This is a genomic window from Vibrio ouci (genome assembly GCF_004551525.1).
Taxonomy (GTDB): Bacteria; Pseudomonadota; Gammaproteobacteria; order Enterobacterales; family Vibrionaceae; genus Vibrio; species Vibrio ouci.
Genome location: NZ_SATR01000005.1, coordinates 115,344 through 172,234, shown reverse-complemented (window position 1 = coordinate 172,234; position 56,891 = coordinate 115,344). Strand labels below are relative to the sequence as shown.

58 protein-coding genes and 1 riboswitch (2 of these 59 cut by a window edge) are annotated in these 56,891 nt (G+C 44.8%); of the genes, 33 read left to right on the top strand and 25 right to left on the bottom strand.

What is annotated here, in order from left to right; translation table 11 throughout:
• The 6 genes from ELS82_RS05735 to rplT all read left to right on the top strand — a co-directional run.
• Positions 1-59 carry the end of a PAS domain-containing protein gene (locus ELS82_RS05735; protein WP_134834613.1) on the top strand. It extends 379 nt beyond the left edge of the window, so only the last 59 of its 438 coding nucleotides appear in the window; its start codon lies off the left edge, out of view; the stop codon is at positions 57-59.
• A gap of 74 nt (positions 60-133) precedes the next feature.
• Complete coding sequence (locus ELS82_RS05730; protein WP_134834612.1) at positions 134-1,633, top strand: NAD(P)H-hydrate dehydratase; 1,500 nt, start codon at positions 134-136, stop codon at positions 1,631-1,633.
• A 211-nt stretch (positions 1,634-1,844) separates the two neighbouring features.
• The gene (gene thrS, locus ELS82_RS05725) at positions 1,845-3,773 is read left to right on the top strand and encodes a threonine--tRNA ligase (protein WP_134834611.1); all 1,929 of its coding nucleotides are present in this window, start codon (positions 1,845-1,847) and stop codon (positions 3,771-3,773) included.
• Positions 3,774-3,776: 3 nt separating this feature from the next.
• Positions 3,777-4,328 carry a translation initiation factor IF-3 gene (gene infC, locus ELS82_RS05720; RefSeq protein WP_071881323.1) on the top strand — a complete coding sequence of 184 codons (552 nt, stop codon included), beginning with the start codon at positions 3,777-3,779 and terminating at the stop codon, positions 4,326-4,328.
• Between the two features lie 106 nt (positions 4,329-4,434).
• Positions 4,435-4,629, top strand: a complete 195-nt coding sequence (rpmI, locus tag ELS82_RS05715) for a 50S ribosomal protein L35 (RefSeq protein WP_004411425.1) — start codon at positions 4,435-4,437, stop codon at positions 4,627-4,629.
• 41 nt (positions 4,630-4,670) lie between these two features.
• Entirely contained in the window at positions 4,671-5,024 is a 354-nt protein-coding gene (rplT, locus tag ELS82_RS05710) for a 50S ribosomal protein L20 (protein ID WP_004401084.1), read from the top strand.
• A gap of 69 nt (positions 5,025-5,093) precedes the next feature.
• Here the strand turns inward: rplT and ELS82_RS05705 are convergent, their stop codons facing one another.
• The gene (locus ELS82_RS05705) at positions 5,094-6,056 is read right to left on the bottom strand and encodes an integron integrase (RefSeq protein WP_134834610.1); all 963 of its coding nucleotides are present in this window, start codon (positions 6,054-6,056) and stop codon (positions 5,094-5,096) included.
• Positions 6,057-6,340: 284 nt separating this feature from the next.
• Here ELS82_RS05705 and ELS82_RS05700 point away from each other — a divergent pair, with 284 nt between their 5' ends.
• Entirely contained in the window at positions 6,341-6,805 is a 465-nt protein-coding gene (locus ELS82_RS05700) for an ASCH domain-containing protein (protein ID WP_134834609.1), read from the top strand.
• A gap of 75 nt (positions 6,806-6,880) precedes the next feature.
• Here ELS82_RS05700 and ELS82_RS05695 read toward each other — a convergent pair whose 3' ends face one another.
• Both ELS82_RS05695 and ELS82_RS05690 read right to left on the bottom strand, forming a co-directional pair.
• Entirely contained in the window at positions 6,881-7,774 is an 894-nt protein-coding gene (locus ELS82_RS05695) for a cation diffusion facilitator family transporter (RefSeq protein ID WP_134834608.1), read from the bottom strand.
• A gap of 191 nt (positions 7,775-7,965) precedes the next feature.
• Positions 7,966-8,844: a LysR family transcriptional regulator gene (locus tag ELS82_RS05690; protein WP_134834607.1), complete on the bottom strand. Its 879-nt coding sequence runs from the start codon at positions 8,842-8,844 to the stop codon at positions 7,966-7,968.
• A gap of 144 nt (positions 8,845-8,988) precedes the next feature.
• On the opposite strand from ELS82_RS05690, the gene ELS82_RS05685 reads away from it, so the two are divergent.
• Positions 8,989-9,567, top strand: a complete 579-nt coding sequence (locus ELS82_RS05685) for a class I SAM-dependent DNA methyltransferase (protein ID WP_134834636.1) — start codon at positions 8,989-8,991, stop codon at positions 9,565-9,567.
• A gap of 64 nt (positions 9,568-9,631) precedes the next feature.
• On the opposite strand, the gene ELS82_RS05680 is transcribed toward ELS82_RS05685, so the two are convergent.
• A complete protein-coding gene (locus tag ELS82_RS05680; protein ID WP_134834606.1) occupies positions 9,632-11,623 on the bottom strand; it encodes an acetoacetate--CoA ligase in 1,992 nt (663 codons plus the stop codon).
• Between the two features lie 225 nt (positions 11,624-11,848).
• Here ELS82_RS05680 and phhA point away from each other — a divergent pair, with 225 nt between their 5' ends.
• Both phhA and ELS82_RS05670 read left to right on the top strand, forming a co-directional pair.
• Complete coding sequence (gene phhA, locus ELS82_RS05675; protein ID WP_134834605.1) at positions 11,849-12,640, top strand: phenylalanine 4-monooxygenase; 792 nt, start codon at positions 11,849-11,851, stop codon at positions 12,638-12,640.
• Complete coding sequence (locus tag ELS82_RS05670; RefSeq protein ID WP_134834604.1) at positions 12,633-12,959, top strand: 4a-hydroxytetrahydrobiopterin dehydratase; 327 nt, start codon at positions 12,633-12,635, stop codon at positions 12,957-12,959. The genes phhA and ELS82_RS05670 overlap by 8 nt, the downstream gene beginning before the upstream one ends.
• Before the next feature lie 65 nt (positions 12,960-13,024).
• Here the strand turns inward: ELS82_RS05670 and ELS82_RS05665 are convergent, their stop codons facing one another.
• Together ELS82_RS05665 and ELS82_RS05660 are read right to left on the bottom strand one after the other, a co-directional pair.
• Positions 13,025-13,339 carry a hypothetical protein gene (locus ELS82_RS05665; RefSeq protein WP_134834603.1) on the bottom strand — a complete coding sequence of 105 codons (315 nt, stop codon included), beginning with the start codon at positions 13,337-13,339 and terminating at the stop codon, positions 13,025-13,027.
• 138 nt (positions 13,340-13,477) lie between these two features.
• Entirely contained in the window at positions 13,478-15,805 is a 2,328-nt protein-coding gene (locus ELS82_RS05660) for a bifunctional diguanylate cyclase/phosphodiesterase (RefSeq protein ID WP_134834602.1), read from the bottom strand.
• Positions 15,806-16,006: 201 nt separating this feature from the next.
• A riboswitch (Fluoride riboswitch) is annotated at positions 16,007-16,072 on the top strand.
• Positions 16,073-16,187: 115 nt separating this feature from the next.
• Here ELS82_RS05660 and ELS82_RS05655 point away from each other — a divergent pair.
• Together ELS82_RS05655 and ELS82_RS05650 are read left to right on the top strand one after the other, a co-directional pair.
• Positions 16,188-16,880 (top strand): iron-sulfur cluster assembly scaffold protein, encoded by a 693-nt coding sequence (locus ELS82_RS05655; protein WP_134834601.1) that lies wholly within the window; start codon positions 16,188-16,190, stop codon positions 16,878-16,880.
• Positions 16,881-16,895: 15 nt separating this feature from the next.
• The gene (locus ELS82_RS05650) at positions 16,896-17,870 is read left to right on the top strand and encodes a GGGtGRT protein (protein WP_134834600.1); all 975 of its coding nucleotides are present in this window, start codon (positions 16,896-16,898) and stop codon (positions 17,868-17,870) included.
• A gap of 7 nt (positions 17,871-17,877) precedes the next feature.
• Here the strand turns inward: ELS82_RS05650 and ELS82_RS05645 are convergent, their stop codons facing one another.
• A complete protein-coding gene (locus ELS82_RS05645; RefSeq protein WP_244230758.1) occupies positions 17,878-18,408 on the bottom strand; it encodes a hypothetical protein in 531 nt (176 codons plus the stop codon).
• Positions 18,409-18,499: 91 nt separating this feature from the next.
• Here ELS82_RS05645 and ELS82_RS05640 point away from each other — a divergent pair, with 91 nt between their 5' ends.
• The 4 genes from ELS82_RS05640 (at position 18,500) to secF (ending at position 22,582) form a co-directional block, all read left to right on the top strand.
• A complete protein-coding gene (locus tag ELS82_RS05640; protein WP_134834598.1) occupies positions 18,500-19,171 on the top strand; it encodes an SH3 domain-containing protein in 672 nt (223 codons plus the stop codon).
• Positions 19,172-19,270: 99 nt separating this feature from the next.
• Positions 19,271-19,738 (top strand): hypothetical protein, encoded by a 468-nt coding sequence (locus tag ELS82_RS05635; RefSeq protein WP_134834597.1) that lies wholly within the window; start codon positions 19,271-19,273, stop codon positions 19,736-19,738.
• Between the two features lie 91 nt (positions 19,739-19,829).
• Positions 19,830-21,677, top strand: coding sequence for a protein translocase subunit SecD (gene secD / locus ELS82_RS05630; RefSeq protein ID WP_134834596.1), 1,848 nt, complete (start codon positions 19,830-19,832; stop codon positions 21,675-21,677).
• 2 nt (positions 21,678-21,679) lie between these two features.
• The gene (secF, locus tag ELS82_RS05625; RefSeq protein WP_134834595.1) at positions 21,680-22,582 is read left to right on the top strand and encodes a protein translocase subunit SecF; all 903 of its coding nucleotides are present in this window, start codon (positions 21,680-21,682) and stop codon (positions 22,580-22,582) included.
• Positions 22,583-22,663: 81 nt separating this feature from the next.
• Here secF and ELS82_RS05620 read toward each other — a convergent pair whose 3' ends face one another.
• From ELS82_RS05620 to ELS82_RS05610, 4 genes are all read right to left on the bottom strand, one after another.
• The gene (locus ELS82_RS05620; RefSeq protein ID WP_134834594.1) at positions 22,664-23,395 is read right to left on the bottom strand and encodes a dienelactone hydrolase family protein; all 732 of its coding nucleotides are present in this window, start codon (positions 23,393-23,395) and stop codon (positions 22,664-22,666) included.
• Positions 23,396-23,537: 142 nt separating this feature from the next.
• Positions 23,538-24,686 carry an L-threonine dehydrogenase gene (yiaY, locus tag ELS82_RS05615; protein ID WP_134834593.1) on the bottom strand — a complete coding sequence of 383 codons (1,149 nt, stop codon included), beginning with the start codon at positions 24,684-24,686 and terminating at the stop codon, positions 23,538-23,540.
• 285 nt (positions 24,687-24,971) lie between these two features.
• The gene (locus ELS82_RS26265; RefSeq protein ID WP_167489234.1) at positions 24,972-25,124 is read right to left on the bottom strand and encodes a hypothetical protein; all 153 of its coding nucleotides are present in this window, start codon (positions 25,122-25,124) and stop codon (positions 24,972-24,974) included.
• A gap of 156 nt (positions 25,125-25,280) precedes the next feature.
• A complete protein-coding gene (locus tag ELS82_RS05610) occupies positions 25,281-26,198 on the bottom strand; it encodes a LysR family transcriptional regulator (protein ID WP_134834592.1) in 918 nt (305 codons plus the stop codon).
• 95 nt (positions 26,199-26,293) lie between these two features.
• Between ELS82_RS05610 and yjjG the strand changes: the two genes are divergently transcribed.
• Positions 26,294-26,968, top strand: a complete 675-nt coding sequence (gene yjjG / locus ELS82_RS05605) for a pyrimidine 5'-nucleotidase (RefSeq protein ID WP_134834591.1) — start codon at positions 26,294-26,296, stop codon at positions 26,966-26,968.
• 69 nt (positions 26,969-27,037) lie between these two features.
• Positions 27,038-27,253 carry a cold shock domain-containing protein gene (locus ELS82_RS05600; RefSeq protein WP_134834590.1) on the top strand — a complete coding sequence of 72 codons (216 nt, stop codon included), beginning with the start codon at positions 27,038-27,040 and terminating at the stop codon, positions 27,251-27,253.
• 4 nt (positions 27,254-27,257) lie between these two features.
• Here the strand turns inward: ELS82_RS05600 and ELS82_RS05595 are convergent, their stop codons facing one another.
• Both ELS82_RS05595 and ELS82_RS05590 read right to left on the bottom strand, forming a co-directional pair.
• Positions 27,258-27,944: a helix-turn-helix transcriptional regulator gene (locus ELS82_RS05595; protein WP_134834589.1), complete on the bottom strand. Its 687-nt coding sequence runs from the start codon at positions 27,942-27,944 to the stop codon at positions 27,258-27,260.
• Between the two features lie 58 nt (positions 27,945-28,002).
• Positions 28,003-28,323, bottom strand: coding sequence for a hypothetical protein (locus ELS82_RS05590; RefSeq protein ID WP_134834635.1), 321 nt, complete (start codon positions 28,321-28,323; stop codon positions 28,003-28,005).
• A 217-nt stretch (positions 28,324-28,540) separates the two neighbouring features.
• Here ELS82_RS05590 and ELS82_RS05585 point away from each other — a divergent pair, with 217 nt between their 5' ends.
• Positions 28,541-29,131 (top strand): DUF1294 domain-containing protein, encoded by a 591-nt coding sequence (locus ELS82_RS05585; RefSeq protein WP_134834588.1) that lies wholly within the window; start codon positions 28,541-28,543, stop codon positions 29,129-29,131.
• Positions 29,132-29,198: 67 nt separating this feature from the next.
• Here the strand turns inward: ELS82_RS05585 and phnX are convergent, their stop codons facing one another.
• The 3 genes from phnX to phnW all read right to left on the bottom strand — a co-directional run bounded on the left by phnX (position 29,199) and on the right by phnW (position 32,615).
• Positions 29,199-30,014, bottom strand: a complete 816-nt coding sequence (phnX, locus tag ELS82_RS05580; protein ID WP_134834587.1) for a phosphonoacetaldehyde hydrolase — start codon at positions 30,012-30,014, stop codon at positions 29,199-29,201.
• Positions 30,015-30,105: 91 nt separating this feature from the next.
• Positions 30,106-31,485, bottom strand: a complete 1,380-nt coding sequence (locus tag ELS82_RS05575; protein WP_134834586.1) for an aspartate aminotransferase family protein — start codon at positions 31,483-31,485, stop codon at positions 30,106-30,108.
• A gap of 26 nt (positions 31,486-31,511) precedes the next feature.
• Complete coding sequence (gene phnW / locus ELS82_RS05570; RefSeq protein ID WP_134834585.1) at positions 31,512-32,615, bottom strand: 2-aminoethylphosphonate--pyruvate transaminase; 1,104 nt, start codon at positions 32,613-32,615, stop codon at positions 31,512-31,514.
• Positions 32,616-32,882: 267 nt separating this feature from the next.
• On the opposite strand from phnW, the gene ELS82_RS05565 reads away from it, so the two are divergent.
• The 6 genes from ELS82_RS05565 (at position 32,883) to ELS82_RS05540 (ending at position 39,362) form a co-directional block, all read left to right on the top strand.
• A complete protein-coding gene (locus ELS82_RS05565) occupies positions 32,883-33,893 on the top strand; it encodes a putative 2-aminoethylphosphonate ABC transporter substrate-binding protein (protein ID WP_134834584.1) in 1,011 nt (336 codons plus the stop codon).
• A gap of 246 nt (positions 33,894-34,139) precedes the next feature.
• Positions 34,140-35,246 (top strand): putative 2-aminoethylphosphonate ABC transporter ATP-binding protein, encoded by a 1,107-nt coding sequence (locus ELS82_RS05560; RefSeq protein ID WP_134834583.1) that lies wholly within the window; start codon positions 34,140-34,142, stop codon positions 35,244-35,246.
• An 8-nt stretch (positions 35,247-35,254) separates the two neighbouring features.
• Positions 35,255-36,979: a putative 2-aminoethylphosphonate ABC transporter permease subunit gene (locus tag ELS82_RS05555; RefSeq protein ID WP_134834582.1), complete on the top strand. Its 1,725-nt coding sequence runs from the start codon at positions 35,255-35,257 to the stop codon at positions 36,977-36,979.
• A 9-nt stretch (positions 36,980-36,988) separates the two neighbouring features.
• Entirely contained in the window at positions 36,989-37,693 is a 705-nt protein-coding gene (gene phnR, locus ELS82_RS05550; RefSeq protein WP_134834581.1) for a phosphonate utilization transcriptional regulator PhnR, read from the top strand.
• Between the two features lie 76 nt (positions 37,694-37,769).
• A complete protein-coding gene (locus tag ELS82_RS05545) occupies positions 37,770-38,672 on the top strand; it encodes an EamA family transporter (protein ID WP_134834580.1) in 903 nt (300 codons plus the stop codon).
• 333 nt (positions 38,673-39,005) lie between these two features.
• The gene (locus ELS82_RS05540) at positions 39,006-39,362 is read left to right on the top strand and encodes a DUF3316 domain-containing protein (RefSeq protein ID WP_134834579.1); all 357 of its coding nucleotides are present in this window, start codon (positions 39,006-39,008) and stop codon (positions 39,360-39,362) included.
• Between the two features lie 87 nt (positions 39,363-39,449).
• Here the strand turns inward: ELS82_RS05540 and ELS82_RS05535 are convergent, their stop codons facing one another.
• Positions 39,450-40,925 carry a peptide MFS transporter gene (locus ELS82_RS05535; RefSeq protein ID WP_134834578.1) on the bottom strand — a complete coding sequence of 492 codons (1,476 nt, stop codon included), beginning with the start codon at positions 40,923-40,925 and terminating at the stop codon, positions 39,450-39,452.
• A 279-nt stretch (positions 40,926-41,204) separates the two neighbouring features.
• Here ELS82_RS05535 and ELS82_RS05530 point away from each other — a divergent pair, with 279 nt between their 5' ends.
• The 3 genes from ELS82_RS05530 (at position 41,205) to ELS82_RS05520 (ending at position 44,839) form a co-directional block, all read left to right on the top strand.
• A complete protein-coding gene (locus ELS82_RS05530) occupies positions 41,205-42,329 on the top strand; it encodes a M14 family metallopeptidase (protein WP_134834577.1) in 1,125 nt (374 codons plus the stop codon).
• A gap of 140 nt (positions 42,330-42,469) precedes the next feature.
• The gene (locus ELS82_RS05525) at positions 42,470-43,870 is read left to right on the top strand and encodes an FAD-dependent oxidoreductase (protein WP_134834576.1); all 1,401 of its coding nucleotides are present in this window, start codon (positions 42,470-42,472) and stop codon (positions 43,868-43,870) included.
• A 57-nt stretch (positions 43,871-43,927) separates the two neighbouring features.
• The gene (locus tag ELS82_RS05520) at positions 43,928-44,839 is read left to right on the top strand and encodes a LysR substrate-binding domain-containing protein (RefSeq protein WP_134834575.1); all 912 of its coding nucleotides are present in this window, start codon (positions 43,928-43,930) and stop codon (positions 44,837-44,839) included.
• Here the strand turns inward: ELS82_RS05520 and ELS82_RS05515 are convergent.
• On the bottom strand, positions 44,811-46,181 hold the full coding sequence (locus ELS82_RS05515; RefSeq protein WP_134834574.1) for an L-serine ammonia-lyase: 1,371 nt from the start codon (positions 46,179-46,181) through the stop codon (positions 44,811-44,813). The two genes, ELS82_RS05520 and ELS82_RS05515, sit on opposite strands and share 29 nt — an antisense overlap.
• Positions 46,182-46,368: 187 nt before the next feature.
• Between ELS82_RS05515 and ELS82_RS05510 the strand changes: the two genes are divergently transcribed.
• On the top strand, positions 46,369-47,202 hold the full coding sequence (locus tag ELS82_RS05510) for a YdcF family protein (RefSeq protein WP_134834573.1): 834 nt from the start codon (positions 46,369-46,371) through the stop codon (positions 47,200-47,202).
• Here the strand turns inward: ELS82_RS05510 and ELS82_RS05505 are convergent.
• Entirely contained in the window at positions 47,156-47,854 is a 699-nt protein-coding gene (locus tag ELS82_RS05505) for a hypothetical protein (RefSeq protein ID WP_134834572.1), read from the bottom strand. The two genes, ELS82_RS05510 and ELS82_RS05505, sit on opposite strands and share 47 nt — an antisense overlap.
• 174 nt (positions 47,855-48,028) lie before the next feature.
• Positions 48,029-48,295, bottom strand: coding sequence for a putative hemolysin (locus tag ELS82_RS05500; protein WP_134834571.1), 267 nt, complete (start codon positions 48,293-48,295; stop codon positions 48,029-48,031).
• A 209-nt stretch (positions 48,296-48,504) separates the two neighbouring features.
• On the opposite strand from ELS82_RS05500, the gene ELS82_RS05495 reads away from it, so the two are divergent.
• A complete protein-coding gene (locus tag ELS82_RS05495; RefSeq protein ID WP_134834570.1) occupies positions 48,505-49,437 on the top strand; it encodes a DHH family phosphoesterase in 933 nt (310 codons plus the stop codon).
• 90 nt (positions 49,438-49,527) lie between these two features.
• Here ELS82_RS05495 and ELS82_RS05490 read toward each other — a convergent pair whose 3' ends face one another.
• On the bottom strand, positions 49,528-50,544 hold the full coding sequence (locus tag ELS82_RS05490) for a GGDEF domain-containing protein (RefSeq protein WP_134834569.1): 1,017 nt from the start codon (positions 50,542-50,544) through the stop codon (positions 49,528-49,530).
• Positions 50,545-50,712: 168 nt separating this feature from the next.
• A complete protein-coding gene (locus ELS82_RS05485) occupies positions 50,713-51,639 on the bottom strand; it encodes a chemotaxis protein (protein ID WP_134834568.1) in 927 nt (308 codons plus the stop codon).
• 192 nt (positions 51,640-51,831) lie between these two features.
• Between ELS82_RS05485 and ppiC the strand changes: the two genes are divergently transcribed.
• Positions 51,832-52,110 carry a peptidylprolyl isomerase PpiC gene (ppiC, locus tag ELS82_RS05480; RefSeq protein WP_005472248.1) on the top strand — a complete coding sequence of 93 codons (279 nt, stop codon included), beginning with the start codon at positions 51,832-51,834 and terminating at the stop codon, positions 52,108-52,110.
• A gap of 56 nt (positions 52,111-52,166) precedes the next feature.
• Here the strand turns inward: ppiC and ELS82_RS05475 are convergent, their stop codons facing one another.
• The 3 genes from ELS82_RS05475 to ELS82_RS05465 form a co-directional block, all read right to left on the bottom strand.
• Entirely contained in the window at positions 52,167-52,478 is a 312-nt protein-coding gene (locus ELS82_RS05475; protein WP_134834567.1) for a c-type cytochrome, read from the bottom strand.
• Positions 52,479-52,568: 90 nt separating this feature from the next.
• On the bottom strand, positions 52,569-53,573 hold the full coding sequence (ltaE, locus tag ELS82_RS05470; protein ID WP_134834566.1) for a low-specificity L-threonine aldolase: 1,005 nt from the start codon (positions 53,571-53,573) through the stop codon (positions 52,569-52,571).
• Positions 53,574-53,584: 11 nt separating this feature from the next.
• On the bottom strand, positions 53,585-54,109 hold the full coding sequence (locus ELS82_RS05465) for an NUDIX hydrolase (protein ID WP_134834565.1): 525 nt from the start codon (positions 54,107-54,109) through the stop codon (positions 53,585-53,587).
• A 272-nt stretch (positions 54,110-54,381) separates the two neighbouring features.
• Between ELS82_RS05465 and ELS82_RS05460 the strand changes: the two genes are divergently transcribed.
• Both ELS82_RS05460 and viaA read left to right on the top strand, forming a co-directional pair.
• Positions 54,382-56,046: an ATPase RavA domain-containing protein gene (locus ELS82_RS05460; RefSeq protein ID WP_134834564.1), complete on the top strand. Its 1,665-nt coding sequence runs from the start codon at positions 54,382-54,384 to the stop codon at positions 56,044-56,046.
• A 9-nt stretch (positions 56,047-56,055) separates the two neighbouring features.
• Positions 56,056-56,891, top strand: partial view of an ATPase RavA stimulator ViaA gene (viaA, locus tag ELS82_RS05455; protein ID WP_134834563.1) — the 5' portion only. It continues 610 nt past the right edge of the window; 836 of the gene's 1,446 nt are visible here — the first part of the coding sequence; it begins with the start codon at positions 56,056-56,058; the stop codon falls past the right edge of the window.

Sequence of the window (56,891 nt, the reverse complement as noted above, 5' to 3'; positions counted from 1 at the left end):
CGTTGTTTTTATCGATTCAAGACGCCACCGCAGAAGCTCTCGTGTCCAAACAGCAATAAATTGTAATCAGCGCCAAGGTAATCCTTGGCGTTGTTGTATATGCTGTAAGCAACCCCTACAAAAGTGTACCTAGATGGAACGACTACCTACTCGCTTATATACCGCTCAGCAAGTTAAGCAGGGTGAGCAATTGTCTGCGCAGCAAGCAGGCGTCGGAATGTATACCCTAATGCAACGCGCTGGAAAGGCTGTCTACCAGCATACTCGCAATCAATACCCTGACATCAAACACCTCTCCATCTTGTGCGGTTGTGGCAACAATGGTGGAGACGGCTTTGTTGTGGCAAAGCTGGCGCAGAAAGATGGCCTAGATGTGCAGCTGTATCTTTATGGGGATGAAGCCAAAATATCGGGTGATGCGAAAAAAGCCAAACAAGAGTGGTTAAGCGGTGGGGGTGAGATTAGCTCGATAGATAGCTTTAATGCAGGAGATGCAGAGCTTATCGTTGATGGATTACTTGGGACGGGTTTAAGTGGCGATGTTCGTAAACCGATGCAGGCGTTCATTGAAAAGATCAACGAAGCGAACCTCCCTGTGGTGTCGATAGATATCCCTTCAGGTTTATGTAGCGATACTGGGTCGATACTAGGCGCAGCCATGGCGGCGAATTCAACGGTGACTTTCATCGGTGTCAAGCAAGGGCTGATGACGGGACATGCTCGAAGCGTAGTCGGCGAGCTACACTTTGCAGGGCTAGGAGTGGATGAAGAGTTTGGGCAGATTGTCCCTTACTCCGCTATATCGCTTAGTCCCGAGTTTGTGAAGCACTTGCTACCGAAAAGATGCCCGACGGCGCATAAAGGTAAGCATGGGCGCCTACTTTGTATTGGTGGTAATGAAGGTTACTCTGGCGCAATTCGGCTATGTGCCAGCGCAGCGGCCAGAACGGGAGCGGGGCTAATTCGAACTCTGTGTCATGAAAGTTCGACATTGGCTCTGCAAGTCGGGTGCCCTGAAGTCATGACTCGCTCATGGAGTGGGGAGAGCTCCTTGCTGAATGAAGCGCTTCAGGCAACCGATGTGATCGCATTTGGCCCAGGATTAGGCTCCGATAGTTGGGCTCAAACGCTAATGTCTGCCTGCAAGGAGATCTCTAAACCTAAAGTCTTTGATGCTGATGCTCTGAACATGCTTGCGAACATGCCTTATGTTGATCAACAAAGAGTGATCACTCCGCACCCGGGAGAAGCCGCGAGACTACTAGGTTGCAGCGTTGCTGAAGTGGAGCAAAACCGTTTTCAAGCTGTGACCGATCTTCAGAGTAAATATGGCGGTGTCGTCGTCTTGAAAGGTGCGGGTACCCTTATCTGCGATGGTCATGATATTTATGTCTGCAATGCAGGGAACCCAGGCATGGCTACTGGCGGTATGGGTGATGTTCTCACCGGGATTATTGCGGCAATGCTTGCCCAAGGGCTATCGTTATCTGATGCTGCGAAAGTAGGAACTCTGATTCACAGTGCGGCCGCTGATAAGCTCGCAAACCAATATGGCCAAATAGGCCTGCTCGCGAGTGATGTCATACCGGAAGCGAGAGCCGTGATTCATCAATGGCTGAATGGAAGCTACTGATCGAAAAGTGAACTTTTTTACGTGGTTTCTGTGACTTCGATTGTTATTTCGCTTTATTTCGTTACAATGCTCGTTCTTTCCTGAGTTGTGCATCCGTATTTGCGCAGAAAAGGACACGAACTCTCGTCTTTAATCTTTGAATTCTCATTAAAGACTCGTTTTAAATTGCATGTGTTGCTTGGTGTGCAACACCACTGTAAAGGATATTTTAATGCCTATTATTACTCTTCCTGACGGCAGTCAGCGTCAGTTCGACAACCCAGTTTCTACTCTTGATGTTGCTCAATCTATCGGTCCTGGTCTTGCGAAAGCAACCATCGCTGGTCGTGTAGATGGCAACCGTGTTGATGCATGTGATCTTATTGAACAAGATGCAAGCCTTGAAATCATCACAGTAAAAGATGAAGTAGATGGTCTAGAAATCGTTCGTCACTCATGTGCTCACCTGCTAGGTCACGCGATCAAGCAGCTTTACCCTGAAGCGAAAATGGCGATCGGTCCAACTATCGATAACGGTTTCTACTACGATATCGACTTAGAGCACTCTCTAACGCAAGAAGATCTTGAGAAGATTGAAAAGCGTATGAAAGAGCTGGCGAAAACTAAGTACCAAGTGATCAAGAAAAAGGTCAGCTGGCAGGAAGCACGCGATGCATTTGAAGCTCGCGGTGAAACATACAAGATGGAAATCTTGGACGAAAATGTCTCTCGTGATGATCGTCCGGGCCTATACCATCATGAAGAATACATCGATATGTGTCGTGGTCCACACGTACCACATATGGGTTTCTGTCAGCACTTTACGCTACTGAACGTAGCAGGTGCATATTGGCGTGGTAACAGTGACAACAAGATGCTTCAACGTATCTACGGTACTGCATTCCACGACAAAAAAGCGCTTAAAGCACACCTAACTCGCCTAGAAGAAGCGGCGAAGCGTGACCACCGTAAGATTGGTAAGCAACTAGACCTATTCCACATGCAGCAAGAAGCACCGGGTATGGTGTTCTGGCATCACAATGGTTGGTCTATTTTCCGTGACTTAGAAGTATTTGTTCGCGAAAAATTGACAGAGTACGGCTACCAAGAAGTTAAAGGTCCGCTTATTATGGACCGCGTTCTTTGGGAACGTTCTGGTCACTGGGACAAGTATGCAGAAGCAATGTTTACGACTTCTTCAGAGAACCGTGAATACGCGCTGAAGCCAATGAACTGTCCAGGTCACGTACAGATCTTTAACCAAGGTCTAAAATCTTACCGTGATCTACCACTGCGTATGGCAGAGTTTGGTTCATGTCACCGTAACGAGCCATCTGGTGCACTACACGGCATTATGCGTGTACGTGGTTTCACTCAAGATGATGCTCACATCTTCTGTACTGAAAGTCAGATTCAAGAAGAAGTGACTAGCTGTATCAAGATGGTGTACGATACGTACCAAACATTTGGTTTCGACAACATCGTTGTTAAACTGTCTACACGTCCTGAAAAGCGTGTTGGTTCAGATGAGATCTGGGATCAATCTGAAGAAGCGCTTAAGCAGTCTCTTGAAACGATGGATATCGCATACGAAATTCAAGAAGGCGAAGGTGCGTTCTACGGTCCGAAGATTGAATTTACTCTTCATGACTGTTTAGATCGTGCATGGCAATGTGGTACAGTACAGCTGGATTTCAACTTACCAGGCCGTCTAGGTGCAACCTACGTTGATGAAAATAACGAGCGTCAAACGCCAGTTATGATTCACCGTGCGATTCTAGGTTCACTAGAGCGTTTCATTGGTATTTTGATTGAAGAATACTATGGCTTCTTCCCAACTTGGTTATCGCCAGAACAGGCTGTAATCATGAACATTACTGATAAACAGTCAGATTATGTTCAGGAAGTGGCACAAAAACTACAAAAATGTGGAATTAGAGCTAAAGCGGACTTGAGAAATGAGAAGATTGGCTTTAAAATCCGCGAACACACTTTGAAGCGTGTACCGTTTATGCTTGTTTGTGGCGACCAAGAAATGGAAGCTGGCGAAATTGCAGTACGTACTCGTAAAGGCAAAGATCTCGGCAAGTTTAAAGTGGATGACTTTATTTCATACATCCAAGACGAGATTTCAAGCCGTAAGCTCAATCTGGAGGAATAAACTATTAAAGGCGGAAGACGCGGCCAAGTACCGGCCAAACAAAATGCTCATCGTTTAAACGGTGAAATTCGTGGCGTTCGTGAAGTTCGTTTAACTGGCGCTGATGGTGAATCAGTTGGTGTTGTTTCTATTCAAGAAGCGGTTGCAGCAGCTGAAGAAGCTGGAATGGATCTGGTAGAAATCAGTCCAAACGCTGAGCCACCAGTATGTCGTGTAATGGACTACGGTAAATTCCTCTTTGAGAAGAGCAAGTCTGCTAAAGAGCAGAAGAAGAAGCAAAAACAGGTTCAGATTAAGGAAGTAAAATTCCGTCCTGGAACTGATATTGGAGACTATCAGGTAAAACTACGCAACCTGACGCGTTTCCTTGAAGAAGGCAACAAAGTGAAGGTAACAATTCGCTTCCGTGGCCGAGAAATGGCACACCAAGAGATCGGTGTTGACGTTCTAAATCGTCTTAAGGAAGACACTGTTGATTTAGCAGTAGTGGAATCTTTCCCTAAGAAGATCGAAGGTCGTCAGATGATCATGGTTCTTGCCCCTAAAAAGAAGTAATTAACGGCTTTGCAAGTAATAAAACTCAGCTGCCGTAAGGTGGCTGAGTTTTGTTCGCCCTAATTACTATTGTTTAATACAACTCAACAATGCGGAGTTATTCATCATGCCTAAGATGAAAACCAACAAAGGTGCTGCTAAGCGTTTTAAGAAAACTGCTGGTGGTATTAAGTTTAAGCACGCTACTAAACGTCACATCCTGACTAAGCGTACTACTAAGAACAAGCGTCAGCTTCGTCCAAATGCAATCCTTCCTAAGTGTGAAGTGGCTGCAGTTGCTCGTATGCTACCATACGCATAATTCTTTTTAGTTTATCAATCGTTTAGTTTAGGAGAAGCATAATGCCTCGCGTAAAACGTGGTGTACAAGCTCGTGCACGTCATAAGAAAGTTCTAAAACAAGCTAAAGGTTACTACGGTGCACGTTCACGTGTTTACCGCGTAGCTTTCCAAGCAGTTACTAAAGCTGGTCAATACGCTTACCGTGACCGTCGCAACAAGAAACGTCAATTCCGTCAACTGTGGATTGCACGTATCAACGCTGCATCTCGTCAGAATGGTCTATCTTACAGCCGTTTCATCAACGGTCTTAAGAAAGCATCTATCGAGATCGACCGTAAGATCCTTGCTGACATCGCGGTATTCGACAAAGCTGCATTCGCAGTTCTAGTTGAAAAAGCGAAAGCTGCTCTTTAATTAGAGTTAGTGATTAGGATTAAGGAAAGGAGAGCTTCGGCTCTCCTTTTTTATATCTAAAATATCTTTCTATAAGCTCGATAGCGGGCTTTTAACGCCGCTAGCACCTCTTTCTAATACATGAGTATAAATCTGCGTGGTACGCACGTCGCTGTGTCCTAGCTGCTCTTGTACGGTTCTAATGTCTGCGCCTGATTCCAATAAATGTGTTGCGAAGCTATGCCTAAGGGTGTGGCAGGTCACGTGCTTATCTATTCCTGCCTCTTTTGCCGTGCGTTTAACCGCGCGCTGAAGTGCCACTGCGTTGATGTGATGGCGTCGAACTAAACCTGTCTCTGGATCTGTCGATAGCTTGTTTGAAGGAAATAAGTAGTGCCACTTGAACTCTAGCTCTGCCCCTTGATATTTCTTCTGCAATGATTGGTTAAGCCATACACCAGCGTACCCAGGTGTGTTCATATCCTTTTTGTAATAGCGCTGTGCCAAAGCTTGCTGCTCTTTGAGCATTGGGACTAACTCTTTTGCCAACGTAACAACTCGGTTCTTACCGCCTTTTCCTTGCCAAATTCGCACTGCTGAATAATCGTAATCTATATCGTGTACTCGTAGCCGAACGGCCTCCATCACACGCAGCCCCGAGCCATACAGCAGCATAATGTGAAGTTTGTACCTTGGATCGATGTGCTTAAGGAACTGTCGAGTCTCGTGCTTGGTCAATACCACCGGAAGTTTTCGATCGAGTAGCGACTTCTGAAACTTCATATCGTTTTCTAATGGAGTCCGATAAAAGTCGCGATAGAGGAAGTTAATCGCGTTGAGTGCAAGAGCTTGAGTCTTTGCTGCCACTTTATCGTGGAGGGCGAGGTGTGTTAGGAATTCTTCAACGCTTTTCTCATCGAGCTTCGAAGGATGCGTCATATTATGGAACGTAACAAATCGACTAATCCAGTTAATATAAGCATCGATGGTCTTAGTCGCATAGTGACGCGCTCTCATGTGTTCTTTAATGCTCAATATAAACTGATTCTTCATCGCTATGACCTTATGTGGCTAAGTAAGTTAGCCACCTTGTTTGTGACGAGCAATGAATTCAAGCTCTTAGCGCAGCACATCTTCAATAACCGGTTCAATCGCACTAAGTTTCATCCTAAGTGATTGATGGTTGCGTATTGAACTGTGAGTTTCAACTGTGCAGTTCGATATAAATACCATTGTGGCAGTGTTACCATTGGCTGAATTAATAAGAGTTTTTAATGGATTATTTTGCCAGAGCAGTCGCTTAGCGATTCTGGATTATTGCATTTTGAAGGTTGAACATGGATGAAAAAAGTCAGCAGTTTTTACAACAATACCTAGATTCTCTGCCAGCGGACAAGGCGCACAATAGTCCGTCTTGCAGTGCAGACTACTTTTGTTCCGATGAATACAATGCCAACGTATGTGCAGACCTGATATTGCGCGGTGAAAAGCAGGCATCGTGTAGTATGGAGTATTGGTACACTCATGAAGGTGAGCCAATGCCTGAGATAGGGCACCTTCAGGTTGTACTCAATTGGCAAGGGGATCCAGTTTGTATTATTGAAGTTACCGATGTTTCCAAGGCTAGGTTTTGCGATGTTACCGCGGAGTTCGCTGCAGCAGAGGGTGAAGGGAACAAAAGCCTAGAGTGGTGGCGTGAAGCTCACTGGAAGTTCTTTTCTCGTGAATGTGAAGAACTCAATATTGAACCCAGTGAAGAGATGCAGCTAGTGCTTGAGCGCTTTAAGGTGGTCTATTCCTAGTCTATTGGCAAATAATTCTAAAAAGCAAAAAGGCTCGATGTTCATCGAGCCTTTTTCTATTTTGCGAGTGTCTAGTTAGCTAGCAATATTCATTGTCAGGTTGAGGTCGAGTGACAATTTAGAAAGTTTGTCTTTTAACACTTTACGCGTCTTTTCTAACTCAGCGACTTGGACCTGCTTACCTTGAGCGTGAACATCCAATCTTACGCGTAGCTCTCGGCCTACCTTAGTAACCCCCGCAACTTCAAGGTTTTGTGTTACTTGCTTATCGAGAGCCGAAACTTCCGCGTCTACGGTGTCACAAATTGTCGCGCTAGGCTTCATCATCAGAAGTTCACGCAGCGCATCACGAAGCATTTCAAATGGGACTTTAATGAAGTAGAACGACATAAGTAACATCATCATTGGGTCCGCATAAACCGCATATTGTGACAGTGGAGACAAAGTAATTAACCATGCTGCGATAAAGCCAAGTGTTACAGCGACACTAAGTAGGGTATCCATCTGCCACTGTTTCGTTTCAGCTTCAATTAAGCCTGATGAAAAGCGTTTAGACTTCTTAGTGATATGCCACCAAGCATAACCACAACCGATAACGTTGACTGCGCCAAACAAGGTTGCGATACCGACATCGACTTCACGACCACCTGCAAACAGCGAGGTTACTGCAGAGTAAAGCGAATAAGCGACAATCGCGAGAATGACACTGCCTTTGATAGCGATAACGATAGGTTCAAGAACCGATTTACCAAATGGGAATTGACGTTTAGAAGGTCGTTCAATAAATCGAGAGACAGCCAGTGACAATAAAGTTAACAGTAAACTGACTAGGGAGTAGACACCATCGAAAACAATAACAAGTGAGCCAACAAGCAAACCGAGTACTAAACCACCGCCCGCAAAGCCTGATGCTAACAGCGCTGAGAAGGTAAGTATTCGTTTTTCATTTAAGCTTGTCCTGGCACACATAAAGGTATCTCTTCTATAAACACCCTTATAGTTTTCTCATAATCAGAGAATTATACAAACTAAATCTAGATTGATGGATAGTGCGAAAACTGAGCTTCATGGATAACTCTATATTAATCAATGGGATATGATGGCGTCTCAGTGTCAATAAAAATGACGCTGACTGATGTTTAATCTATTAGAAACTTATCTTAGAAATCAAAAAGATACTCGTTAAGCTTATCGGCAAGCCATGACATACCGGGATGCTCTGCCATACCTGAAGAAGTAAACATACAGTAATCTTCTTGTGTTAAGCCATAGGTATGCTTGATTACCGCAAGCTTCTGGCTTCTAAGCAAATGGCGAATGAGAGGTTCTGGCAGTACGCCCCAAGCATCTTCTTCCAGAATGGTATTAAGCATGTAATCAAAGCTTGAGAAGCCAATATGTCTCAAGGAGAAAGGTTGCAGCTCTGGGTTATCTTTTTCGTTCAAATAAACCATAACGGCTTGCATCGCGTTACGTAATTCATCGTCTGACACACGTCTTAGGCGCGCAAGTGGGTTAATTGAGCGGCACACAGACATCAGACGAATCTTTCCAAGGGGCTGGAAGGTGATTAGCGGATCATCAATACGTTCATAATCGACACCAAACGCAAAGTCGACCTGAGAAGTTGCGACTAAGTTAGTCAGGTCACCACTAGAGGCAAGTACAATGTTGAACGCGGTTGCAGGGAAGCGGTTGTTGAGTCGGTGTGAAAGGTCTTGCCACAGTTCGTCAGGTAACGAGTCATCACGGGCAATCCATACTTCGGCGTTAAACTCACCAGAGACTTGAGCACATGTCTGCCTGATGCGTGAAGCCGTAACCAACAGGTTCTGGCTATCTTTGTAAATTGCCTTTCCCGCTTCAGAGAGGACCAAATTGTTTCCGCTACGTACAAAGAGCTCGACATCAAGATCTTTCTCTAATGCTTTGATCGACATGCTTAACTTAGTACGGTTACATTCGAGTTGACGTGCCGCTTCCGATACTGAGCCAGTATCAGCGACAGTACAAAAGGCTTCGATTTGCGAAAGGTTCATCGGTTGCTCAATTTGGTTAGATTGAAATCGATCTTATATCAAAGTTAGTGGATTGTCTGTTTTCACGACTGAAATGCTATGAATTTCATGCAGTTTTGATACTCTTGGCCTGTGCCTAATGAATGTAGTTACAGGGAGATCATGATGGCTAACACTTGGGACGACGTCGCAGCAAACTGGGATTCGGAAGCTTCTACTAATGCCTATGCAGATAAAGCGTTCGAATCGCTAAAAAGTGTTGTAGATGTGACGGGGTTGCATGTCCTTGATTTCGGTTGCGGAACTGGCCTATTGAGCCAGCGCATGTCGCCAGCAGTGAAAGACATTGTTGCGCTAGACAGTTCTGAATCAATGATTGAGCAATTGGACAATAAAGAGCTTGAGAACGTTGAGCCTGTTGTTGATATGTTAAGCCGTGGCTTAGTGGCAATGCACCCAGCTTTTAGAGCGCAATTTGATCTTGTGGTTGCATCCTCTGTATGCAGTTTTTTACCAAATTATTCAGATGTCGCTGATATTGTTTATAGCCTTATTGATGAGGGTAGTTACTTCGTCCATTGGGATTGGGTATCAGACAAAGATGAAGTTGGCGGTATGACAATCGGTCATGCGCAGCAAGTATTGACCAGCGTCGGTTTTGAAGAGGTTGTGGTAACTACGCCGTTTGAAGTTGAAACGCCGCAAGGAACATTGAAAGTATTGATGGCGGTTGCGAAAAAATAACCGCTATTACTGTTGAATTGTTAAAGCCCGAATCGAGTGTTCGGGCTTTTTTATTTTTGCTTTTCTATGCTTGGAACTGCACTACCTCATCTAACACCCAAGGGTTAGCAATTGCCCCTTTGTTTTGTACCTCATCACCATGTAAGACTTGCTTCACGGCAAGTTCAACTAACTTTCCGGACTTGGTTTTTGGTATCTCACTGAGCGCATAGATCTCAGCGGGTACATGCCGTGGCGAGCACTGAGCACGCAAAGTCTGCTTAATCAGAGTTTGTAGTTCCTCATCAAGCTGGTAGTCGGGATTAAGTTGAACAAAAAGAACCACCTTTTCGTCGCCTTCGACACGTCGCGATACAGCAATAGAGTCTTGCACTGCAGGGATCTGATTGACTTGCTGGTAGATTTCGGCGGTACCGATACGGACACCACCTGGGTTTAGTGTCGCGTCGCTTCGGCCATAAAAAACCATACCACCTGTTGAGGTAATCTCGATATCGTCGCCATGGTGCCAAGTATTGTTAAACTTACTCCAGTAGGCGTTATGATAACGTTCCCCATCATCATGCCAGAACCCGAGTGGTTGATTTGGGAAGCTGTTCATACAGACGAGTTCACCGCGTTGGGAGGTGATCGGTTCTCCAGATTCGTTAAACACCGCGACATCCATGCCTAACGCTGCACCTTGGCACTCACCTCTATAAACGGGAGAGATAGGGTTCCCTAGAACAAAGCATCCACAGATATCGGTCCCTCCAGAAATTGACGCTAAGTGGAGGTCAACTTTGATATTGTCATAAACGAATTCAAACTGTTGCGGATAGAGTACAGAGCCAGTCGAGCATAACGTTCGCAAAGAGGTGAGATCATAGCTGTCACAAGGCTTGAAACTGCTTTTTTGTAATGCTTCAAGATACTTGGCCGAAGTACCAAACAAAGTCACTTCCGCTTGTTCGGCTAGTTGCCACAAAATGTTGGGATTTGGGTACATCGGGCTACCATCAAAAATCACCAGTGTTGCGCCGCTTGCTAAAGTCGAAACATGCCAGTTCCACATCATCCAACCACATGTGGTGTAGTAGAACACGCGATCTTTAGGCTGAATATCGCAATGGAGCTGGTGCTCTTTTAGGTGGTTAAGGATTGTGCCGCCAACGGAGTGAACAATACATTTAGGTTTCCCCGTTGTGCCAGAAGAATAGAGAACAAATAGTGGATCATTGAAACCAATGCGCTGATAACGAATTCCACGAGGCAAGAAGCTGGCGAGAATCGCTTCCCAGTCTGAAAAAGGCTCGCGGCTATAGCAATGTTCAGTAGGCGCAGACTTTAAGTACTCTATCTGACAGGTGTTGATGATACTTGGCAGTGCTTCAACAAGTTGTCGATTCTTTTCTTCAAGGTGGAAGGTTTTGCCATTGAACTGGTAGCCGTTACAGCAGAACAAAATTTTAGGCTGCACTTGGCCAAAACGTTCAGCCACACTTTCCACGCCAAAATCAGACGAGGTCGATGTCCAAATTGCACCTAAGCTAGTTGTGGCGAGCATGGCAATGACGGTTTCGGTCATGTGAGGTAAATAACCCGCTACTACGTCACCTTTATCGACGCCGTTATGTTTCAGCCATTGTTGAAGAATGGATACTTGATCACACATCTCTTGCCAAGTAAGTTTCCGGCTTTCCCCTTGCTCGTTTTTAAACCAAATGGCGATATCTTCGGGTGCTTGAAAGGCATAAGCGAGAAGGTTTTCCGCATAATTGAGTTGGGATTGAGGAAACCAAATAGTGTCTCTGCTCGGTGTAAACGTGCCCCATTTCGCCAATCCTTCGCCTAAGATGCAATCTCCTTTGTAACCAATAACATCGCAAAATTGCCATACTTCGAGCCAAAAATCTTTCTTGTTTTCGACAGACCAGCGCTGCAGTTCTGCATAGTGATCAAGGCTATCTCCCTGAAAATTAATATGTTTGATGAATTGCTTGAGGTTAGATGATTCGATCCGATCTGGGCTTGGTACCCAAATAGGGGAAGGCAAGTGTGCATCTGATTGAGACATGACATCCTCGTCTTTATGTTCTCCGTAACTGGATTAAGCTTTGATGAATTTCTGACCAAAGTCAAACATCTGAGCCTTCATCAGCTTACTGAAAAATAAGAAAAAAGCTGTCAAATGTAAAATTAATGTTACAGAGAAGGCGTGCTATAGAGTTGCTTGGTTAAATTGTCACCGGAGAAGCATGGCGATAGGCTTAATGTAACGGATTTGTTAACGGAGCTAGGTATGGCACAGTATCACTCTAAACCTGTGAATGAACACGGGATTGTAGATTGGAGCCCAGAAGAAGATGCAATATGGCACGATTTAGTTACCCGCCAGTTAAAACTGGTTAAACAAAGAGCCTGCAAAGAGTATTTGTCGGGGTTGGATTTACTCAACCTACCAATTAATAAAGCTCCACAATTGGTTGATATAAATAAGGTTTTAAAAACTGAAACTGGTTGGCAGGTTGAACCAGTACCGGCTTTGATTAACTTTGATCGTTTCTTTGGTTTATTGGCCGAGAAAAAATTCCCTGTTGCCACCTTCCTTCGAACGCGAGAGGAGTTAGATTACCTCCAAGAACCCGACTTCTTTCATGAAATCTTTGGCCATTGCGCGATGCTAACCAATCCAGAATTTGCGGAATTTACTCAGACTTATGGAGAGCTAGGGCGTGAGGCGAGTGATAAAGAGCGAGTCTACTTAGCGCGTCTTTACTGGTTTACAGTTGAATTTGGACTAGTAAAAGAAGGCGGAGCTACCAAGATCTATGGTGGAGGTATCCTGTCTTCACCGGGTGAAACGATTTACGCGCTTGATGATATGCGAGCCCAACGAGTGGACTTTGATATTCATACTGTTTTAAGAACCCCTTACCGTATTGACATAATGCAACCGGAATATTTTGTATTAGATAACATCGAACAGCTTTATAAGCTCAGTAAAATGGATTTGATGTTTCATGTAAAACAGGCGATGAAAGCCGGACTATTACCCCCATTATTTGAACCAAAGGAAGTGACACATGCTTAATGAATTACGCTGCGAAGCATGCACCAGCAGTGCGGTAGCACTAGGCGCAGAAGAACGAAGATTGCTACTGACAGAGTTGAATGATTGGCAAATGATAGAGCGTGATGGCATTCCCCAGCTTGAAAAAGTGTATAAGTTCAAAAACTATAAGTTAGCTTGGGCGTTCGCAAACCAAATATCTGAACTAGCAGAAGCGGAGTTTCATCACCCTTCAATTTTGCTTGAATGGGGCAAGGTAACGGTGACTTGGTGGAGCCATTCAATTAAAGGGCTGCATCAGAATGATTTTATCTGTGCGGCAAAATGTGATCAGATTTAATTCGGTCAAAAAATGATAAAGAAAAAGCCTGAGTACTCAGGCTTTTTTAATCCATGTTCAATTATTTAGAATGAAGAAAGGTAGCGTTGTTCACGAATAACCTGACCATTTTCGTCTTTTACTTCGAACGTGAATGAACGGCCATTGTCGAATAAGTTTGCGGCCATAAAGGTGCCTTTCGAGCCAGTTACATACGTTTTGGTACCATTACCTACTACTTTAACAGGTACGCCACTGACTGGTGCTCCGTCTTTCAATACCGTAACGTCTGCGTGGTTACGATCGGCTTTTACTCGAATTGAGTAGTCACTTGCCGGCATTGCAAATGCGATAGTTGAAGTTAGGGCGGTAAGGGCGATGGCTTTTAGTACTGTTCTCATAATGAATTCCTCTCAATATTTGGCTATATGCGATTTTTGTAAACTGCGTCTTTTGCGCTTGAGATAAATCATAAGCGTGATTTTTATCACGAAAAACAATATAAATTAGTTATAGATGTTCGAATTTTTCGAACTTGGTTACGCCGTTAATTGCGCTTGCTGATCGAGAACGTTTTCCAGAGAGCATACACTAAGAGGCTTAGACTTGAGGTAGCCTTGGATATAGTTGCATTTATGTTGGCTAAGCACCGCGAGCTGTTCAGGTGTTTCAACGCCTTCGGCGACAACCTCTAAATCAATGATGTGTGCCATATTGATAATCGCTTGGCATAAACTGTCTGCATTACTTTGCCCCATTGCGATGCGGCTGACAAAACTACGATCGACTTTGATCACGTCTACTGGGTAGTCGTTGAGGACGGATAGAGAAGAGTAGCCCGTGCCAAAATCATCCAAGTACAAGACAACGCCGAGATCTTTGATGCGTTGTAACTGTTGAGCACTGCATTCATCGCTTAATAACATTGACTCGGTAATCTCTATCCCGATTAGATGAGGCGGGAAGTCACACTCGCTCAGTAAGCGGCAGAGGGTGTGATAAATATGCTCAGATTCAAACTGTTTGGCTGAAACGTTAATATTGATTCTTGGAACGGACTTACCTTGCCTCGCTTGCCATAAACGTTGCAGTGTTTTGCAACACTCCATCGCGACCCAATTACCAATTTTTACCACCAACCCAGTCTCTTCGGCTATTGGGACGAAATCAACCGGAGAAATAGCACCGAACTCAGGGTGTACCCAGCGCAGAAGAGACTCAAAACCAACCACGCGGTCGTCCACGGTGGAATAGATAGGTTGGTAGACCAATGAAAGCTGTTTTAGGTTGAGAGCGTTAGTTAATTCTTGTTCTAGAGTGAAGCGTTTCTTCGCTTGATTGAACATCTGCTCATGAAAGAACACCACTTTCTCATGAGTGGATGTTTTAGCCTTGTACATGGCGGTGTCCGCTTCACGCAGGATACTGGCCAGTGTTTGCATGGGGTCAGTAACCACTGAAATCCCAATGCTGGTACCTATGTGGCAAGATTGGCCGTCAATATTATATGGTTGGCTAAGGACGTTAGAGTAACGCTGACAGATATCACTGAGGGCATCCTTAGATGTCAGCCCCGGAAGGCAAATTACGAACTCATCACCACCAAATCGAAAGCTCATATCGTTTCGGCGGCAGTGTTGAGTTAAACGACTGGCCACTTTTTGTAATAGCTTGTCACCGTGTAGGTGGCCCATTGAATCATTGATTACTTTGAAACGATCGAGATCGATGAATAGGATTGAGAAGCCCTTGCTCTGCCCGCTTGATAAGAGAGAGAGTTGTTTATCGACTTCGGAGCTAAGCGCAGTACGATTGCTCAAATTGGTCAGGTTATCTCTTACGGCTTGAAGTGCGAGAGAGCGGGTCTTCTCTTCAATCACTTGATCGGACACTTTAAGGCGTGTGGCATAAAAGTTAGCTGCAATGGTAGCGGAGACCGTTAGCATCAAAATTAAGAAGACAGAGGTGAAACCGTACAGCGCAGTACTCCCTGTGCGATCGGTTTTCGAGATAGATAACTGCCACTTGGTATTAAATAGTGGAATTCGCACTGTTCGGCTTGCAGAGACGATGCGGGTTGAAAATTTGTCCTCTTCGAGTTTAGTGTTGATGTGCGATTCAAAGATTTTAATATCATTGGGTTTAGTAAATACGCTGATACCCGTATGACTAGAATTTACCTCGGTATGCCAAATCTCGCCAAGTAGCTCGTGCAAAATGATGTTGGCGACCACAAATCCATCAAGAGCGCCATCTTGCCCAAACTTAGGGAGAAGTAGCCTAGCCCCCAGTTGGCCTTCTTCAACATAGTCGACTACTCCAATGCGATTTCCGCTAATAGAGCGCGACATGGCACTGACTATCGTGGGATCACTTTCCAACCGATATCCTAGGTAGTCAGAGCCTTCAAAGGATGACGAAATAAAATAGATGGGTAAGGTTGAGTTTTGCAAAAACCAAACAGGGTCGTTGTTAGTCGATATTTTCGGGTTCAGGCGATAGCCTAAAAAACCTTGCTGTTGCGCTTTACGCTCAAATTCAGAGACCTTATCGACAGCAACATTAGGCGCCCACATAAGCGAATGAACCATTGTGTTTATTCCGACTTGATCGGAAAAATAGGATTCGAATTGCTGCGGCGTTGGTGAGTTGCCATTCGCGAGAAATGAGCGAGTGGAGTAGAGCAGGGTCTCTATTGCTTTTAGTGACTGAGATAAAGTTTGTACTCGATTGTTGAGTTGGTTGTCGAGTAAACCATTGAGCTTTTGAGTCTCGTAATAATGGACGGTGACATAGCTCGCGACCGCAGATGAGAGGCCGATAAACCATATCAATACAAGGGTTTTCAGTGACAGAGCAAGTTTCAAAGCAACACAGAAAGAAATTTATAAAGTAAAAAGATGATAACTGTGAATAATATTAATGCAAATGATAATTAGTGCTATTTGCGGTCGTTATGTAAAGGATTGTTAATTGGTCATTATCGGAAACGTATATAATAAAAGGCGTAGTTATGTAAATTTGCTCTAAAGAAGGTGTTGCGCGAAAGTGTGAAGTAGATCTAATCTAGTAACCAAGGTGATGGGGTTCCACCTACTTAACCGCCACTTCAGGCTGATGACTCCTACAGAAACGAAAACAGGTAAGACTGTTGGTGATTAACCGTAGCACATTGCTATGGCTGGTTTTCTGTAGAGAAGTTGCGCCTTCAGATCTTCGCTTGTTTTCCTACTTACATAGGAAAACGCCATGCAATATTCATCTGAAATTCAATCAATGTGCCCAATTCAACGTGGGGACTTGCACCCATCTGCACCTATTCCTGTTGAAGGACGTATGATTCGCCCAACTGACGTGATTGCTATCTCTGGCCTTAGCCACGGGGTTGGATCTTGTGCGCCTCAGCAAGGGGCGGCTAAGTTAACCCTCAATGTAAAACAAGGCATTATCGAAGAAGCTTTGATTGAAACCATCGGCTGCTCTGGAATGACGCATTCCGCTTCGATGGCCGCAGAGATATTGACTGGTAAAACCATTCTGGAAGCACTGAATACCGATCTTGTGTGTGATGCCATCAACGTAGCAATGCGCGAAATCTTCCTCCAGTTTGTTTATGGGCGCACCCAATCGGCGTTCTCTGAAGATGGGCTAGAAATTGGCGCGGCGCTTGAAGATCTTGGTAAGACTCAACGCAGCCAAGTAGGAACCAGTTATTCTACGCTGGCTAAAGGGGTGAGATACATGGAGTTGGCAGAAGGTTATGTGACCAAATTAGCGCTTGATGAGCACGATGAAGTGATTGGTTACCAATACCTTAATCTGGGCAAAATGATGGCAAGTATTGAGAACGGCGAGAGTCCGGATCAGGCCATGCTAGGGGCGACAGGGGTTTACGGTCGCTTTGATGAAGCTGTTAAAACTATCAATCCACGTCACGCTTAATCTGAGGTCACCGCTATGAATACTCAAACTACTCAACTCTTAAACCAAATGAACCTTGCCACTGTCGAACAAGCTCATGATTACTGCCTAAGTTTCGGTATTGACCCGAAAAAAATGGTGCTTGAGACCCAACCGATCGCTTTTGATAATGCGTGTGATGCTTACACTGTCGGTACCGCGTTGGCCTTGTTTAAACAAGCAGAAACCGCAGAGAAAGCCGCGCAATATATTGGTGAAGGGCTACAAGCATTCACTAAACCTGGTAGCGTTGCAGAGCAGAGACAAGTGGGCTTAGGTCATGGCGCACTTGCTGCTCGACTTCTGAATGAGAATACACACTGCTTTGCTTTCCTAGCGGGCCACGAATCATTTGCAGCAGCAGAAGGTGCAATCAAGATAGCTCTGAACGCCAATAAGTCACGTCAAACTCCGCTGAAAGTGATTTTGAACGGCTTAGGGAAAGACGCCGCCTATCTGATCTCGCGCATCAATGGGTTTACTTATGTGCGTACCGAGTTTGATTATCAGACCAATGAATTGGTTGAAGTCGAGCGACGTCGATTTTCACAAGGCGAGCGTGGTGAGATTCTATGTTACGGTGCAGATGATGTTAGAGAAGGTGTCGCTATCATGCATCGTGAATCAGTCGATGTCAGTATTACTGGTAACTCGACTAACCCGACACGTTTTCAGCATCCTGTGGCGGGCATCTACAAATCAGAGTGTAACAACCAAGGGAAAGCATACTTTTCAGTGGCTTCTGGTGGTGGTACAGGGCGAACTCTTCACCCTGATAACGTTGCAGCAGGCCCAGCAAGCTACGGTATGACAGACACAATGGGCAGAATGCATGCCGATGCTCAGTTTGCGGGTAGCTCATCTGTTCCCGCTCACGTAGCAATGATGGGCTTCATCGGTATGGGTAATAACCCTATGGTCGGAGCGTCGGTAGCATTGGCGGTTGCCGTGGATCAGCAGCTTCATCATTAATGTTGATCTAGTCTTCAAGGGGCTTTGGACGACTGCTTTCCAAAGCCTCTACTTCTTTCAGGTACCGAGATTGTAAAGTATCTAATTTCCTCAGCAGTATGCTTATATCCCGAATTAACGCCTGGTTAAGCTGCGCATAATCTAATCCGGAAATCATGTTAATCATTTTGCCGTTGGTTTGGCAGTGGCGACTAATGGTTAGCCATTTGTCTTGTTGGTGTGAGGCTTCTTCGCTGAGTGGTTCGATCGCACTGCGTTCATTATCGATAAGATCAATGATGGTCGTTGAGGCTTTAATTTGAGCATTCATATGTTCTAGATAGCTAGCGTTGTTTGTTGACCACAAACTGTGAATTTCATCGGCACTAAATTCCTGGAACAGAAATGGCTGATCTTGGTGGAGTTTAAGAAACTGGTTAAATCGTGAGGCGTGAAGGTTATATGCTTCATCCAGTTCTTGTTGGACTTTGAGGCTGGCATTCCAACTTTTTTCATTGCATTGGGACCCGTTCACCTGAAAAGGTAAAGTGATCAGCATTGCTGCCGCTATAGTAGTTAAGTAATGCCATATCATGAGTATGGGTGCCGTGGTCTTGATTCGATAAGTATAGGAAAAATTCAGAACGGATATGAAAAAGCTAATGATGCTTGTCTTACTGCTTGTGGGTATTGGTTGTGCCGCTGGTGGTTACTACATTTTTTACTATAAGCCACAACAAGATGCGATGGCGGCACTAGAAGCTGAGAGCAACAAGGAGCCTGTCACGCCACTTGAAATAGTGGAAGAGGAAGAGCAAGAACAAGCGAAACCTCCAGTGACGGATTACTACGTGAGTCCGCCAAGGCTGGGTGTCCGTGAAATGCCCGATTTTGATGCGTTTGTCGAAAGTGTCGTATACCGTGGCGACAAGTTGCACATTTTGGAAAAGCGTGATGGCTGGGGCCGAATCTCTCCATACTATGTGTATGAAGACGGGGGACCAGAAGTGGCTGAGTGGGTGCCGATGGAAGCATTACTTGAAGTGGCACCGACGATCACCAAAAAAGAACGTTTAGAAACCGTGGGTCAGTACATAGAAAACTCGGATGATTTTAAGCAGCACTTTGAGATGTTTATTAAGACCACTGATAACCTGTTAAAAGACGGTACGTGTGTTCCAGAAGATTTTGAAGAGACACAAGGCTGGGTGCGTTCAGTGACCTTTGATGAGCAAGAGGCTTATTTTGTTTATTGTGGCGGCTTGAAGCAGGCAAATAAGATTTACCTTAACGTTCAAACAGGCAAAATCTTTTACCGTTAAATCCTATTAAAACTGAAAAATTAGCTTTTAGAATATTTTAGTTGTCTGGTTGACGGCTTAGGTCTACCATCGACATGTTCTATATTATTTGGCTAATCAATGCTTCAGCGAATTGTTTCATATTTCTGGCTAGTTTTACTTGCGATGGTTTTACCAACGCAGGCTTTTGCCTATTTGTTACAAGCTGAAAATGAAGCCTCTGCTAGACTCAGCTACCGTTCTCTTGGCACTACACCTTCTTCACAACAAGACTTTCAAGCTCTGTTTGATGAAGTACGACAAGAACCCCAATCAGAACCAGTAACTCAATCAGATATTGCGCAAGATTGGTTAGCGATTATTAATGCGAATCGTTGGTCAAATGTCACTCGTGTTCTTGATGACGCTGAGCCAAAATCAAATCTCGAAACAGTAGGTTTTGAACCTGCTGCTATTCCTCTCTATCGGTTGTATAAACTTCCGGTTGTTACTTTAACTCAACGCGTTTCGAACCAAAATGCTATCTACCGAGTTTCCGGTTGGAAAGAATCGAACACGCTTTACGTCGCCTTAAACGGTCATTTCTGATCATTTTTTAACTTAGTTAAACGAAGAATCTAATCTTCATTATTTTAATACTACGCACGGATTACTGTGCCTAGCAAAGTTAAGAAATATTATGAAAAAACAACCTGTTAAGCAGGCGAAATCTGCACGCCTGATGAACCACTACTCGGCGTGGAAGTATGTGGTGCTGATCGCTACGATCATTATGCTGACGTTAAGTGCGATACCAACATGGTATGGTGAGAAACCGTCAATTCAGGTGACAACGTCACCACAAGCAAGTAACTCAATTCTTGGTAATGTTAGTGAACTCAATCACTATCTTGATCAGCGCGATATTGATGCAATCAAAATTGATCAAGTTGGCCAGAAAACAACGTTAGTGTTCGACAACGAAACTGCTCAGACACAAGCGCGAAAAGAGCTAGATAAGCTGCTGGGCAAAGAAGATAGCATCACCTTCTCTTATGTCTCTGTTGCGCCTGAGTGGTTAAGTGAGCTTGGCTTCTCACCAATTAAGCTTGGTCTTGACCTTCGTGGCGGTGTTCAGTTCCTACTTAACGTAGATATCGATAAAGCGTTTGAAGATCAGCGTAATAGCTTAGTCGATGAAGTTCGTGACTTTTTACGTCAAGAGCGTATTCGCGGTGTGCAAATTACCGCAGTAGGCTCTGAAGGCTTTGATATTAAGAGTAACTCAGAACAAGCAATGGGTTCGGTTGGCGATTTCTTAAAGCAAAATTACCCAACTTGGGATGCAAAGCGTCACTCGGACTATATTGCGGTTAAACCAACACTAGAAAGCAAATCTGAATTCCAGTCGGTCACTATCAAGCAAAACCTTAAGATCATGCGTGATCGTATTGAAGAGCTAGGTATTACCGAAGCACTAGTTCAACGCCAAGGTGAGCACAGCATTCGTATTGAACTGCCGGGTGTACAAGACCCATCACTGGCGAAGAACGTGATTGGTGCAACTGCAACGCTTGCTTTCCATGAAGCTCGCTCTCCATCTGAAGAGAAAGCGTATGGTGACATTGTCCTGAAAGACAACGATGGCCGAGACGTAACCTTAGCAAAACGCGCTGTTCTTACAGGTGAGCACATCATTAATGCGCGTGCAGGTATCGATAAAATGGGCTTCTCAGAAGTCAACATTTCGCTCGATCATGCGGGTGGCAAGATCATGAGTGATTTCTCAGGCACTCATATTGGTAAGCCAATGGCCACTGTGTACCGCGAGTACACCACTAACGCGAAAGGCGAGACTGAACGTAGTGAAAAAGTAATCAGTGTTGCGACGATTCAATCGCAGCTAGGTAGCCAGTTCCGTATTACGGGTGCAGGCTCTATGGAAGACGCGCAAAACTTAGCACTACTGCTAAGAGCGGGTTCTCTAACTGCCCCTGTTACCATCGTTGAAGAGCGTACCATTGGTGCGTCATTGGGTGCAGAAAACATCCAAAACGGTTTTGCAGCCTTGGCGCTTGGTCTAGCAATGACACTGACCTTCATGGCGTTGTGGTACCGCCGACTTGGTTGGGTAGCAAACGTCGCTCTAATGGTCAACATGGTGAGCTTGTTAGGTCTTATCGCGTTACTACCAGGGGCAGTACTCACTCTTCCAGGTATTGCAGGTTTGGTTTTGACTGTCGGTATGGCGGTAGATACCAACGTACTTATCTTCGAACGTATTAAAGATAAATTGGCAGAGGGACGTACCTTTGCTCAGTCTATCGATCTAGGATTTGACAGTGCACTAAGCACCATTCTAGATGCCAATATCACCACCATGATTACTGCTGTCGTGCTGTATTCGATCGGTAATGGTCCAATTCAAGGCTTTGCTTTGACTCTTGGTCTTGGTCTATTGACCAGTATGTTCAGCGGCGTATTCGCTTCACGCGCAATCATTAACTTAGTTTGGGGACGCGACGCTCGTCGTGACGTAAGGGTTTAATCATGGTCGAATTCTTTAAACAACGTATCCGCCGTATTCGTTACATTACCAGCTTTGTTTCCATTGCTTTAATGGTAGTCTCGCTGATTGCATTCGCGGCAAATGGCCTGAACATGGGTCTAGATTTCACTGGCGGTATGGTGACGGAAGTCAAGGTGGACAACAACGTCACACACCAACAATTGGTTAAGACACTGAAGCCAGAACTAGGTGAGTTCACCAATGTTACCCATTCAGACCAAGATGGTCGCTGGGTGATTCGTTATCCAATCCCAGCACAAGGTGAAGAGGTTGCCGATCTTACACAAACATTAGCGCCGATTTCTCACCAAGTTGAAGTGATCAGTAACAGCATGGTTGGCTCTCAAGTAGGCCAAGACTTAGTTGACCAGGGCGGTTTAGCGCTACTGATCTCAATGATGAGTATCTTAGGTTACCTATGTTTCCGTTTTGAATGGCGTTTAGCGAGCGGTTCATTGCTAGCGTTGGTTCATGACGTGGTGTTAGTCCTTGGTTTCTTTGCGGCGACACAAATGGAATTCAACTTAACCGTGTTTGCTGCGATATTGGCGATTCTTGGTTATTCATTGAATGACTCGATTATCATTGCTGACCGAATCCGTGAACTATTGCTAGCCAAGCAGACGACACCAACTGAAGAAATTAATGACCAAGCAGTGTTAGCAACGTTCTCACGTACCATGGTGACTTCGGGTACTACGTTAATGACGGTATCAGCATTGTGGATTATGGGTGGTAGCGCGCTACAAGGTTTCGCTATTGCGATGTTCATCGGTATTTTATCGGGCACTTGGTCTTCCATCTCGATTGGTACTGTACTACCTGAGTGGTTGAAGCTTGAGCCTAAACACTACTTACCCGTTGAAGTGGATGACGCACCTTAAGTTGAAAGCGAAATCAAATTAACGCCCGATGTGAGAACGTCGGGCGTTTTCTTTTTAGTAGATTTATATAGTCCGGACAGCTTATTTGGTTTGCAGAGCTAGGAAGTTCGTGAAGCCAGACCAGGATTTGGTATCGGCATCTTGTCTATATCTTGGGCTACCAAACACAGTAAAAGCATGAGGTGCGCCACTGTAGGTGATCATTTCATGTTTGACATTGGATTGCTCTAGCTCTTCAGCTAGCGCAGCAAATTGAGCCATCGGAATGGCAGTATCTGCTGTGCCATGAAGCACCAATATAGGCGCCTTTGTCATGGCATACGATTGGCCATCTGGGGTGCTTAATCCACCGTGGAAGGTAACGAACCCTTTCGCATTCATACCGGCTCGTGCAGACTCTAGTACCGCTGCTCCGCCAAAGCAGTAACCCATCACCACTGCATTGTCCGCGTTGCCACCTAATGAAGCCGCGTAGTCTAGACTCCCTTGCATAAGCGCACGCAGCTTTTCTCGGTCTTTGTACAATTCACCAGTGTGCTGTTTTTTATCTTTTACTTCTGTAGGTCTTATATCTTTACCAAATAGATCCGCTGCAAATACGTTGTATCCAAGATCATTAAGCATCGCCGCTCGTTTTTTCTCATACTCTGTCAGCCCATCCCAATCGTGTATCAGTAATACCAAAGGTGCATTATCACTGACTTTAGCCCAGTAGCCCTCATAATCACTACCATTTACATTGTAAATCTTATCTTCACCTGCTAGAGCGAAAGAGCTCAACAGAGCAGACATCCCAACCAATACCATTTTCATAGAACACCTCCGTTTGTCGTAGAAGTGTAGTACGTAGACAACGATGACAAGCGAACACTGGGTGTTGATAGGTTAACTATTGGGAGTGGCAGTAACAAAAAAGCCTCCCGAAGGAGGCTTGGATTACAAGGAAAAGAATCGTTTACATTGCAGCTTCGAAGATGGCAGAAATCTCTTCATGTGTGGCTTGTTTAGGGTTAGTAAAGCCACAAGCATCTTTTAGCGCGTTGTCTGCTAGAGTCGGGATATCGTCAGATTTCGCACCTAGCTCTTTAATACCAGCAGGGATGCCAACATCTTTCGCTAGCGCAACGATTGCATCGATAGCGGCATTAGCGCCTTGCTCTGCAGTCATGCCTTCTACATCGACTCCCATTGCTTTAGCCACGTCAGAAAGACGCTCTGGGCAGACTTGCGCGTTGTAGCGCTGTACGTGAGGTAGCAAGATTGCGTTACACACGCCATGTGGTAGGTCGTAGAAACCACCTAGCTGGTGCGCCATTGCGTGTACATAGCCTAGCGATGCGTTGTTAAATGCCATACCCGCCATAAACTGAGCGTAAGCCATTTGTTCGCGAGCTTCGATATCATCACCGTTCTCTACCGCTGTGCGTAGGTGTGCTTGAATCAGTTCGATAGCCTTGATTGCCACTGCATCTGTAATTGGCGTTGCAGCAATAGACACATAAGCTTCAACGGCGTGAGTTAACGCATCCATACCTGTTGCAGCCGTTAGCGATGCAGGTTTCGCTAGCATTAGCTCAGGGTCGTTGACTGAGATTAACGGCGTAGTGTGTTTATCGACAATCGCCATCTTAATATGACGTTCTTCATCAGTAATGATGCAGAAACGCGTCATTTCAGATGCTGTACCCGCTGTGGTGTTGATTGCGATCAGTGGCAACATAGGTTTAGCTGATTGGTCAACGCCTTCGTAATCGCCAATCTTACCGCCATTAGATGCAACCAGTGCGATGCCTTTAGCACAGTCGTGTGGCGAGCCGCCGCCGAGAGAAATTACGAAGTCACAGTCGTTATCTGTTAGTAGTGCTAAGCCGTCGTTAACGTTGCTGATAGTCGGGTTTGGTTGCGTGCCATCAAATACTACAGTCTCAACATCTCGCTCAGACAATAGATCTTGAACTTGTTTCACCATGCCAATTTGGCTCAAGATTTTGTCGGTTACGATAAGACCTTTTTTGAAGCCTTGAGATTGGATGCTGTCGGTTGCGTCTTTAAGGCAGCCAGCGCCCATTAGGTTTACTGTAGGGATAAAAAATGCACTTGTCATTGGATTGCTCCATATTTATATATTTAATAACTGCATCTAGATTCGCATAAATATCCCAAGCTTAAATTTGATCTTAAGCAATTAAGTTACCCAAAAGTGGTATGCGAAAATGAATTTGTGAGCTTAGTCATTTCGAAAGAGGGGGGATGATAAATATGTTAAATATTAATGATTTAACGCAATCGATTTTCCAACATATTTAGGTAAATAGATCGAAAAATAAAACCCTTACACTTAGGTGTAAGGGTTTTATTTCGTGAGCAGATATGGGGAGTTGCTGATAGATTATCGATTTGCTGAATCAATCGATTCTTGGTCGGACTCTGGCACCAATTCTGTCTGTTGCTCTTCTTCAAGGACATCGTCATGTTCATCGGTGGCATAGTGTTTAACGAGAAACGGTGTCAGCATGACACTGGATGGAAAAAAGCGCTTCATATCATTATCTCCTAGAACAGGGGTACTAAATGATTGTGTCGCGTCACCCTGTGCACATTCTTGTTTTAGGTCATAAAATCGCCGAACAACTGTCAACGCGGCCTATTTATGAGCTTGGTGTCACATCCGCTAGTTAAGCTAAAATAGACTTGGTCGTTATAGCCCTAACTCTTTATCCCAGTAGGGCGTATCTGTGCCAAGCTTATCATCTAGGAAATCGATGAGGGCTCTAACCTTAAGCGGCATGTGTTTTCGCTCTGGATAAACCGCATACACAGCGTGCTGAGGCAACGAATAGTCAGGTAGGACGATTTTTAAATTGCCCGCAGCAAGCTCTTTTCCAACGATGAAAGTAGGTAGCTTGGCTACGCCACCATGGTTGAGTAACGTTTTTCTGATGACCTCACTATTGTTGACAGACAGACGTCCTTTCGGAATCACTTTGTGCTGCTGGCCTCCGCTAGTGAAGGTCCATTCAGTACCGCCTCGGTAATAGGTATAAAGCAAACAATTGTGATCGGCGAGATCGGAGGGTTTGCTAGGCGTCCCATGTGTGTCCAAATAATGTTGTGTTGCGCACAATACGCTTAAACAAGGAGCCAATCGCTTAGCAATCAAGTTCGATTCAGGAAGGTGGCCAATTCGAATTCCTAAATCAAAGCCTTCTTCAACTAAATCGACCATTCGGTCTTCGAGTTGTAGATCGATCTCGATCTCTGGGTATAAAGACAAAAACTCAGGAATCAAAGGGGAGACATGAAGAACGCCAAATGTCATTGGGGTCGTTATCTTGAGTTTTCCACGTGGTGTGCCTTGCAGCTCTGACACGGCATCAATTCCTTGCTGCGCCAAACTCAAAGATTGCACAACGTAGTCGTAGTAACGCTGTCCGGCTTCAGTCAAACTGATTTTTCGAGTGGTACGATTGAGTAGCCGGATACTGAGTTCATCTTCCAGTTGCGTAATTCGCTTACTAACTGCAGATTTAGTGATATTGAGTTTTCTCGCAGCGACGGAGAAACTGCCGTTTTCGACAACGGAAACGAAGACTGGAATAGCGGAGAAAGCTTGCATAGTTGATATATAGTGAACAATGAGTTTCTGTATTAATAGATTATCATCTAAAAGAAAACAATCTACACTAGACGCGTATTTTTGAGGAGATAAGAATGAAATACGATTGGATCTTGTTTGACGCTGATGAAACCTTGTTTCACTTTGATGCTTTTAAAGGCATGCAACTGATGTTTTCGCGCAAGGGAGTGGACTTTACCGAGCAAGACTTTAACCACTATCAGACAGTTAACAAGCCTTTGTGGGTGGATTACCAAAATGGAACGATAACCGCGCATGAACTGAAACATACTCGCTTTCAAGAATGGGCTGATAGATTGGAAACGACCACTTCAGAACTAAACAGTGCGTTCCTTGAAGCAATGGCCGATATTTGTACGTTGTTGCCAGGGGCGAAAGAGCTGATGGATAGCCTGCACGGTAAGGCAAAGATGGGCATCATCACCAATGGCTTTACTGAATTACAGGCAATTCGACTTGAGCGAACGGGTATGAGCCAATACTTTGAGCATGTCATCATTTCCGAAGAAGTCGGCGTTGCCAAACCTGACCGAGCTATCTTTAGTCATGCTTTAGAAAAGATGGGCATGCCATGTAAGAGCAAAGTGCTTATGGTTGGCGATAACCAGCACTCGGATGTTTTAGGTGGAATCAACTTTGGCATAGAGACTTGTTGGTTAAACCATGCGGGGGATGAGCAAGATTCATCAATTGCGCCAAGCTATACCGTGAACTCGCTGCATGAATTGAAAAATATTCTATTCGCTTAATCGAATAGTGATCCAAGTGGTGCTGTTGTTGGTATTTAACAACAGATACTGTAAATAGGAGCGTTGCTCATGTCGATACTTGGAAAAATTGTAGATTTAGATGCGAGTCATGGATACGGCTTTATCGAGGAAGAGAATGAGAGTGCTAGAGTCTTCTTTCACGTTAGGGACTTGGAAAAGTCTCAGATAGAGCCGCATGTGAATGAACTTGTAGAGTTCGATATTGAGTCTGATCTGAGTGGCTGCCTTCTTGCGTTAAATATCTCGCCATCAGTTAGCAAGTAGGGTGTTAGGCGTCTGGAGCGTGCTGTTTTAAGTAGTGCTCCAGATTTTTTGTTTTGTTGGTCTCAAACTTCTTATCAAGAATCGTTAGCTTGCTAATTCTATCGATGCGAAAGTGGCGATAGTCATCTCTTAGCTCACACCAAGCCACCAAGGTCCAAACTTTGCCCCAGAATATCTGACCTAATGGTTGTAAGCAGCGCTGTGTCTCAGCACCTTTATGATCTGAATAGTGGATCTCTATCTTCAACTTGTCGTCAGTTGCGTGACGGAGCATTTTACCTCGTCTCGCTGTTTCTGAAGCAGTGTGAATCTCAGGCACAAAAATCGGAAAGCTCTCGACTTGCTGCTTGAGCTTATCTGGCAATACCGAAAGTATTTTGGCAGACGCTGACTGAGAAGCCTGAGCCAATTCATCATCGGACCAAGCGCGCACCATGCGCATTCCTAGCTCTAGAGCAAGTATCTCTTTGTCGGTAAACATGAGTGGTGGAAGGTGAGAGCCATCTTGCAGCATGTAGCCAATGCCAGCTTCGCCTTGAATTGGAACCCCTGAGCCAATCAGTGACTGTATATCACGATAGATAGTGCGTTCACTCACTTCCATACGTTCAGCGAGCTGCGCGGCAGTCACGGCATATCGTTTTGAACGAAGTAGGGTTAGTAGCTCAAAGAGGCGTTCAGACTTACTCACACAGATTCCTTTCTCTGATTATAAAAAGAGGCCGAGAGCGGCCTCTTTCCAATTGGTATTAGCGATATTTTGCCGCTAAATCACTCATCATGATGGTTTGATGTTGCATGACGACACTTTCAGGGTCAATAAGTGCCATCAATGGTGCACACTCTTTACTCGACATAAATTGCTCGCCTGCTGCTTTAGCATTGTCCATTGAATCCCAATAAACAACATCTGTCCACGTCTCACTCTCTTGCTCGAAGCTTAATGAGCGATATTCAAAACCATTCAACGACGAGACAAATTCCTGACTCTTCTCTGTGGCAGCAATAAGCTGTTCGTTTGTTGCGTCTTGTAGCAATTTGAAGCGGACAATTTCGATAACACTTTTCATCATATTTCCCTATTTATCTGGAGTTGTGGGGTGTTGCTTAACGTCGAAATAATCATATTCAAAGTGACTGTCAGATTGTGTCAGGAATGTTAAAGGTCAAAAAATAGACAAAAAATGCTCATCATTATGCGCATGGTGGAATATGTATGCTATAGGTATTGTAAAACATACAAAATTAATGACTTGCAAGAGTCAGCTGCTAGGTAAGGAAACTCACATGTCTATACAGGGCACGATTGCGCACTGGGACCAAAATAAAGGTTACGGTTACATTTCTGTCGAAAACCAAGATACACAAATTGTCTTTCATATTAGTGATTTAGCGAACGCTTCTCAGACCCCCTGTGTCAGTGAACCGGTCGTGTTTCGCTTAGGTTCTGACAGTAGTGGTGGCATGAGAGCGGTTCAAGTAGAAAGACCTATCGTGTTTAACTTTTCCCTCGCAATCGCCGTATGGTTCTGTAGTGCCTTGCTTGGTAGTGTTGTATTACTTGATTTTCCGGTTATAGCCTGTGTTCTATATGTTGCTGTCAGTACGGTGACGTATACGGTGTATGCATTTGATAAGCATGCATTAATGACAGGAGGGTGGAGAATCCCAGAAGTGTCGTTCCACCTATTAAATGTGTTTGGTGGCTGGATTGGGGCGTTATTCGCTCAGTCATTTATGCATCACAAATATAACGATTTAGGTTTTAGGTTCCTGTTTTGGTCAACGGTTGTCATGAATATCATGTTTTTTTGTTGGACCTTAACCAACGAAGGGGCGGTCTTCTTACAAGAGATGCTTCAAAGTATTCGTATTTGAAAGTAATCATTGTCAAAAACAAAGGGCTCATTTGAGCCCTTTGTTGTTTCAGTCATTGCTTGGTGGTTTACGGACGCTCACCTGCTGCTAGGCGACGTTCGATATCCGCAACCACCTCTGGGAAGTCAGCAATGGTATCGATTAGGTAGTGCGGTGAGATCTTGATCAATTTTGCACGTGCTTTTTCACGAGCGGCATTAAGCGTTGCTTCGTCCGCGGCTTGGTACTCTTCAAACGTCAGACCTGCTTCGTTACCAGAAAGCAGCAGACCAACGGTCCACATACCGGCATTGTGACCTTCATCGATGCCCGGTGCTGCGTCATCCACTTTGATACACGCGTTAACGTCGGTTACATTCAGCTCTATTACGTTCTTCAGTGCCATAAATGGCGCAGGGCGACCGCCTTGAGGAAGATCGTCTGTCGCTACCACATAATCTGGCTTGTAGCCGTAATCCGCTGCCACTGGAATCAGTACGTCCATTACTTCGCGAGGATAACCAGAACAAGAACCGATCTTGATGCCTTTGTCTTTCAAACCGTTCACCACTTCAATCGCATTCAGGATTGGCTCTGCGTGGTCAGCGACTTTCGCTTTTTGTAGAGGCATAAATGCTGCGTAGATAGCATCGATGTCTTCGCTGGTCATTGACCGGCCAAACTTTTCATTCCAACGCTTATCAACTGCAGGGATGCGGCCCACTGCTTGTATGTGATCCCATTTGCCTAGACCCATTGGCTCGCGCGCTTCTTCAAGGTCGATATCAAAATCAAAGCCTTGTTTGAATGCTTCAACAAAAATGCTGGTGGGTGCAAAAGAGCCGAAATCGACGATAGTGCCAGCCCAGTCAAAGATCACTGCTTGAATTGGTGAGTTGCTCATGTTGAATCCTTTTTCTTTTGTGCCAGAACGTTTACCTAAATGTTGGAACTGCGCTCTGGATAAATTGGTTTTTTGTCGATGTCTATCGACCCTAAAAGTAGTTAAAGTCTTTGCACACTTTGGCGATGGCTTGTTCGAAGATTGCCAATGCTTCTGTCAGTTGTTCGCGAGTGATGATCAGCGGTGGGCTGAGTTGAATCACATTGCCTTGCGATACCTTGAAGCTCACGCCATTGTTGAGGCATTGGTAGAGTACGGCTTCTGCTTCGTCATACGCGCGCGTCTTGGCTTCGTGGTCGGTTACTAGTTCAATACCCCACAACATGCCGATGCCGCGTACATCACCAATCACTGGGTATTTGGCTTTCATCTCCATTAGTTTTTCATGCATGAATTGGCTGTCGGCTCTGGTTTTACCTAACAAGCCGTCTTGCTCAATAGCTTCCATGGTAGCCAGCGCCGCAGCACAACCGATAGGGCTTTTCTCATGAGTGTAGTGACCCATGGAGATTTGCTCGGCGGTGTTGTATTTGTCTTTGGTCACCATGGCTGAGATAGGCACTAAGCCTCCGCCCAAACCTTTACCGATGCAGAGCATATCTGGCTCGATGCCATAAGCTTGGTAGGTAAACCATTCGCCGCTGCGACCCAGGCCGTTAGGGATATCGTCGATGATCAGCATGACATTGTGTTTGTCACAGATTTCACGGATGCGTTTCCAATAGGCCTTACTCGGCACTTGAACATCCGTGTTGCGAACTGCTTCTGCGATAAACGCGCCCACGCCACCTTCTTTCTCAATCACGTATTCAAGATAATTGGCGTAATGCACATCGCTACCATCAGCGACTGGGAAAGCGCCACGGTAAGATACCGCTGGTGGAATGCGCTCAACGCCTGCCATCAATGGTCCCATGCCTTGACGGAAACACGCTTCGCCGCCCACTGAGATGGCATCCAACGATGCGCCGTGGAAGGAATCCCACAGAGACACCACCTTGTAGTTGCCCGTGATATGGCGCGCTAGTTTAAGTGCCATGCCAACCGCAGATGTGCCACCCGGAGCAAACAACACGCGGTTCAATTCACCACCACAGATTTGCGTGAGTTTTTCTGCACATTCAATCGCAGTCTCGTTGGTAAAACGACGTGGTGAAAACGGCAGTTTGGCAATTTGCTCTTGCACACGTTTAATCACATGCGGATGACCGTAGCCCAGCTGATGGACGTTATTGCCATGGAAGTCCATGTACTTTTTGCCGGTAGCATCTTGGATGTAGATGCCTTCTGCTGCTTCCAAGGTATCTAAGCAAGGCGTCGACATGGCTTGATGAAGAAAGACCTCCGAATCACGCTTCAATAATGCTTGCGCGCGTTCGTCGTCCATCGATGCATTCCAAGCTTGGCGCGCCGGCGTCGTGTTGACATCGCCTTCGCTGCGAAAATGGGTCGGTTTGATATTCTGAGTCATAACGCTCTCTCAATCAGAAGGCTGCTTTACGCAACTTGCCAGTACATTGCTTTTTCAATCGCACCGATTAAGCGCTCGATATCTGCTGGGTAAACTTCACCAATGTTGCCGATACGGAAGCAATCTGCGTTCGAGACCTTACCCGGATAAATTACAAAACCTTGCTCTTTCAAACGTGTGTAGAACGCTTTGAATTGGTAATCACTGTGCGTCGGAGAATAGAAAGAAGTGATGATTGGCGAGTGAAGGTCATCACTCAGTAGTGGTTCGAAACCCAAAGAACGCATACCTGCAACCAGTGTTTTCTGGTTAGTTTGATAACGGTTGTGACGCGCTTCAATACCGCCTTCTTGTTCCAGTTCTAACAATGCTTGGTAGAAAGCGCGAACCGTGTGCGTTGGAGACGTGAAACGCCATTTGCCGTGGTTCACTTCCATACAGTGCCACTGGTCGTAAAGATCAAGGCTCAAAGAACGCGCCTGACCTTTGCACTTTTCTAGTTCAGTTTGTTTCGCAATCACAAAGCCAAAGCCCGGTACGCCTTGAATACATTTGTTTGCAGAGCTGATCATAAAATCGATGCCTAATTCTGCGATATCGATAGGAATGCCACCAAAGCTCGACATGGCATCGAGAATCACCACTTTACCGTGTGCCTTTGCAACAGAAGCAAAGGCCTCAATTGGGTTAAGCATGCCAGTGGTGGTTTCGCAGTGAACAATTGCGACGTGAGTGATCGTAGGATCCGATGCCAATGCAGTTTCCACCTCGTTCAAGTGTGGCTGTGATGTTTCGCCAGGGGAAACTACATGGCACGGGATATTTAGATACTCAGCAATTTGGGCAATGCGCGCTCCGTATGCACCGTTATCAACAACCAACAATTTTCCATCTTTGCCAATTGCGCTGCCGATCGTTGCTTCTACTGACGCCGTACCGCTGCCTTGCATGAGTACGCTGGTGTAACCGTCTTGTTGCGTGGCTAACTTCACTAGCTTAGTGCGGATCACTTCTACGATGTCTTTGTTGTAGTCATCATCCCAAGTACACCAGTCTTTTAGCATGGCTTCACGTACGGTTTCAGAGGTAGATAGAGGACCTGGAGTTAGCAGTAGGTATTCGTTTTTCATCTCGATTTCCATTAGATTTAATTTTTGGTCTACACCAGAATTTAAAGTCACTTTAGCAGGAGATAAAAACGGTCGTAAATAGCCAGGTATTTATCTTCATAAAACTTTCACAGTTCCTATACGGAATGGGATAAGGTTTTAGATGAAGATTAAAAATGTCTAAAAATTGCCACGTTTCATTCATGTAATCGTCATATTGGTTTCTTAGGGTGTAACTCGTTAACTGGTACAGACCAATTTTAACTTTAGCCAATCTAACTGGAGAAAATGATGAAAAACCGCTTGATGAAAGGAACGCTGGCTGCGCTTGTATCTCTGCTAGCTACAAATGCAATGGCTGCACAGGAAGTGACGGTTTACACGGCTTTCGAAACGGACATACTTGCTAAATACAAGTCAGCTTTTGAGAAAGAAAACCCAGATATCAATATTAAATGGGTACGTGATTCAACAGGTATCATGACGGCGAAATTGCTGGCAGAAAAGAATAATCCTCAAGCGGAAGTGGTTTGGGGCCTTGCGGGGTCTTCGATGGCTTTGTTGAAAGAGCAGGGGCTGCTTAAACCATATACGCCAAAAGGTTTGGATCAGCTTAATGCCAAGCTCAATGACCCGCAAAAGAATCAAGCATGGTTTGGTAACGATGCGTTTTTTAACGCTGTTTGTTTCAATGAAATCGTTGCGAAGCAATTAAACCTGCCTAAGCCAACCTCATGGGAAGATCTAACCAAGCCAGTGTATAAAGGGCATATTGCAATGCCAAACCCTGCCTCATCGGGTACGGGTTATATGCAGGTGTCTGCTTGGCTGCAAAACATGGGTGAAGATCAGGCGTGGAACTACATGAGTGACCTAGACAAAAACATTGCCCACTACACGCACTCTGGTTCTAAACCATGCGTTCAAGCGGGTATGGGTGAAGTGGCTATCGGTATTTCGATGGCAAGTCGTGGCGCGAAGCTGAAAACGCAAGGCGCACCGCTAGCGGTCATCACGCCAAAAGGTATCGGCTGGGAATCAGAAGCCGTTGGTCTAGTCAAAGAGTCCGAAGCAGCTAAGCGTGTGGTGGACTGGTCGATCTCCAAAGCGGCGAATGAGCTATATGTAGAAATGTACCCAGTTGTAGCTCATAAAGAGGTTAAGGCGACAGTCTCTAACTTCCCAAATGTTCAAGAGAACATGGCTAAGATGGACTTTGCAAAGATGGGCAACAAGCGTGCTGAAATCCTAGCGGCATGGTCAGAGAAATTTGACGCGAAATCTGAGCCGAAGTCTTAATCTGACTTGCTTCGTAATCAATGTTTAATCCACCTCAGTTGAGGTGGATTTTTGTTTTCGAAAGAACCTCATTCTTGAAGCCTTGTCATTCTCGAGAGTGACGAAGGAGCGAGTTGGGAATCTCTCATTACCACTTGAACAAACCTCAATTTCCTTCATCTATTTGTCATCATCTAACTATAAATTTGTCATTGGAACGTAACACTCTGAAATTAAATTTGGTATATACCATTAAGAGAGTCTGTTATGTCAACCAACCAACCCTATCTGAATATTGAAAATGTCGTGAAGCAATTTGGTCAATTCACCGCATTAAAGAGCATCTCGCTAGCGATCGTAAAAGGCGAATTTGTCTGTTTCTTAGGTCCATCAGGTTGCGGTAAAACTACTTTGCTGCGTGCTATTGCGGGCCTAGACCTGCCGACGTCTGGTGCGATATATCAAAACCAACAAGAGACCACATTTCTACCACCAGAAAAGCGTGATTTTGGCATCGTGTTTCAATCCTACGCGCTGTTTCCAAACCTAACCGTACAAGAGAACATTGCGGTGGGCTTGAAGAACCAAGGCATGTCGACCAAAGAAGCGCTAGAAAAAGTGGATTACTGGTTAGAAACCATTGGTCTTCCCACTTCTGGTGAGAAATTCCCGAATCAACTTTCAGGCGGTCAGCAACAGCGTGTGGCACTTGCAAGGGCACTGGCTCTTTCTCCTGGGCTGTTATTGCTTGATGAGCCTCTTTCCGCGCTAGATGCGAAAGTCCGTGTTCATTTACGCGATGAGATATGCAGACTTCAGCGCAAGCTTGGTATCACCACCATCATGGTCACCCACGATCAAGATGAAGCGTTGTCGATGGCCGATCGAATTGTGGTGATGAATCACGGCGTTATCGAGCAAGTAGGCACACCTCAAGAAATCTATCAGCAGCCAGCGACTCGCTTCGTGGCTGAGTTCGTTGGCAGTATGAACTTTATTGAAACGTCTGTCGCAACGGACTCTCATGTCCGAATCGCTGAGACGCTACTTCCAGCTCCGAGTTTAACCAATCGTAAGATTCAGCGCGGTGATCGTTTTGATTTGGCTGTTCGCCCTGAAAGCATCAAGTTTGTCGACAGTTACTCGACCTCTCTACCTGTTCGAATTATAGCGATGGAGTTTTTAGGCGCATTTTTCCGCATCGACTGTGAGCTGCAAAACGACGCGTCGACTCAAGCCATCGTTGTTGATGTTCCTGTTGAAACGGTAACCAACTCACGAATGAAGATTGGTGATGTTCGCTACATTCAGTTTTCCGCAGCGGGCCTACATGGTTACTCCGTTCCAGCTGCGGCGAAAGTGTTGGCGGCATAGGTGAACGTATGGATACCAATACAATGACTATTAATCGCTTAATGACTCACAAAAAAACTAAGTCGTTATTAGAGGGAGTTAGCCGAGATAACGTCGTGCTGTTCACTTTATTGGCGGCACTATCACTCATCATGGTGCTATTCATCTTGATGCCACTATGGGCGATGCTGAACAAAAGTGTACAAAACGGCGAAGGGGAGTTTGTTGGTCTCGCTAACTTTGCTACCTATTTCTCTTCATCGAGCCTTTGGGTGTCGGTAGGGAATACCTTTACCTTAGGCATCATCGTCACCGTTGTTGTCGGCGCACTGGCATTTGGTTATGCCTATGCTTTGACTCGCTCTTGCATGCCATTTAAAGGCTTGTTCCAGATCTTGGGCACAGCACCGATTCTTGCACCTTCTTTGCTTCCTGCGATCAGTTTGATTTTCTTATTTGGCAATCAAGGTGTGGCGAAAGAGTTACTTGGTGGGCACTCAGTGTACGGGGGCATTGGTATTGCCATGGGATTGATCTTTTGGACCTTTCCCCATGCTTTAATGATTTTGAATACATCCCTTCGAACATCTGACGCTCGTCTGTATGAAGCCGCTCGTGCACTCAAAACATCACCAATCAAAACCTTCTTCATAGTAACGCTACCTGCCGCTAAATATGGCTTGATCAGCACTTTGATCGTTGTGTTTACTTTGGTTATTACCGATTTCGGTGTGCCGAAAGTGATTGGGGGTAGCTACAACGTACTGGCGACAGACATCTTCAAGCAGGTGGTGGGCCAACAGAACTTCGCCATGGGCGCGGTGACCAGCATCATGCTGCTGTTCCCGGCGGTAATGGCGTTTGGCGCTGACCGTTGGGTGCAAAGAAAGCAAAAGAATTTGTTCGATACTCGTTCGGTGCCTTATCAACCTGAGCCAAACAAAACGCGTGATGGCCTTTGCTTCCTTTATTGTTCAATCATCTCTGTGGCAGTGTTGGCGGTACTTGGAATGGCGGTGTATGGCTCTCTGGTGACTTTCTGGCCTTGGAATAAAGCGCTGACGCTGAACAACTACAACTTCGCAGAGATCAGCACTTATGGCTGGAGTCCGTTCTTTAACTCACTATTGTTGGCTGGCTGGACAGCGGTGTTTGGTACGGCAATCATCTTTGTTGGCGCTTATTGTATTGAGAAAGGGCGTGCATTCGGCCCAATTCGCCAAGTTATGCAGATGGTGAGTGTCGTGCCGATGGCGGTTCCAGGTATGGTGCTTGGCTTGGGTTACATCTTTTATTTCAATGATGCTAATAATCCGCTGAACGTGCTTTACGGTACCATGGCATTTTTGGTGATTAACACTGTGGTGCACTATTACACGGTCGGTCATATGGCAGCGCTCACTGCGTTGAAGCAGTTACCGACTGAGATTGAAGCCACAGCAGCATCGGTCAAGCTTCCACAATACAAGTTGTTCTTTAAAGTAACGTTACCTGTATGCCTTCCAGCTATTTTAGATATCGCTACCTATTTGTTTGTTAATGCATTAACTACCACTTCTGCGGTAGTATTCCTTTACTCAACCGATACGATTCCGGCTTCGGTCTCGATTCTGAATATGGATGATGCAGGCCAAACGGGCGCTGCTGCAGCAATGGCAGTGATGATCATGATTTCTGCCGCAATCGCGAAGATTGTTCAGATGACATTGGGTAAATTGTTAGAAAATCGCACACAGGCTTGGTGTAAAAGATAAGGACACTTCGTGCAATACGTAAAGATAAAAGATTCAATCGTAGAACAAATTGATTCAGGTATGCTTTCGCCGCGCCAAAAGTTGCCTGCAGAACGCAAGTTAGCTGAATCGTTTGATACCACCCGAGTAACCTTACGTGAAGCGCTCTCTTTACTAGAAGCAGAAGGGCGTATTTATCGCGAAGACCGTCGAGGCTGGTTTATCTCTCCAGAGCCACTTCGCTATGACCCGACTCAAACTCTGAATTTTAGCAATATGGCGGCTGCGCAAAATCGTACGCCGAAAACAGAGCTTATCGCGGCTAAAGGTATTTTGGCCGACAAACAAGCGGTTCGCCTGCTGAACCTACAGCCGTTTTCCGATGTGTATCGAGTTGATCGAGTTCGATACCTCGAAGATCGTCCAGTAGTGTATGTGACCAACTATATTCGACCAGAGCTGTTTCCAAACTTGCTCGATTTTGATCTGTCCAATTCCCTCACGGATATCTACCGAGAGCATTTCGGCATGGTTTACCTAAAGATCCGTTACCGTATCAGTACTAGCAGTTTACTTGGAGAGACGGCACAAGCCCTAAGAGCGACTTCAGGCACTCCGGCTATGGTCGTTGAACGTGTGAACTACAATCAGCAAGGTGAGTTGATTGACTGCGATATTGAATATTGGCGACATGACGCCATTAGCATTGAATCAATCGCAGAGCTTCAGCGTTAATTTTATCTCTAGGCTTAGCTAGAAAGAGTAAGCCTAGAGAATATTCTATTCTCACCTTTTGACAAAAGGTCTCACTATGTCGTTGTGGGCAATTTGCCTGATAGTTGTTTCTGCTTTACTTCATGCAGGATGGAACCTGTTGAGTAAAAGCAATAAGTCTTCCGGTACTGCTTTCTTTTTATCCAGTAGCGCGGCAGCTTCGCTGATTTTAGCGCCATTTGTAACTTGGTATTTGCTTCAAGTTGGTTGGACGCAGTTACCTCTAACATTTTTCTGGTTTCTTCTGTTCAGTGGGGCTGCGCAGGTCGTTTACCTGATTGGGCTGGGGCATGCTTATAAGCATGGTGATATTGGCGTCATCTATCCGATTGCGAGAGCATTGCCAGTTCTAATGGTTGGAGTAGGGACGGCCATTATTGGTCAAGTGTTACCAGTTCAGGTTTGGCTAGGGTTCGTTTTAATTACTTTGGGCTGCTTGATAGTACCTCTTTCTTCACTACGTGGACTCAGTATCAAGGAGTATTGTTCACTTGGTGTTATTTGGGCCTTGATCGCGGCATTGGGGACCACTGGGTATTCAATTCTCGATAAAGAAGCGCTTAACCTTTTAAATGTGAGTGCTCTTGAGGGGGTAACTAGCCTTGATTCGGCAATTTTCTATTTAGGCGTTCAGTTTTGGGTCATCTTTGTGGTGATCACGACTTATGTGGCTGTGACTCGTCAATGGACGGAATTCTCACAAGCTTGGCAAATCAGAAAGCCGTCAGCGATGGCTGGTTTGATGATGTTAACCACCTATGGCTTGGTGCTCTATGCGATGACGATGACTACCAATGTGAGCTATGTAGTGGCGCTGCGTCAGCTCAGTATTGTCTTTGGGCTGGTATTTGGCGTGGCATTTCTTGGTGAAAAGCTTGCGATGACGCGGCTGTTGGGAACGGGGATGATTTTTGCTGGTTTGGTGCTGACAGTTTTGTAGTGTGATCATTAAATTTAATATGATATTTGTTCAGTACCATATAACGATTTACTCTAATACTTAGGTTGGGTAAAACTTTCTTTATTTTCGATTCGAAGTAATAAACTAATGATTTTACTCACCAATTATATCAAGCATTTTACACGCCATTAATCCCTTACTTTTATTACTACAAATATTTATCTTCTTATATCAAAAAATTCGAATAACAAGTGCAATTAATTCTAATTCATTCAGGTCTTATTGTTCGTACCATATAGGTAATCGAGCGGTGGATATAGCTCGACTTTATATGCTCTGTATTAGAGTGGTAAGGAAACAAAGGAGTCAGTTATGATTAAGGTAATAAGTTTTGCAAGCGTAATGTTATTCAGTTCAGTAGCCGTTGCAGGTCTAGGCGGCGCATCTCAAACTATTGTTAGTAGCGAATCGATGAATGGTGATCCAATGGGCAGCAGAGATGCCGCTCTTGCAGCAGGTAAAAGCATGATCATGGAGATCAATGACAAATCTCCATATGAATTGAGCCGTTCAGTACATTATTCATCAAATGATCAGGTCGATGTAAATTCATTCGAATTACTAAATTCACATGTGACGGTAAATGAAATAGTCACTAGTGATGGTGATATTGCTTATCAACCAGTGATTAATGTGAGCTACGAATATAAAGCTCGTCAGCGCGATTAATTATATCGAACAACTGTTTTTGCTAGCAATTAATATGAAAAACCCAAGCATGTGCTTGGGTTTTTTATTTTCCGCTAGTAGGCGAGTTTAGCTTTCTGCTTTAACAAGCTCAGGTTGTTGCTCTGCACGTGCAGTTTCAAGCATCTTGCGGATGATAACTGAAGAAACCAGTGCAATTGCGACCATAACGACAGCAAGGATAGTTAGTAGCTGGAAGTAGTCACCATATACCGTTTGTACCACTTCTTGAGTGATCTCTTGGCCTTTTTCTAAAGCGATAGAAGTAGAGAATACAGCACCAACGATACCACTTAATGCCATCGCAACAGAGAATAGTGATACTGAAAAGCCTTCAATATGCTTTGGTGTTACCGACAGAATGAACGCCACAACTAAGCTACCTACAATTACTTCGGCAAATGCTTGGAAGAAGTGAATTGCTAGGAAAATTTCTGGACGAATAATCACGTCTTCACCAACGTTCACTACCGCCATAGTTAGAATGCCAAAGGCAATCGCTGTGAAAATGAAGGCAAAACCGATCTTTGTTGCTGTTGAGAAGTTGATGCCTTTTTTCTCTAAAGAAGAGAATGTGTAAGCAATCACTGGACCAGCAACAATACACCATAGCGGGTTCATCGCCATTGATGCTTCTGGCGCGATAGGGATAAGGTTAAATAGGTCACCACGCATTGTGTTGATCGTAACCATAGTCATCGAAGTCATCATCTGACCGTAGTAAACGAAGAAACAGGTAGTCAGCACTGTCATAATCAGGATAGTACCCATTTTAAGTGCGTCAGATTTACCAGATTTGAACATCAATGAAATGAAGTACAAGATCGCTGCCGCACCAATCGCATAAACGATGTTTTGACCGATATCCATGTTAGAGAACATGAAAAATACCAAGCCAACCATCGCTGCAGAAAGACCGAGGAAAGCAACCCAGTTTTTTGCGCTGACTGGCTGTTGGTCGATGTCAGCACCAACATTGACCAATTGCTTGTTGAAGACCACAAGGACAGCGAAGGCAAATGCTGCCATTACCGCAGATAGCATGAAGCTACCGTGGAAGCCAATAACAAGAACGAACATAGGGAATAGGTATTGACCTAATAGCGCACCGACATTGTTCACTGAGTAGTTTACAGGGTAGCCATTCTCGAAATCTTCTTCTGTTGCAAAAGTGCGTTTGTAAAGACTTGGGTAAGAAGGAGACATCAAACCGCGAGCGTAGCTAGCCAGTGCAATACCAACCAAAGCCATAGGTACGTTAGTCGCTGAAGCGCCAAGGACCAGTAGTGTGTAACCTGTCGCGAATGTACCATAGGCGATCGTTAAAGAACGGTATGCACCAAGGAATTTATCTGCTATAAACCCGCCGGCAATCGCAAATAGTGGCCCGATAGAAGAGAAAGCACCGACAACCATCATGGTATCCGCTTCGCTATACCCTAGATCTTCTAAGAAGAAACGGGTCAAAATTACCATCACGCCGTAGAATGATAAGCCAAACATTGCTTGGCAAAACATCATTGATTTGTTGAGTTTATTCCACATAATCGTCTCATTTTGTTGGCATAACACAGAATTAACATCTGCATATACTATCAGTTGTGGTGTGTTATAAATTGAAACAATTATCGCAGAAATCGTTTTTGATGCACGATTTTTTCTCAATATCGCATAAATTTTTATAATGAACTTGATCTAAAACGTTTGCGCTGGATATATCTTCTAAACAATGCTGACAAATCTAAGCGGTAAATCGATTTTTTAAGGTCTATCTTTGTGTTAGCCTCGCGCAATGCTGTACAAATGTATAAGGAATGTAACGCAATGAAGATTTTTAGTAATTTCGATAGTGGTAGTATTGAAGTCGTTAGTATTGAGAATAAAGATCATATCGAATTAAAGATTCCAAACGACAATCAGTCGGAGTTTTATCAGTGGTTCCACTTTCGTTTAGAAACAGAAGCGGAACAATCTCACACTATCTCTTTGTTGGATCTAAAAGGCTCTGCTTATCCTGAGGGCTGGAAAGGGTATGATGTTGTTGCATCGTATGATCGAGAAGAGTGGTTCCGCATTCCCGCTGAGTTTGATGGTGATACGCTGACGTTTACCGTGATCCCAGAGCGCAGCTCTATCTATTTTGCTTATTTTGCCCCTTATACCTATGATCGCCATCTTGATCTTCTTCATATGGCGCAGTCTGCACATCACTGCCAGCTCGAGACATTAGGTCAAACGTTAGATGGTAATGATATGAGCCTACTGACGTTTGGTGAGTATGAAGAAGGTAAAAAGCATATTTGGCTAATTGCTCGACAGCACCCAGGCGAGACGATGGCCGAGTGGTTTATGGAAGGTCTCATTCAGCGTTTGCTGGACGAAGATGATGTTACGGCACGTGCGTTGTTAGAAAATGCGGTACTTTACGTTGTGCCAAACATGAACCCTGATGGTGGTATTCGAGGTCACTTACGTTGTAATGCGATTGGTGTGAACTTGAACCGTGAATGGCAAACGCCGTCAATGGAGCGAAGTCCAGAAGTATTCTTAGTCCGTGAGCGTATGCTAGAAACTGGCGTTGATATGTTCTTAGACATTCATGGTGACGAAGCGATTCCATACAACTTTGCAGCAGGCTCTGAAGGTATCCCGTCATATGATGAGCGTTTAGCTAATTTGGAGAATGCGTTTAAGCAAGCGCTGCACACGGTGACCCCCGAATTCCAAGATGAATATGGTTACGATAAGGATGAGCCAGGCAAAGCCAACTTAACGGTTGGTTCGAACTGGGTTGGTGAGCAGTTTAAGTGCCTTTCTTACACGATTGAAATGCCGTTTAAAGACAACAATGATTACCCTGACCCGTTGTATGGCTGGTCGCCAGAGCGTAGCGTGAAGTTTGGTCATGATATGCTGGCAGCAACACTTGCTGTGGTTGATAAAGTCTAGTCACTTTTCAGAGTAAACAAAGCGCGGAACTCACCGCGCTTTTTCGTAAGTATTTCTAACGATTTTGTACAGTTATCCTCGCTGTGCGCGTCGCCATTCCCCGTGTAGCATTTCTTTAAATTCAATTTAAGGAAATCACCATGTCTCAACACCTTTCTTATTGGTTTAAACAAGCACTAGAGCGCGAACAATCTCTCACTACTTATACTCTTGAGCAAGATATTGAAGCGGACGTGGCCATTGTTGGTGGTGGCTATACAGGTTTATGGACAGCAATCTTACTCAAGCAACAGCAGCCTGAACTTAACGTCGTTGTGATTGAAAAATCTCTCTGCGGTAGCGGAGCATCTGGCGCGAATGGTGGGTGTATGTTGACTTGGTCGACTAAGTATCCAACCTTGAAGCGTTTGTTTGGTGAGCATCAAGCAAAGTGGTTGGTGGAAGAGTCAGAAAAGGCCGTCTATGAAATAGAGCAATTTTGTCTCGAACAGGAGATAGATGCTGAGCTGTTTCGACATGGTACGTATTATACGGCGACCAACAGTGCACAAGTGGGGCAAATGGCACCTGTGGTCAAGCAACTGGAGGAGTTAGGCTGTAATAGCTGGGCTCAATGCGGTGACGTTGAATCTAAAGCAGGCTCTTATCGACATAAAGAAGGGTATTACTCACCTGCGGCCGCGAGCGTTCAGCCAGCACTACTCGTTAGAGGCCTGCGCCAAGTTGCGCTAAAACTTGGCGTGCAAGTGTTTGAAAACACGCCAATGGAATCGCTTGAATATGGTCGACCAGCCGTGATTAAAACGCCCAAGGGAATGATCTCGGCGCAAAAGGTGGTATTGGGATTAAATGCTTGGATGTTGGACCATTTCAAGCAATTTACTAACAGTATTGTGGTGGTTTCGTCTGATATGGTGATTACTGAGCCATTGCCTGAAAAGCTAGCGGCGATGAATCTACAAAAAGGCTCGACGGTCGTGGACTCTCGTATTTTTGTCCACTATTACCGTGATACCGCAGATGGAAGGTTGATGCTAGGTAAGGGCGGTAATCACTTTTCGTTTGGTAACAAAGTGGATGTGATGTTTAACCGTCAGTCCGGTTATACTCAGCTATTGAGAGCATCCTTCGATAAGCTTTTTCCAAGCTTGAGTGATTCAGAGTTCGCTTATAACTGGACGGGGGCATCTGACCGCAGCGTAACGGGGTTGCCATTCTTTGGTCATTTAGATAACCAGCCCAATATTGTTTACGGCTTTGGTTATTCCGGCAATGGGGTTGCTCAGACACGTATTGGCGCAAAAATTCTCTCTTCTCTAGTTATGGATCAAGATAATCAATGGAGCCAATGTGGACTGGCGCAGGGCCCACTAGGTCAGTTTCCACCAGAACCTATCAGATGGCTTGGTGCTATGATGGTAAGAAACGCAGTACGACGCAAAGAAGAAGCGGAAGATAACGAACAGCGGCCTTTTGTTTGGGATAAGTGGCTGTCTAAGCTTGCGGGAGCAGCGGCGGGTAAAGCAGATAAAGTCGAGTAACCTTGTTGTCACACTGGTTTGGCATAGTAGCGTTTTATCTATGCCAAATCCGTCGTCATGTCGCTTTCTACCTCTCGATTTCTTCCGCCTTTAAATGCACTAAAAGCCTTTGAATCTGCCGCTCGACTGCAGAGCTTAACCAAAGCGGCTGAAGAGCTGCATGTCACGCGGGCCGCTGTCAGCCAGCAAGTAAAGCAGTTAGAAGGGTATCTGGGCGCCGCTTTGTTTGAGCGTAAAGGAGCGAAGCTGACACTGACACATGACGCAAAGTACTACCTTCCTCTGCTGACACAAACCTTCCACTCTCTCTCGGTCGGAACGGAACAACTATTTGCTCGCAAGCAGCGACACACCGTCATTTTATCTGTCGCGCAAAGCTTCTGTATCAAATGGTTGATTTCTAGACTTAGCGATTTTCGACGTCAATATCCTGATATTGAGCTCAAGTTTTCATCGACCTCAAGTGCCTACCCAAATGGCAGTGGTTTCGCTGATGTCGAAATTATTAACGGCACTAGAAATTGTCATGACCCTCAGCAGCGTTATCTAACCAATGAATCTTGGGTAGTGGTTGCTGCCCCAGATTATGTCAACGCATCGTTACCTATGTCTGTCGAGCAAATAGCGCAGGCTGAAAAAATAATGACCACGGGGTACACGGAGAGTTGGGAGCATTGGTTCTCACATTCGGATTATGACGGTGAATGGATCAAGCCAGCATTACAGTTTGATCACTCTTCACTCTCTATCGAAGCGGCACTTAATGGGCTCGGGGTGTTGCTGGTAAAAGATGTGTTGGTCGATGAATTAGTGGATCGGGGTCAATTGGTACAGGTTTATTCAAAACAAGTGCCCACTGCAGGTGGGCACTATTTAATTTGTCATAACCCGACAAAAGAGAGCGTTGCAATATTCGTCACTTGGCTAGAGCAAGCGATGATCACTCACAAGGCGGAGACATATGGATAACGGCTAGGCCACCGAGAGAAGTTTCTCGATATTTGCGGTTCATATCTTTACCTGTTTGATACATGGTCGCGATGACTTTATCTAAAGAGATGAGACATTTGCTCGTACGTTTGAGCGCCATTCGTGAGGCGTTAATCGCTTTCATTGCTCCCATCGCATTACGTTCAATACACGGTACCTGAACTAAACCACCAATCGGGTCACAGGTCATACCTAGTGAGTGCTCCATAGCGATTTCAGCGGCAATGCAGATTTGTTCGTTGCTGCCACCACGCAGTGCAGTTAGGCCAGCGGCAGCCATCGATGAGGAAACTCCGACTTCACCTTGGCAGCCAACCTCAGCACCAGAAATAGAGGCATTGGTTTTGTATAAGATGCCAATTGCGCCAGCGACCGCAATAAAGTCTTTTAACTGCTTGGTATCGAGCTCTCTAATAAAGCGATGGTAATACATTAGTACCGCCGGAATAACACCTGCAGCGCCATTAGTTGGAGAGGTAACCACTTGTCCTCCCGCGGCATTTTCTTCACTAACAGCGAAGGCAAACAAGTTGATCCAATCCATGATTTCCATTGGGTCATTCTCAATTGCTGCGTTGGCTTCTAGTTTCTTTAGCAGGTTAGGGGCGCGCCTTGTGACTTCAAGTCCACCTTCTAATACCCCCTCGGTTTCAAAGCCGCGTTGCATACATAGCGACATGACCTTCCAAATTTGCTCTGCTTTTTGGGTGATTTCATCATCACTAAAGAATTGTTGCTCGTTCTGTAAGATCATTCCACCTAGGCTAAGTCCATTTTTTTCCGCCATAGCGAGCATTTCGTCGGCACTCGTAAATGGGAAGGGAATATCAACCGAGTTTTCATTGCCACCGTTTTCAAGCTCTTTTGCGGTGGCAATGAATCCACCACCAATTGAATAGTAGGTTTCAAACTCAATTTGCGCGCCTAGCGAGTCGTAGGCGGTAATGGTCATACCGTTTTCATGTAAAGGAAGGTTGTCGGAGTGAAACAAGATATCACTCTCATAGCTGAAATTGATCGTATGGGCGCCAGCAAGAGCAAGGTAACCTTCATCAATGGTATTGGTGAGCGCTTGTTTCGCGCTAGCCATTTTGATGGTGTCAGGTTTATTGCCTAAAAGGCCGAGAATAACTGCGCGGTCGGTATGGTGGCCCTTGCCCGTTAAAGAAAGTGAACCGTACAGGTCGACTTGAATACGGTGTACCTTAGTGATCGATGCAGCCAGCAGGCGGGTAAAATGATACCCTGCGATCATCGGACCATTGGTGTGAGAACTGGAAGGCCCCACGCCGATTTTAAAAATATCAAATATTGACAGCATAAACTTTACTTCCTGTGAATTGGCCCGTCAGGCAGGCTCTTGTAATTACTAGTATGGCATCTGACCGAGATTTCGACTTATCAACACCAAAATAACAAAACTTTAACCTTTGCTAAGCTAGCGGCAAAGACGATGTATGTACAGTACCTGAGTAATTCAGTAGGAATAATTGAGACATGAGTAAATAATGAACATTTCGAATGTGGTACTTATCCTAGGCAAGAGGCTGCGAAACAACCGATTAACGCCGGAAGGTGTTAGCCGAGTGGAAGGACTTTTTAAACTGCTTGAACAAGTTAACGTTCAAGAAACCGCGTTTGTTTTTTGCGGTGGTGTAACTGACGGTCAGACGACATCTGAAGCTGAAGCCATGTATCAGCAGTTTTTGCGCTTGCGTCCTGCCAACAAAACCTTGCCTCCTCATATCCTCATTGAAAGTCAGTCGACCAATACCATCGAAAATATCCAAAATGCAGCGGACAAATTAGTGGAAAGCCAGTTATGCAGTATTGGTCAAAGGATTGATGTCACCTTTGTCTCCAACGACTACCATCTAAAACGAATTTTTGAAATTCAGTCACTAATGGATGAGCAAGGGCTGCTAAGAGTGCTGCATCAGCGTTGTGCGCAAAGTGGCTTGTCACTTTCAATACCGTTGGATATTAGCCAGCATTGTGCTGTTGAGTACCCTCATCTCGGTGAGGCTGGTCGCGCTTTCTTATTGGCTGACGAGCTAACCACTTATCGCGTGTACTTAGAAGGGGTTAAGAATAGGGCATTTCAGCGCGAGTTAGCTGAGGTTAGAGCGTTACCATGGCGATTTGCGCTAGATGCACTTGAGGGCTTGAAAGCGATGCACCTCGATGGTGATAGTATGAAAGCGGTGGAGAAAATAGAAAGGGCAGTCGAGAAGACTACCCCTTATGTGTGCTGCCAAGCATTGATTGAGCAATTAGATATACTCAATACCCAGCTTACTTGGTTGAATCGTCATCTTGACCCAGAACGTCAGCACGAGTGATCAGTAAGTTAGTTTTGATAGCGGCGAATGCAATAAGGCTATAAGCCATTAACTCAGTCGCTTCCTCAGAGACATTTTTGATTTCTCTTAGGTAGCTGTCACCCATAACTGACTGCCAGAATGAGCCCATGCCGTACAAGCGGGTAAAGACAAGCAGAACAACAACGCTGGTAATGAGTACAGGCATATAGCGAGTATTCAGCAGTGCGGCCATTTGGTTGACGGTTTGTTTACCCCCGGTATAGGCCAGGTAGCAACTGAACAGAGCGATGGCCAAAGCAGGGTAAACCCAAGAGCCATGTGCCAACATATCAAACCATACGTCCATTTCTCGAATAAATAGTACGGCGAAAAAACCGCCCATTAGCACTGCAGCATAATGGACCGAGCTTTTTACTTTCACTAAGTGGAAAAAGCTCAAGCTGGTAACTGCGAGCATAAGCAGTTGCGCAGATTCAGTAAAAGAAGCCTCACCTAGACCATGGTGGAACTGACTGAAGTCAATGCGTAGGCATAGGTTAACAAATATACCTAATGCGGCGACGACTAAAGCGTTCAGGGCAACTTTTTGAAAAGTGCGTTTGGCATGATTGGAAATTACTGAGTCATCGAGATGTTCTTGCTCAGATTCTAATGGGGTATCGTATTTCATAGCAGTAGTATTCTTGACTGGTTTGAACTGTGATTCACGTCACATTGTAGTTTTGTCACGAAAGCTCATGTCAGAAGAATGTCAGAGCTGTACACCGTTCGATTGCAAAGCCAAAAAAAAGAGGCAAACGCCTCTTTGTACCTATTACTGCCTAAATGATGTCACGATAGGTGATTAACCTTGCGACTGTTGTTCATTCTTTTGGCTGTTTCGGTAGTATTCCCACTGCTCAACGCGTTCATCATCAGATAGAACGCAGTAAGTCACACGCATCTCATTTTCATTGACTGTTTCAAGCTCGCCGCCCTGTTGAACGCAGTAAACTGCAGCTGGGTTAGCCATAGAAGTGTACTCTTTTACTTCGTATTCATCAGGCTCACTCGCACAACCAGCCAATACAGCAGCACTGATCACAGACATCACGATACATGCTCTTTTCATAAAATTTCCTTAGTTGGATCAATCATTAACCCATCGATTATAGGCTCTTTAATGAAAAAATCTGTGTTAGGTTTGTCAAAAAGTCGCCGCTGTCTAAAATTATAAAGAGATATTTCACATTGTAATGGAACAGCATTGAAAGGTTTGCGTTAGTTATAATAAGGTATCGTATACTTTAACCTAGTCAGACTTAGCATAGGAAGTGCCTGATGTCGGAACAAAAATATCGACTTGTAACTCGTAGTGATTTTGATGGTTTAGTGTGTGCAGTTTTGCTTAAACAACTCGACCTCATTGACGATATCAAGTTCGTTCACCCTAAAGATATGCAAGACGGAGTAATTGAGATTACTTCGAATGATATTGTTACCAACTTACCGTATGTGAAAGATGCCTATTTGGTATTTGACCATCACCTCTCTGAGATGATTCGCAACCAAGGAGAGAGGAAGAACCACATTATTGACCCAGAAGCGCCGTCTGCTGCCCGTGTCGTATGGGAGCACTACGGTGGGGAAGCGACTTTCCCAAGTGATTGGTTAGATATGATGGAAGCGGTGGATAAAGGCGATTCAGCTCAGTTTAACCGTGACGAAGTGTTGGATTCGACAGGTTGGAATCTACTGAACTTCTTGATGGATGCTCGTACCGGGCTTGGCCGTTTTAGAGAGTTCCGTATCTCCAATTACAACCTAATGATGGACTTGATTGAGTACTGCAAGAATCACTCAATTGAAGAGATTCTAGACCTTCCGGATGTGAAAGAGCGTATTGAACTGTACCGTGAGCATGAAAACTTGTTCAAAGATCAGATTCAGCGTTGTGCGACGGTCCATGACAATCTGGTTTTTCTTGATCTCACTGGAGAAGAGGTTATCTATGCAGGTAACCGATTTGTAATTTATGCGCTCTACCCAAACTGCAATATCTCAATTCACAAGTTGTGGGGATTCCAGAAGCAAAATACCGTGTTTGCGACGGGTAAGTCCATTTTTGATCGCAGCTCTAAGACCAATGTTGGTGAGCTAATGCTGAAATATGGCGGCGGAGGCCATAAAGCGGCAGGGACGTGTCAGATTGATAATGATAAATCTGACCAAGTGCAGCAAGAGCTGATCACGGCAATAACTAATGATGGTTAATTGAGAAGTGGATGACTGAATGAATGTAAAAACCCCTGTAATCACTTACAGGGGCTTTTTATTTTCTTTTTGCTTAATGGTGTTAAGGACTTAAAGCGGCATTACGCGGTTGCGGCCAAGTTCTTTCGCTTCATACAGTAATTTGTCTGCGCGATCGATCAAAGAGTTTGCAGACTCTCCGGGTTGTAGTTCAGCCACACCCAATGAGATAGTGATATTACCTATTTGTTCTGATGTTCGTCGATCTTTAATCGATAGCTTTTCGATTGCTCGGCGTAAGCTTTCTGCAAACTGACGGGCGATTCGCAGCGATTTATTTGGCACGATCAAAGCAAACTCTTCTCCACCGAAACGATAAGCATGAATGCCATCACGGCAACTTAGTTGGATACGTCGTGCAATCGCTTTGATGACGGTATCACCGAATAAGTGGCCATACGTGTCGTTAAATGACTTAAAGTGGTCGATATCAGCCAAGATTAAACACATCTTTTGTTCTGAGCGACACAGAGTATTCAAATCTCCATCAAAGGCTCTACGGTTGTAAAGACTCGTGAGGGAGTCAAAGAGGGCATCTTGCTGAACTTCAGCCAACTGGCTCTTAAGCTGCTGGATTTCGTTGGTCGCAGTTTCTAACTGGCTGTTTAGGAAGCGGGTAGAGTGCCTGATCTCACGTGACTCAACGACTAACTGGCGAATCACCTTCATCACTTCTTCAAGCGACATCGATTCATCTTCGACTCTTTCTAAGCTTTCGAAGCTTTTATCGATCATTTTAGAAAACTGAGAAGTGTCCGTTAGTGTGTCGGATACGGAGCTCGCTACTTCATTCACCAATATTTCGATATTTGCACGCAGATCGTGCATATCGGTTTCCGCTCGGCTAGCGATATGGTTGTTATAGAGCTGTGCTCCCGAAGCTGGTGGGCATACGCCGTAGTTTCCGATGACATTATCGAGTTCGCGGTTTAATTGCGGGATAACATTATCGACGTACGTATACCATAACGCGTAGTTTGCTGGCGTGGCAGCTACGTGATGTTTCATCATCAACGGCACAGCTTTTTTAAGGTTAGCTGTGGATTTTTTAAAGTCGTCGTCTGTCATTTCTTATTAACATTCATGTCTAGACATCCTATAAAATAAGATTAGCGGATCTCGTTTATAGATGCTTGGTCTTATATCAATTTGTCTCTAACAATTGATTAGGTTTATGAACAATATCATAACTTAACCCTAGGTGCTGTATGGAAATTGTTCAGTTATACCAGTGGTTTATAAAACTGTGGCTTCTTGTTGACCTTGCTCTAACTGGTGAGCTCCTCTTAGCATCGCTTTGATTAAGTCCCCAGCGTTAAATTTCTCTAACGCTTCATGCGCACCGACCTGTTTTGCACGATCAAGACAAATCTCACTCGATAAAGATGTATGCAAGATAATGTAGCTATTGCTTAGGTCACTCTCGTTTTGCGTTTCAAAAGCCAATTCATAGCCGTCTAAGCCTGGCATTTCGATATCACTCACGAGTAGCTCGATAGGTCTACCTTGTTGGGCATCGTGGCGCATCAGTTGAAGTGCATCAATCCCGTTATTACATATCTGATACGGGATATTGATACTGTCTAATGCATCCGAAAGTTGTTTTCTAGCAATAGAAGAGTCATCGACCAATAGGATGCTCAGTGCTTTTAAGCGCTCTCGTTCAATGTCCGTCAACATAGGGATTTTGGTTGACTCATATTGAGGGTAAATTTTAGAGAGCAGCAACTCGACGTCGAGCATCTGCACGATTTTTTCTTCAAAGCGCGTAATACCAGTAACAAACACATTGTGACCGACAGTTTCTGGTGCTGACTCAATCGATTTCCAGTCACACTCAATAATCTTTTCAATTGAACGTACCATGAAGGCAACCACAGTTCGTAGGCAGTCGGTAACGATCAGATAGCACGATTGGTATTCATCAGGCTGTATAGGGCGAAATCCAATGGCTGCAGGCATATTGATCACTGGAATGGTTTTACCACGTAGGGAGACCGTACCAACGACATGGTGGTGGGAGTAGGGAATCTGAGTCGTTACTTGAAAAGGAACGATTTCTCTCACCTTTAGCGTTCCTATGGCAAATAGCTGTTTACTTTGCGTTAATGTAAACATCAACATACCTTGGGATTGATTCGCTTTACTAACCGGTTTTGCCATGAAGATTTTCTCTTTGGTGTCTTAATTCAATGGTAGCGGAATTGAGTTGATGTTCAATGGATGTTGATCAAATTCGATGCGTTAATACATAAGTACTAGATGTTTTTTTAATTTATTAATTGGCTGGATGAAGATTTCACCATTATCCGGTACAATCCGCGCCAACTCAGTCATATCTCAAGAGGCATCAACATGGCTAACACAGCAGCGGCTCTTCATATTTTAGTTAAGCACAAAGAGCAAGCAGAAGACATCATCAAACAGCTAAAGAAAGGCGCGAAATTTCAGACTTTGGCTAAGAAATATTCCACCTGTCCATCAGGCAAAAAAGGTGGCGATCTTGGTGAATTCCGCCGTGGCCAAATGGTCCCTCAGTTCGATAAAGTATGCTTCTCTGGTGAAACACTGGTTCCGCACCTAGTGAAGACCAAATTTGGTTGGCATGTAGTGAAGGTGCTATACCGCACTTAATCGGATTTGATTAGAAAAGCCTTTGATACTGTCGAAGGCTTTTTTGTATAAGGAGATTATTGCTGGCTAGAAAAATAGGCCGCAATGTCTTTTAGATCTTCGTCATTTAGGCGAGATAGCTGAGCCTTCATCATTTCCGCAAGCGCGCCTTGTCGGTTACCGTTCTGGTAGTCTTTCATTGATTGAAACAGATACTGAGCGTTTTGCCCTTTGATATTCGGGTAGCTTGGGTTGCTTGCAGTGCCATCTGTTCCATGGCAAAAGATACAGCTTGGTGATTTAACCTTACCGAGTTGAGCGTCGCCGAAAGAGGCGTCTGCAAAAGCTAATGATGGAATGAGAGAAAGAAAAACCAGCGCACGTATCATAGAGAACCCTAAATCTATCAACTTTGATATGCAATAGAATAAAGCTTCCCCTAAGGGGAAGCTCAATGGTCGAGATCAATTTACTATTCGTTAAAGCAGTTTTGCTAGCTTTTCAGTAAACAGCAGAATGTCTTGTTGTGAGATGTCTTTATGAGTCACGAAACGGATCGGGTTTCCTGGGGTAATCGTGATACCTTCATCAGCAAGCTTGCTCGCAATAGCTGTAATATCGACATTGTCATCCAGTTTGGCAAACACGATATTGGTCTGAACAAAGTCCGTATTGACATTGAAACCCGGAAGATCAGACAAGCGCTCTGCTAGTAGCTTCGCGTTCGCGTGGTCAACTTTTAGCTGAGGTACTTGTTCTGTCAGCGCAAGCTTACCCGCTGCCGCTAAGATGCCTGCTTGACGCATACCGCCGCCGACCATTTTACGTAAGCGTCTTGCTCTATCGATAAAGGCTTTATCACCTAATAGCAATGAACCGATTGGTGCCGCTAGGCCTTTCGATAGACAAATGGTCATTGAGTCGAAATGTTGCGCAATCTCTTTAACGTCAACATCCAGAGCCGCCGCTGCGTTGTATACACGAGCCCCGTCTAGGTGCAGCAGTAGGTTATGTTGATCGACAAACTCACGCGCTTGTGCAAGATAGCTTAAAGGAAGAACTTTACCGTTGATGGTATTTTCAAGGCTAAGCAGCTTTGTACGTGCGAAATGGCTGTCATCAGGTTTAATCGCTGCTTTCAGCTTGCCAAAATCAAGCGAGCCATCAGGGTTGTTCTCAATAGGTTGAGGTTGAATAGAGCCTAAAACGGCCGCACCGCCAGCTTCATATTTGTAGTTGTGAGCTTGCTGACCACACAAATACTCATCGCCACGATCACAGTGGGCCATAAGGCCGAGCAGGTTTGCTTGGGTACCTGATGTAGTAAACAGCGCCGCTTCAAAGCCATGACGCTCTGCTGCCCACTGTTCTAATTCGTTGACGGTTGGGTCATCACCATAGACGTCATCACCTACTGGTGCTTCTGCCATTGCTTTACGCATCGCTTCTGTCGGTTTGGTTACCGTATCAGAACGAAAATCCATAATCTTATCTCCTAAATATAGCCGCACAGCTTTGCTTTACTTAAACATGCGATGGTTTTGGCATCTGTGATTTCGCCACTTATAATTTTTTGTTCAAGTTGTTTAACAGACAGGGAAATTACTTCAATCACCTCGTCTTCATCACAATCGTAACGACGAGTTAAAGTCAGGTCTTTGGCTACGTATAGATGTTGCAACTCGTCACAAAAACCAGCTAAAGGCGTTACCTGTCCTAGAGATATCATGGTTTTAGCACTGTAGCCAGTCTCTTCTTCAAGCTCACGATTGGCACACACTTCGACTGCTTCGCCATCCTCCAACGTTCCAGCTGGCAATTCCAATAACCATTTCTTAAGTGATGGCCTGAATTGATTGATAACAATGATATTGCCATTTTCATCGATAGGTAGGATTACCGCGGCACCAGGGTGGGAAATCGTAGTGTGGGTAATTTTTTGGCCATTTGGTAAATCAACCTCTTCTTCGATAAGAGAGATACGCTTCCAGCTATGAAGGTTTTTTATCTTCGAATTCATTATTGTTATTAGTGCCCTGACAATTGACCTCATTACCTTACAGACAATACACCTCTAGTTAAAGCATCTCAGTAACAAGCGAGTAACTTTACGTCGTACGATTAGTGATGAAAATCGCAAAACTGCAAACATTGTTTTCAGTGCGTTACGTAAATAAGCCTTCTGCTATAAAAGGTTGTCAGAATTGAAATTGCACTTGTAACAAAGTGCTAACAATTGTATAAACTTATTCATACGCACATGTTGTTTAATACGTTAGGAGAGCGCAATAGATGATGAACCAGAGTCGAGTTACTCACTCACAAAAAGCGTTACTGTCTGAGAGAATCAATAAACTCGCTCAAGCCCTATCTGATGGTGTGTATGAACGTGAAGAAACAATCAAACTCTGCTTGCTAGCAGCCCTTGCTGGTGAAAGTGTTTTCTTACTGGGGCCTCCTGGTATTGCAAAGAGCTTAATTGCTAAGCGTCTTATCCAAGCTTTTGATAATTCATCTTACTTCGAATATCTAATGACGCGCTTCTCGACGCCAGAAGAGGTGTTTGGTCCGCTTAGTATCCAAGAATTAAAAGATAATGGTCGCTACGTTCGTTTAACCGACGGTTATCTACCGACAGCTCAGGTTGTTTTCCTTGATGAGATTTGGAAAGCAGGCCCAGCGATTTTGAACACGTTATTGACCGTAGTGAATGAGAAAACCTTCAAAAATGGTAACGAGATTGAGCGTGTTCCAATGCGTCTATTGGTGTCAGCATCGAACGAGCTACCAGATGAAGACAGTGGTTTAGAAGCGCTATATGACCGTATGCTAGTACGCGTGTTTGTTAACCGCATTCAAGACAAACAAAACTTCAAATCTATGCTGACAGTAGGTACGCCGCAAGAGGCGACGATTCCTGAAGGTTTGGCAATTACTGATCAAGAATATCACCAGTGGCAGTCAGAGCTTGAGCAGCTTGAACTTAGCAATGACGTGTTTGAAAAGCTCTACGAATTAAAAACGTTACTAGAATCTGCTGTAACGGCTGAAAGTGGCTTAGATGCGTCGGATACGGATATGTACGTCTCAGACCGTCGTTGGAAGAAAGCCGTTAAGCTGCTTAAAGCGAGTGCGTTTTTTAATGGTCGTGATTCAATTAACCCACTAGATATCTTGCTATTACAAGACTGTCTGTGGAACAGCCCTGAGTCTCGCGACATTGTGCGTAAAGTGATCAAAGACTTCGCACTTAATCACGCATTTGATCAGCAAGAGGTCGAGCAGCAAATCACTCTATGTCGTGAAGAACTGACAGACATCCAAGAAGAGCTTGAGTCTGAATTCGGCACGATGCTGTCGATGGAGTCGACGACAGGGCTTATCAAGAAACAAGTACACAGCTACGATATTTCTGATGCGAAAAGCTACAAAGTGGGCAGCGCATTTGATTTGGTTAAATTGGTGCTACTGCAAAGCAACATGTCAGTCACTGAGTCTGAGAAAGGTGATAGCCGTTGGGTCTACGTGCCTAAAAACGAACTAGAAAGAGTGATCAAAGAAGGTCACGGTGACGTTTACGGTTACGTGAATACCAATACTACATTGGTTCGCCTACGTTTTGACATGGATGCCGCAAACAACCTTGTAATCAAAGATATTGCTAACCGTGCGGTGCTGGTTTCAATTGTAACAACTAAGGGCTTAGATGAAGAGCTTTACCAAGAGTGGCTAACTAAGTCTCAGCAAGCAATGGCTCAGCTTGAGCATGCAGAACATCATTTACTGCGTGTACGTTCTAACTTCCATGGCGCGCTTCCTCATGGCTTTGTCGATCAAGAACTGCCACGAGCGATGGAGTCTAGCTTACAGAACTTGCAGCAAGTACTCGAATCAACGAAAGCGGAATGTGAACGTATTGTCTTCCGTTTCAAAACCTTAGATCAATTCTTTGCATAGGAGAAATGAATGCTAGGTGCTGACGGACTTAACCTTGTATTAATGATTGCGGACTCAGGCATGATAGATTCCGCGGTCAACGATCTTATGGCGCGCTCGCAAATGATGGCGGTGACCGAAAACAGAGGGGTAAAGTCCTCGGTTAAGAACCACCTGCTAAAATGGCGTGGCAGCGTTAAGAAACGCATTACTAAAGTGTGTGAAACCGATCGATTTAAGCAAGAGCTGTCACTGTACCAAGAAGTTATTCATTGGAATGAAGCTGAGTTCTTTGACAAGATTCCGGAAGTCATTAAGCAGCTAGAATGGCATTCTGCCTTCTATTTGCAAGCCCGCCGTCTTATGGAGAAGAACAAAGGGGTGAATAACCCGATGTTCCCGCATTACTTCTGTGATCAATGGTATCAAAGCCTTTCAGATGCGATTCGCCAAGCACAACTTACCGAGCTAGAAGCCAACAAAGAAAAAGTGCTTAAAGATCTTTACCAACGCATGGAAACCATGAAAAACATGGATAAAGTGACGGAAAGTGGAGACGATGAGAGTGTTGGCCGCTTATGGGATATGGCTTCGGCTAGACTCAGCAAGACGGATTTAACCGTAATGAAGCGCCATGCTGAATTCTTGTCAAAGAATAAAGGCTTGCAAGAGATCGCCGAGAAACTTGGCCGCATGGCAAGTCAGGTCGATGACCCAGATCTAAATAAAGCGCCGCTAGAAGAGCCGCAAGTTGTTGAAGAGAAATCCGATCAAGCGACCGATGATATTGTCGGCATTCATGAAGGGGATGACTTAAACAAGCTTCTTCCGAATGAAACCATGTTTTTGGCTTACCCTGAACTTGA

Coding starts and splice junctions, on each gene's coding strand:
- ELS82_RS05730 (WP_134834612.1), top strand. CDS start 134: ATGGAACGACTACCTACTCGCTTATATACCGCTCAGCAAGTTAAGCAG.
- thrS (WP_134834611.1), top strand. CDS start 1,845: ATGCCTATTATTACTCTTCCTGACGGCAGTCAGCGTCAGTTCGACAAC.
- rpmI (WP_004411425.1), top strand. CDS start 4,435: ATGCCTAAGATGAAAACCAACAAAGGTGCTGCTAAGCGTTTTAAGAAA.
- rplT (WP_004401084.1), top strand. CDS start 4,671: ATGCCTCGCGTAAAACGTGGTGTACAAGCTCGTGCACGTCATAAGAAA.
- ELS82_RS05705 (WP_134834610.1), bottom strand. CDS start 6,056: ATGAAGAATCAGTTTATATTGAGCATTAAAGAACACATGAGAGCGCGT.
- ELS82_RS05700 (WP_134834609.1), top strand. CDS start 6,341: ATGGATGAAAAAAGTCAGCAGTTTTTACAACAATACCTAGATTCTCTG.
- ELS82_RS05695 (WP_134834608.1), bottom strand. CDS start 7,774: ATGTGTGCCAGGACAAGCTTAAATGAAAAACGAATACTTACCTTCTCA.
- ELS82_RS05690 (WP_134834607.1), bottom strand. CDS start 8,844: ATGAACCTTTCGCAAATCGAAGCCTTTTGTACTGTCGCTGATACTGGC.
- ELS82_RS05685 (WP_134834636.1), top strand. CDS start 8,989: ATGGCTAACACTTGGGACGACGTCGCAGCAAACTGGGATTCGGAAGCT.
- ELS82_RS05680 (WP_134834606.1), bottom strand. CDS start 11,623: ATGTCTCAATCAGATGCACACTTGCCTTCCCCTATTTGGGTACCAAGC.
- phhA (WP_134834605.1), top strand. CDS start 11,849: ATGGCACAGTATCACTCTAAACCTGTGAATGAACACGGGATTGTAGAT.
- ELS82_RS05670 (WP_134834604.1), top strand. CDS start 12,633: ATGCTTAATGAATTACGCTGCGAAGCATGCACCAGCAGTGCGGTAGCA.
- ELS82_RS05665 (WP_134834603.1), bottom strand. CDS start 13,339: ATGAGAACAGTACTAAAAGCCATCGCCCTTACCGCCCTAACTTCAACT.
- ELS82_RS05655 (WP_134834601.1), top strand. CDS start 16,188: ATGCAATATTCATCTGAAATTCAATCAATGTGCCCAATTCAACGTGGG.
- ELS82_RS05650 (WP_134834600.1), top strand. CDS start 16,896: ATGAATACTCAAACTACTCAACTCTTAAACCAAATGAACCTTGCCACT.
- ELS82_RS05645 (WP_244230758.1), bottom strand. CDS start 18,408: ATGCTGATCACTTTACCTTTTCAGGTGAACGGGTCCCAATGCAATGAA.
- ELS82_RS05640 (WP_134834598.1), top strand. CDS start 18,500: ATGAAAAAGCTAATGATGCTTGTCTTACTGCTTGTGGGTATTGGTTGT.
- ELS82_RS05635 (WP_134834597.1), top strand. CDS start 19,271: ATGCTTCAGCGAATTGTTTCATATTTCTGGCTAGTTTTACTTGCGATG.
- secD (WP_134834596.1), top strand. CDS start 19,830: ATGAAAAAACAACCTGTTAAGCAGGCGAAATCTGCACGCCTGATGAAC.
- secF (WP_134834595.1), top strand. CDS start 21,680: ATGGTCGAATTCTTTAAACAACGTATCCGCCGTATTCGTTACATTACC.
- ELS82_RS05620 (WP_134834594.1), bottom strand. CDS start 23,395: ATGAAAATGGTATTGGTTGGGATGTCTGCTCTGTTGAGCTCTTTCGCT.
- yiaY (WP_134834593.1), bottom strand. CDS start 24,686: ATGACAAGTGCATTTTTTATCCCTACAGTAAACCTAATGGGCGCTGGC.
- ELS82_RS26265 (WP_167489234.1), bottom strand. CDS start 25,124: ATGAAGCGCTTTTTTCCATCCAGTGTCATGCTGACACCGTTTCTCGTT.
- ELS82_RS05610 (WP_134834592.1), bottom strand. CDS start 26,198: ATGCAAGCTTTCTCCGCTATTCCAGTCTTCGTTTCCGTTGTCGAAAAC.
- yjjG (WP_134834591.1), top strand. CDS start 26,294: ATGAAATACGATTGGATCTTGTTTGACGCTGATGAAACCTTGTTTCAC.
- ELS82_RS05600 (WP_134834590.1), top strand. CDS start 27,038: ATGTCGATACTTGGAAAAATTGTAGATTTAGATGCGAGTCATGGATAC.
- ELS82_RS05590 (WP_134834635.1), bottom strand. CDS start 28,323: ATGAAAAGTGTTATCGAAATTGTCCGCTTCAAATTGCTACAAGACGCA.
- ELS82_RS05585 (WP_134834588.1), top strand. CDS start 28,541: ATGTCTATACAGGGCACGATTGCGCACTGGGACCAAAATAAAGGTTAC.
- phnX (WP_134834587.1), bottom strand. CDS start 30,014: ATGAGCAACTCACCAATTCAAGCAGTGATCTTTGACTGGGCTGGCACT.
- ELS82_RS05575 (WP_134834586.1), bottom strand. CDS start 31,485: ATGACTCAGAATATCAAACCGACCCATTTTCGCAGCGAAGGCGATGTC.
- phnW (WP_134834585.1), bottom strand. CDS start 32,615: ATGAAAAACGAATACCTACTGCTAACTCCAGGTCCTCTATCTACCTCT.
- ELS82_RS05565 (WP_134834584.1), top strand. CDS start 32,883: ATGATGAAAAACCGCTTGATGAAAGGAACGCTGGCTGCGCTTGTATCT.
- ELS82_RS05560 (WP_134834583.1), top strand. CDS start 34,140: ATGTCAACCAACCAACCCTATCTGAATATTGAAAATGTCGTGAAGCAA.
- ELS82_RS05555 (WP_134834582.1), top strand. CDS start 35,255: ATGGATACCAATACAATGACTATTAATCGCTTAATGACTCACAAAAAA.
- ELS82_RS05545 (WP_134834580.1), top strand. CDS start 37,770: ATGTCGTTGTGGGCAATTTGCCTGATAGTTGTTTCTGCTTTACTTCAT.
- ELS82_RS05540 (WP_134834579.1), top strand. CDS start 39,006: ATGATTAAGGTAATAAGTTTTGCAAGCGTAATGTTATTCAGTTCAGTA.
- ELS82_RS05535 (WP_134834578.1), bottom strand. CDS start 40,925: ATGTGGAATAAACTCAACAAATCAATGATGTTTTGCCAAGCAATGTTT.
- ELS82_RS05530 (WP_134834577.1), top strand. CDS start 41,205: ATGAAGATTTTTAGTAATTTCGATAGTGGTAGTATTGAAGTCGTTAGT.
- ELS82_RS05525 (WP_134834576.1), top strand. CDS start 42,470: ATGTCTCAACACCTTTCTTATTGGTTTAAACAAGCACTAGAGCGCGAA.
- ELS82_RS05520 (WP_134834575.1), top strand. CDS start 43,928: ATGTCGCTTTCTACCTCTCGATTTCTTCCGCCTTTAAATGCACTAAAA.
- ELS82_RS05515 (WP_134834574.1), bottom strand. CDS start 46,181: ATGCTGTCAATATTTGATATTTTTAAAATCGGCGTGGGGCCTTCCAGT.
- ELS82_RS05510 (WP_134834573.1), top strand. CDS start 46,369: ATGAACATTTCGAATGTGGTACTTATCCTAGGCAAGAGGCTGCGAAAC.
- ELS82_RS05505 (WP_134834572.1), bottom strand. CDS start 47,854: ATGAAATACGATACCCCATTAGAATCTGAGCAAGAACATCTCGATGAC.
- ELS82_RS05500 (WP_134834571.1), bottom strand. CDS start 48,295: ATGAAAAGAGCATGTATCGTGATGTCTGTGATCAGTGCTGCTGTATTG.
- ELS82_RS05495 (WP_134834570.1), top strand. CDS start 48,505: ATGTCGGAACAAAAATATCGACTTGTAACTCGTAGTGATTTTGATGGT.
- ELS82_RS05490 (WP_134834569.1), bottom strand. CDS start 50,544: ATGACAGACGACGACTTTAAAAAATCCACAGCTAACCTTAAAAAAGCT.
- ELS82_RS05485 (WP_134834568.1), bottom strand. CDS start 51,639: ATGGCAAAACCGGTTAGTAAAGCGAATCAATCCCAAGGTATGTTGATG.
- ppiC (WP_005472248.1), top strand. CDS start 51,832: ATGGCTAACACAGCAGCGGCTCTTCATATTTTAGTTAAGCACAAAGAG.
- ELS82_RS05475 (WP_134834567.1), bottom strand. CDS start 52,478: ATGATACGTGCGCTGGTTTTTCTTTCTCTCATTCCATCATTAGCTTTT.
- ltaE (WP_134834566.1), bottom strand. CDS start 53,573: ATGGATTTTCGTTCTGATACGGTAACCAAACCGACAGAAGCGATGCGT.
- ELS82_RS05465 (WP_134834565.1), bottom strand. CDS start 54,109: ATGAATTCGAAGATAAAAAACCTTCATAGCTGGAAGCGTATCTCTCTT.
- ELS82_RS05460 (WP_134834564.1), top strand. CDS start 54,382: ATGATGAACCAGAGTCGAGTTACTCACTCACAAAAAGCGTTACTGTCT.